Below are 57,671 nucleotides of genomic sequence, written 5' to 3'. Positions count from 1 at the left end.
CGACGATATTTATATATGCATTGTTGGCTGTTTTGGTGGGGCTGATGATCTGGTTGAGAACCAAAAGACGAGGGGGGCCGGTAAAAGGAAACGGAATCCGGATTCTGCTCCCCTTGTTTATCGCATTCCCGCTTATGATGATGTCTGTGTACCAATTAATGCATATTCCCGGTCAAACGTATGCGCCCCCCGCCTTTTGGGAACTGCTGGTTGCCGGGCTATTAGGGGCTCTGTTTGGCTATGTTATTTTGCTGCATACGGCGTATGAAAGACGGGATGACGGTCGTATTTATCCCAAGCCGAACCAATATTTTAAATATATTATTATCGCTATTATCTTGATTCGCGTTGTTTTGACCCAGTACCTCAGTAGTCTGGGTACGACTGAAATTAGCATGCTGGCAATTACGATGGCGCTGGTGTATATCTCAATCTGGCGAATTGGAAGCTTTATCAAGTTTCGGAGAACGTTATCCGTATAACAATAGCAATGGGGTTAACAGCGGCTTACTATTCAAAAAGCGTTTATTCGCTTGATGATAGGAGCCGCTTTTTTTGAGTTTCGGCATTAGCAAATTATCATACATTGTTATTGCTCCCCATATCCTTTATTCTAAGGCTTGTGGCTTGCATTGTAGCAGTACAATTATAAATTTTTGAAAGGAGGGTTATTGAGGTTTCAAAAGATTTAAATGGGGTTTAAAGTTAGATAGGCGGGGAAAAGTTGCTTTTTGCGATTAGGTGTAACTATATAAGTTACATAAAAGAAAATTGTCTTCCATATTTTATTTTATAGGTTGAGAGGGGTTCACATTCATGAAAAAACATACGGTTACTGCTGCACTCGCTGGTTTGCTTGTTCTGTCTTCTGCTGTACCGGCTTTAGCAGCCGAGGTAAAACCTACTACGGGTATTCAGGTTTGGGTAGATGGCAAGAAGGAGGCTTACAAAATTGCGCCTATCGTGAGAAATAAGCAGGTCTTAATTCCCTTGAGACAATTGGCCTCCAGTTTGGGAATTCCAATGGATGCCAAGCATATTACGTTCAATACGGCGCGACAAAGCACGACTATCCGATATGATCAGGCGACGGTTGTACTGGTGTCAGGCAGTCCGGAAGCGCAAATCAACGGGATTAAGGTACCGCTATCCACCTCGACCCTATTGACCAAGCAAGGGGTAACTTATGTACCGGTTGATGTCGTCAAAGAAGCATGGGGCAAGCAAGTGATTTGGGACCCGGCTAGCCAAACGGTGCAAATCGGGGTGAGTAATAAGGATAAGGTCGTTGAAATCGTGAAAAGCTTTGAAACCGGAGATACGAAAGCGGCCGAGACCTGGATCAGCAAAGATCAGTACATTCAGCACAATCTGAGCTTTGCCAGCGGAAGAGATGCCTTGCTGCAAGGAATTAGCCAATTGAAGCAAGCTGGTACAAAGGTTGAAATCCATCGTGTGCTTCAGGATGGGAATTTTGTAGCTGTTCATTATAAAACGACAATTGCAGGTAAATCAAGCATTGTCTTTGATATTTTCCGCTTCGATAGCAATGGTAAAATCGTTGAGCATTGGGACAATATTCAGGACTCGGCTCCAGCTAATCCAAGCGGACGTACAATGATTGACGGAACAACACAGATCACGGATCTCAACCAAACTGAGACGAACAAAACACTGATCCGCAAGTTTGTGGATGATGTCCTGGTTGGCAAAAATCGTGCTGCATTGGAAAGCTACTATAACGGTGATCATTACATTCAGCATAACCCTCTTTTTGGTGACGGTGTATCCAATTTGAAGCAAGCATTTTCCGCAGCGGGAAGCCAAGGAGCTTCTTTTGGATATGGTCAGGTTCACATGGTTATTGGAGAAGGCAACTTCGTGCTGGTTGTGAGTGAATTGACATCATCTAAGGGAACTTCAGCCGCTGTCTATGATCTGTTCCGGGTAGAGAACGGTAAGGTAGCAGAACATTGGGACGTAGTTCAGGAGGTTCCAGCTAAAACAGAGTGGAAAAATACAAACGGTAAGTTTTAAAAAAAGTGAGTTTGGGGTATGGCCTGATTGGCACGCTTTCCCAACCGTCCTGTTCCTGTTAAAATGATGCAAACATATAACAGGGGGTTGAACGATGGAAGGCTTGAAGCAGCGTGTGGGCTGCCTGCATGCACATCACTCGAACATAGCCTATGTGGAACGAGCTTTTGCTTCTTATGAGGTGGAGCTGATACATTTTGTGGACCCTGGGCTTATGCGCCGGATCTCGTCAGACCCGCATTTTTCTGCGGACGATGCCAGTCGCAAGGTAGAAGAGCAACTAAGTTGGATTGCCCAAAGCGACATAGACGTTATTTTGATAACGTGCACGAATTATATCGTTTTGGCAGAAAAGGCTCAATTGACCATGTCTACACCAGTAATTGCGCTGGATGAGCCCTTTTTTCATGAGATATGCGATGATTTGCTGCCACGGACCTTGGTATTCACGAATCCGGCTACTGTAGAGGGAACGATGAAGCGTCTTTATCATACGGCTGCTCTGTTAGGCAAACCAGATATCTCTTCTTGGATGGAGATTAAGGTGGTGGAGGACGCTTTTCAACTGATTATGCAGGGACGTGAAGACGAGTATAAGGAATTGCTGGTCCGTTCGCTGTATGAGCTGAGGAAGGCTGATCCAAGCAGAGGTCTGGCTGTAGCACAGTTGTCTATGGTTGATGCTGCGTTACAGGTGGAGCTGGAGACGGGGGAAATGATTGGCAATCCCTTACGGTCGTTGACGAATTTAATTGAGGATTTATTAGGTTAAAAAAGTATAACTAAAAGAACTTCCAACCCGTGTTCTGGGACTATGGAAGTTCTTTTTTTGAGGCTGGCGAGCAGGTTACTTCTGCGTTGTTCATCACAGATTCTGTTGATCTGGGGTGATGAATGCTGCGCCTGCCGATTCTCTTTGGACAAGCGTAACGTATAAACGTTCATGCTCCACGTCTTCCCCCGCAATGATTTTGAGAACTTGTTCGGCAGCTACAGCGCCCCATTTACGTTTGGAATAGTCAATCGTTGTCAGACGGGGCTGAATATATTGCGCCAGCTCGATATTATCAAAGCCGACGATATGAATATCCTTGCCAATTGTCAGTTCTGATTGAGCCATTCGATTGTAAAAGCCCACTGCCATTTCATCATTGAGACAAAATACGGCTACAGGTTCCGAACCCGGGCCATCTTGTTGCCGCAAAATGATTTCAGCCGCCTGTTCGCCACCCGATTTCTCAAAATCGCCGTCAATTTCGATCATTTCAGCGACGCCGCTACGCTCAATGGTCTGCTTGACCGCCTGCATCCGTTGCCATGAATCGTAAGAACCTTCTGGTCCGGTAACCACATATAGCTTACGGTGTCCCAATTCCAATAAATGTTCGATTGCGAGAGCGGCGCCCGCTTTGTTATCCAGCAGCACCTGGTTAATGTTAGGATGATTCAGTTCACGGTCCAATACGACAATTTTATGTCCTCGCTCGGCATAGTTCAGTAGCTCCTGACTTTCAAACGTCTGATCCAGCACAATGGCGCCGTCGATCATGCGTTCCGGCAGCATTCGGTGAGATTGCTTACCGCTGCATACGATGAGATCATAACCCTTGCGGTTCAAAATTTCCTTGATGCCGTACAGTAAATCTCCATAAACGTCTCCACGAAAATCAGTCAGGAAAACGCCAATAATTTTGGTCTGCCTTTTCTTGAGATTACGTGCGGCGGCATTGGGCACATAGTTAAGCTCTTTGGCAATCGCTAAAATACGTGCGCAAGTTTCTTCTGTTACCTTATCGCTACCATTCAAGGCATATGAAACGGTAGATATGGAAACGCCCGCCTGTTTGGCGATATCTTTAATGCTGACCACATCGTCACCTCCTTGTCGTCCGTCTTATAATTGCTATTGTATATTCATTATTAACCACATATCTATTCCAAATGTCGTAGTTCTACACATAAGCAGCAAAGGGCGATCCCGCAAGATCGCCATCCCTTTGTTGCCTATACCAGATTTAGCATCAAAAACTCTTTATAAAATAATCTCCAGACGGTGTACACCGTCATGTTCTGCTAAGGCCTGCTCGAAAATCTCACGTTTGATGCGCAAGGCACCAGAGCGGTAGCGATTATCATCGGCTGGCACGCTTTCCAGTGGTGTCCCGTTCAATACTGCACGGCCTTGCTCACTACCAGTACGCTCTTGCAGCATGCGGTAGACGAAGGTAATTGGTTTTCCTGCAAAGGAAAATTCAAATTCCAATCCGTCGAGATGATCCGGCAGCACAGGGTCCAGGATCAGGTCTTCGCCCGATTGACGAATACCAAGGACATTCGATATGAGCTGATTCATGTAGATTCCCGGACCGCTGGAATAGATTCTCCAGCCGCCTTTGACGGGTATGGCTCCTTCACGCAGTTCACCAAACCGTTCCTGGGCTTCATAGCGGGTGTTAAATTTACCGTCCGAGCTACTGAAATAGGCGTTGCTTTGGCGCCATTCGGCATTCGGTACGGACGCACGGATGCCGACCGGATTGATGAGCTTCAAGCTGTGCCAAGCGTCATCCTTGCGTCCCAACTTGGCCATCGCTTCCGCAAAGCGGATATGGGCATGCACATATTGCAGCCCGACCTCACGTCCAAAGTTGGCCGCTTGCTCTGCACGCTTGAAGTGCGAGCTCACACCGCCATCATACTGTGCAGGGCGGTTCATCAGACGCACACCATCCGGGCAGAGGAACTGCTCACGGATGAGCTGCTCATGAGCCAATGCTTGTTCAGGCGTGAGCAGCTGGCTGATCATGCTGCGTGTCATTGGCAGCAACCGATAATGGATTCCTGTCTCGGTGTCAGACGGATGGAGCATCAGCTTAGGTTGGCCGGGCTCTTCCATATACACGAAGCCCGGAATAATTCCGCTCTCCAGCATGTAGCGGTTAAAGTCTTTACGGATGCCATTAGCCATTTGATGTAGATCTTGTGCAATCTTGTCGGCTTCGCTTACTACACCCGCGGGGGCCTGCTCCAAAGCAGCAGCAAAGTTACTAATAACTTGGTAGGTGAGTGCAACCGTCCAGCTGCTCGCCATGTATTGCTTCAGCTGAGCATTGGCTGGCTGGAGGGTATCATCCCAATCGCCGTCGCCATAGGCCGACAAATACGTATCATGAAGGAAATTCTCCCGAATATATTCGATTTCCTTCAGGGCATGTTCCATGAGAGTCGCGGTCTGCTTGGTATAATCGAAAGTATGCCGATGGGTGTAAGGTACATTTTCTCCCAGAATACTGTAATCACGGGTAGCGGTCAAATAGTCGCCCAGTACCTTGAGCGGCCAGACGATAATATCCCCATGGCTTTCTTCTTGCTGCACGTGAGTATAGTTGTCAAACATAAACCATTGCGGCCAGTTTCCGCTGTCCTCGTACTGATGGCTGAAAACAGTCAGCAGAATGGAACGAACCTCGTCGAACTTTTGCGTAGCTGAGAAATATTCCACAGGCCCCTGACACACATCACGTGTTCCCCAGGCTGCACCGCCGTATTGCTCCAGACCGTGAGGCACAGAGTAGTGAACGAGCATATTGTGGGTGTACCACCAAGCCACTGCGTTCACACGGAATAGCTCACTCGTTTCATGTTGACCCAGCGACAGATGGAAACCGTTCATAAGCTCGGCAAAATATTCCCGATAGCGCTCGCGCTCATCTTCAAAGGAAGCGTGACGCTCTTTGTGCGCTGATTCTTGCCCGGCTGAAAGCCCATTCAGCCAACCCTGCACGGTGCAGGTCCATTCGCTGCTGTCACCCAGCTCCAGCACGACTAGGGACGCATCAGCGGAAGCTGTACCCTGTAGCAGTACGTGAGCGTCGCTCACCTGCTGTAATGGAGCGCCCTCGACGTGCATTCGGTACAGCAGGTCTGGATAGGCTTCGGCACTCAGGGAAGCAGAGTCTGCCCGGAAGAGCAGGGCGTCACCTTCACGTTCCATATGAAACGGAAGCTCATATTCGTTCACATGCATAGACATTTGCTGGGTGATGAGGAACGGATAGGTTTTGCCGCTTGCCGCACGCATATGAAGCCGTACTTCTGGGCTATCGGCATTTGTATGGTTTGTAATAATGAATGTATCGCCAGCCGTTTTGTAGTACCAGCGCACATAATTAAAGCCAATCTCGAACAGGGAAGGCATCGTGAGCAGGCGGTATTTCCCTTGGACTCCGACATAGATACGCTGGCCGGATGTCTTGGGAATATTGAGCGCATTACGCGCGTTGGTGATCATTTTGTTGAAGTTTGTATTGCCGATCACGAGCTGGGAGTTGAACACCCCGTACATATAGGAGGTGGTTGTAATGGTTTCTTCCTTGCCTCCTGCGTAATGCCCGCCCATTAAAATGTGCCCATGGGGACGCTCTACACGAAGCTCTTTGGATTTGAGTACGACATGCTCATAGCTGTCCGTGAAAAAGGAAAGTAGTTCATCGCCATCCCGTTCTTCTTCCTGCCGTTTCGGGAAAAGTTGATTCACTTCGGCAGCGGTTAAGTCCAGCGTGCGCAGCGGCTCACCGATGGTTTGAGCTGGAGCCACACGCCCTGCCTGAAGATCACTTGTCGCGTGTACCGGTATGCTGGTCTCGGAAGTGTCCGCTAGAACGGCACCTACTTCGTCACGTGCCTTTGTCACCAGCTCCCGATACTCCAGCTTTGTCACTGCGGCTGGATGATTGGGCTGGAACAGACCGTAAAAAGTAAAGCGAGCTTCCCCGGCAAGTTTCACCCGCTCAGATTGCAACGCGGTATAGGCGAATTCGTATTGGTACACTTCATTGGCGAGCGAGTCACGATGGAGTGCTTCCGGCTCATTCGTTTCTTTGTACGAAAGTCCAAAGAACTGAAATCCGTCAGTCGAGTAACCAACAGTGCGGGTTAACGAGCCTTGTTGAATGTATGGGAAAGCCTGACTTTGAGGCTGGTTTTGACGTGAGCAAACGGTGTAGCCTCTTTGTTCATCATGGTAGACGGTGTGGTCAATATATTGAGACAAATAAGCTTCATTACTGCGCACAGCGGCGGTATCGGCAATGCCAATATCCTGACCGTACACGACATCTGCTTCCACGTCATCGCCCTGTAGGGTTACATCCCAGAACCATACTCCCAGGCGGCTTAGCGTGAAGGTTACCTGATAGCCTACACCAGCGGTGAAACCCTCCCAAATAATCTGCTGATCCGTTTGTCGGATGACTCCCGGTGAGCGAACTCCAAGCAGGGGAGTGATACTTACACCGGACGGACGGTACAATCTCAAGTACAGATTGTTCAAGGAACCGTCGACTGAATTGGTCAACAGCTGGTTGATCATCGTTGAGCCGTGGGCGATCTTATACACATCACCGCTGCTCAAGAAGGTAAAAGACAGGTCGCCGGCCCGCAGCAAAATATTTTGATCCAGACTTGTATTCATCAAAGGGAACGCCTCACTTTCCTGTTTATTTCACTAACCGAAAACGGCTTTCACTAGTATCTCGGCTGTTAGGTCCTGTAAAGACGGCAAATTCACCGCTGTCACTGCTGAAGCTCAAATCTGCATGATGATAGCGCAGCTGAGGCTCGGTCAATGCAAATTCCACTTCCCGGCTTTCGCCTGGGGCAAGAAGGACTTTGCAGAAATCTTTCAGTTCTTTCATTGGACGAACCGTATCACCGCTGATATCACGAACATAGAACTGGACGGTTTCCTCGACCGGACGTGTTCCTGTGTTCGTTACCTGCACTTTAATGGTCAGTTCCTGACCAGGTATAAGGGTATCGCCGGAAAGCTGTACGCTGTCATAGGCTACATCGGTGTAACTCAGTCCATAGCCGAACGGGAATAAAGGTTCGTTTGGTACGTCTAGATATTGGGACACGTAGCGTTCTTTTGTATTCGGATCTAACTGCGGGCGTCCCGTATTAAAATGATTGTAGTACACGGGCACCTGTCCGACCGATTGCGGGAATGACATGGTCAGGCGACCCGTAGGTTCGGCATCACCGTACAACAAATCGGCAATCGCCGCGCCGCCTTCACCACCAGGGAACCAGGCTTCCAATACGGCGTCTGCTTCTTCAATGACACCGTGCAGGTCCAACGGACGACCATTAAATAATACGGCTACCATAGGCTTGTTCAGCGTCTTCAGGCGCTTCACCAGTTCCAACTGGGCTTGTGGCAGGCGAATATTGGAACGGCTGCCTGCTTCACCACTCATATCGGAGTGCTCACCAAGCGCCAACACGATAACCTCTGCTTGGCTGGCTGCTTGCAGAGCTTCCGCATATTGCTCCTCAGTTATATCGTCGATAGAGCAACCTGCCGCAACCGTGAGCAGCGAGGAGGATATTTTCGATTGGAACCCGTCGACAACGCGAATAGCTTCCTCCTGCGAACCACTCCACGACCAAGAGCCCAGGATATCACCGCTCTCTGCAAAAGGTCCGATCAACGCAATATGCTGATCGCGATTCAATGGAAGAACGGAATCATTTTTGAGCAACACGCAAGATTTAATAGCTAATTCTTTGGCAACCGTACGGTGAGCTTCGCAGAACACAACTTCACGTTCACGCTCAGGGTCTGCGCCGCGTAGCGGATTTTCGAACAAGCCCAGCTTTTGCTTGAGCTTCAATATACGCATCACGGCTTCATCAATGAGCGCTTCATCCAGTTGTCCGCTGCGAACCAGCTCAGGCAGATGCCCGTTATAGCAGGAGGTCATCATTTCAATATCTACGCCAGCCAGCAGTGCTTTCTTCGCTGCCTCGCGCTCATCCTCGGCGATGCCGTGAGGGATAAGCTCCTTGATGGCGGCCCAATCCGAGATGAGCACACCATCAAAGCCCCATTCATCACGAAGCAAATCACGCATCAGGCGCTTATTGCCCGTTGCGGCTACGCCTTCTACGGTATTGAAGGACGTCATCACCATTTCGCAGCCTTCATCTAAAGCAGCTTTGTAGGAGGGGAGATAATACTCTCGCAGCTGCCAGGCGGATACATCTACAGTGTTGTAATCCCGTCCGCCTTCGCCAGCTCCATATGCGGCAAAATGCTTCACGCATGCGGCCACCCGGTCGGTATCGTTCGTCAGATCTTTACCCTGAAACCCGCGCACAAACGCACGAGCAAATTCGCTGTTGAGGTAAGGGTCTTCCCCTGTAGATTCCATCACACGGCCCCAGCGCGGGTCACGCACCAGATCGACCATAGGAGCGAATGTGACGTGAACACCGGATACAGCCGCCTCGCGGGCTGCAATGGTAGCGCTCTCTTCTGCAAGTTGCATATCCCATGAGCAACCAATGGCCAGCGGGATAGGGAAAATCGTTTTGAAGCCGTGTACAATATCTGCCATAATTAAAAGCGGAATACCCAGACGATTTTTACTCAAATGAGCCTGCTGAACACGAATCGCTTCCTTGGCCCCTGCGATACCAAGCACGGAACCGACGTTATGGACATTTTCCTCTGTGATGCCGAGAGAAGCCATGGGGCCAGTAATTTGACTATCCGTTCCCGCTTCTTCAAAGAAGGCACCCACAAGCTGTAGCAGTTGATCGACTTTTTCTTCAAGCGTCATGTTTTCTAAATAGGAATTCAGGTGTTGTTCCATCATAATCCTCCATAAGCTGTATTGTTGGTGGACAGCTCTTTTTTTTCAGATTCATGAGATTTTTTGGATAAAATTGATTCAAAAAAGTGCTGAACAGGCTAATAGCTAGTATAGAAGCATAATATTCTGTCGTATTATTAATCGAAACGTTTCTATTGTTGAACTCAGTTGGATTATATACGCTTTCAAATGGAGAGTCAAATCCAATTCAGGGGGTTTTTATAGGCTAAATAACGTAATAAAGATGATATAAACGAAAAAAAGTCGGGATTCTGAGCGAATAAAATATAATATTCCTATTGAATACGGTTTCAATTTGTTCTATAATGACTATCGAAACGTTTCTATTGACGGGTATGGTCCTTGTGCTTTGAACATAAGTGTTATAGCGGTATTCTTTAATCGCTATGTATTTACATGCATCAGGATTTTGCAAGATTCGATTCCAGTCGCTCCAAAATGCAATATATAGATGAACGAGACCATTTCGTTCTATATATTGTTCATTGGAAGTCGCTAATTGTATTTTCGCAAAATCCTCGTATTTGAATCCGTTATCATATTGCATGATCGGTAAACCGATCATCTCGGGAGGAATTCGTATGATGAAAAGAACGTTGGGGATCATTTTGGCAAGCACCTTATTACTGGGGGGCGCGCTGGCAGGCTGCTCGTCCAAGGATGATTCGTCTGGCAAAGATGCGAACGGCAAGACGACCATCACCATGTGGGGCATGGGAGCAGAAGGGAAACTGCTGCCTGAAATTGTAAAAGATTTTGAGAAAGAAAATCCAGATATTCACGTTGATGTACAGGCGTTGCCTTGGGATAACGCTCACGATAAGCTGCTGACAGCAGTTGCTTCAAAATCCGGTCCGGACGTGGTTCAGTTAGGTACATCATGGGTTCCCGAACTTGCGTCTGCGGGTGCATTGACGGATATTACCCCTTATATCAGCAAGTATCCTGAACTGGAATCGAAGAATTTCTTCGAGGGTGCTGTAGGTACGACAAAATTTGAAGGGAAACCGGTCGGTGTGCCTTGGTACACTGAAACGAGAGTTTTGTTCTATCGTTCCGACCTACTGAAACAAGTCGGATATAATGAAGCACCTAAAACGTGGGAAGAGCTTTCCGATGCTGCCCAAAAGCTGGCGGCTCGGGGCAAAGGCAAATATGGTATCTCCTTTAGTGCAAAGGAGCAGTCTATGGGCTTTATGTTTGCTCTCCAGAACGGTTCCAAACTGGTTGACGAGCAGGGCAATCCGTTGTTCAACCAACCACCGTTTGTAGATGCTGTGAAGTATTTGAATACTTTTTTCCAAAACGGCTCTAACGCAGTGGATATTGGAATTGACTCTGTTCAAGGTTTACAAGGTGATGGTATCGTTCCAATGTTTATCAGCGGTCCTTTTATGATTAAAGAAATCAAGAGCAAGGCACCAGAACTGGAAGGTAAATGGAATATAGCGGAGCTTCCTGGCAAAGTAAACAACCTGTCCGTTTTGGGTGGAGCGAACCTTTCAATTATGCAATTCAGCAAGCACCCAGAGGAGTCGGCCAAATTCATGGCTTACATGAGTAAACCAGAAACGCAGCTGAAATGGATGGAACTGTCCAGTAACTTGCCTGCGGCTACTAAATCGTGGGAAGATGCCAAGCTTAAGAGTGATCCGATGCTTCAAACTATTCGTAAACAGCTGGACCATTCCGCAGCATTGCCGCAACTGGCAGCATGGGAAGAGGTTTCTCAACAATTCATCAAGAGCTTTGAGCGTGTTTACCGTGGTCAAGCGGACGTACAGAAGGAAATGGATGACTTTAATCAGCAGGCTGCAAGTATTATGAAAAAATAATGATCCATATCCGCCATTGTCAAAGGGAGTGAAGGCATGAAAGGAAGCTCGCAGAAGCTTGCGCCATACTTGTTTATCGGTCCCTCCATCATCCTGTTGACGCTGTTTTCGCTGTTGCCGATTCTACTGGCGCTCGTAATCAGCTTCACGGATATGGATCTGTCAGGACTCGTTAATTATGATAGTATTCGCTTTATAGGTCTGGAAAATTATACAAACGTACTAATGGACCCTTCCTTTATAAAGTCCCTTGGTAATACCTTGTTCTTCGTCATCATCGGTGTTCCGTTGGTGCTGATATTTTCGCTTAGCATCGCGATTCTGATTAACATGGGTAAATCACGTGCTTTTAAAGTATTCCGCGTCGTGTTCTATCTACCGTCCGTAACGAATGTGGTTGCGGTCGCAGTCGTTTGGAGCTATCTATATAATCCGACGCTTGGATTATTCAACTATGTACTTGGTTTAATGAATTTAGGTCCCGTCCCATGGCTGACCGATCCAACAGTAGCGAAGGTTTCGTTGATTGTGTTGGCAGTTTGGCGGGGCATCGGCTTAAACATGATTATTTTTATTGCGGCTATTAAAGGGATTCCGGGCTCTTATTATGAAGCGGCTCAGCTTGACGGTGCCAATACATGGCAGCAAATTCGTTATATTACGCTTCCGCAGCTTCGTTACGCTATTTTCTTCGTGTCCATCACGACGATGATTGGCTGGCTGCAATTTTTCGAGGAACCGTTTGTCATGACTAAAGGGAAACCGCTCGATGGCACGCTGACAGCATCCCTGTTCATTTACAATAACGGCTTCCAATTTAGTAAATTCGGGTATGCCGCGGCGGGATCGTTCATTCTGTTCTTCGCGATCATCGCGGTGACGCTGATTCAGTTCCGTTTGCAAAATAAAGCGGAGTCCTGATAGAGAGAGGTGATGAACGTGAAAACAGCTGTTCAGCAAGCCCGCGCCAATACGCGCAGTGGTGAAAAAACATTTCAATGGTTCGTGGCGATTCTCCTGACCGTGGGAGGTCTGTTGATGGTGCTGCCTTTTGCGTGGATGATTCTATCCTCCTTTAAGACAGAGGGTGAGGTAACCAAAATTCCTCCGACCATCTGGCCGCAGCATTTTACACTGGATAATTTTAAATTACTATTCGATAGCATGGCTTTTGGAACCTATCTGACGAATACGCTGATCATTGTTTTAGCTTCCTTCTTCGGATTATTCCTGAATGCCATGGCAGGTTATGGCTTTGCCAAATTCCAATTTAAAGGCAAAGGGTTTCTATTCTACCTGGTACTGGCAACGATGATGATTCCAGGTCAAGTGACGATGATTCCCGTCTACTTGATCCTGAACCAGATGGGATTGACCAATTCCATGCTGGGGATTGTCCTTCCTGGATTGGTAGGCGCGTTCGCGATCTTCCTGTTCCGGCAGTTTATGTCCGATATCCCGGAAGAATTGCTGGAGGCGACACGTCTCGATGGAGCAGGGGAGTTCCGTACTTTTCTGCAAATCGTATTGCCTATCTCGACACCAATTCTGGCAGTACAGGCCATTTTAACCTTTATTGGTGGATGGAATAGCTTCCTGTGGCCGCTCATTATTGCGAACGATGAGAAGCTGTACACCTTGTCCGTCGGGCTGTCACTGCTCAAGGGGCAGAACGAAAGTCAATTTGCTCTTCAAATGGCAGGCTCGACCTTCATGGTCGTTCCGATCATGATTATCTTCATTGTTTTCCAAAAGTATATTATTGAGAACTACACGATTTCGGGGATTAAGTAATAGTGTAGTATGAATACAAGTCATAGTCACAAGAACGAACAGCGGAGCTTCTCTTTGGGAGAGGGGCTCCGCTGTTTTTGCTTTACATAGATATATTTATATATGAGTTAGACAATATTGATGGGACAATGTACGAAGCTTTCTTTTCAGTCTATAGATTCGAGTCGTTGTAGCCGTAACCGAAATATTATATTTGGTAGCGAGCAAGGGCACAGACAGTTGTCGACAAAAGTAGTCTTCATAGAGTGTATATTCATTGTTGGAAAGCTGCATTAGAATATTAACGATAACCGTATCCACATCTCCCAATCTACGATTTTCCCACTCCTCCTCTACCGAATTTGAAAAACTACAGATTTTCTCACATTCAAGCGTAGTTTCATGCTTTTTTTGTGTATAGTAGCACCTAAATGATTTATATATAAGATTTTTAGCCGTAAGGTACAGCCAACCCTTTACATTGGGGTGATGTTTGAGCTTGAGCAATTGCTGTCTTGCCGCTACAAAAGTATCTTGTGTACATTCTTCTGCCATAAATGTAAAGCAAGACTGATTCTTGATTAAATGCATACAGAAACGATATACCTCACTCAGATAAAGTTCACAAATTTTTCTGTAAAAGCATCTGGAACTACCTCTGCACTGATCCTCTTTGCAACAGTCGATAACCATCGTAGTCGGCATTGTTCAAGCCCCCTTTGGACGGATAAAAAATAAATGATTTTTGTATGTGCCAATCATATACATTAATTCCAATTTTCAAGAATGACATAAATCATATTTAATCTCGTAAATGTGGAATTACTAGAACAGTTAAAAGATATTTTAAAGTGATTTTGATTCTGATACGGAATTAGTTAATAGGGGGAGAGGGTGCACCTGGTGAAAGGGGGGGAAGGATGAAAGAATCCATAGTATATAAACGTTTGGCAGCAACATTTAGACCTTATCTGAAGACGGTCACTATCATTTTGATATGTCTCATCCTATCAGCGGGCTTGAATATATTATTGCCTTTAACAAGCAAGATTATTGTGGATCAAGGTCTCCTGAAAGGGAATATGCAGGCTGTAATCCTGTACACTTCTGCTGCGTTTTTAATCGTTTGCTTGGATAAGCTGCTGAATGTGTGTAAAGAAACCTTTCGGGCAGGCTTAAGCGCACAGGTTACCTTTTCATTATTTGAAAAGGCGTATCTGCATCTGACAAGAGTACGAATGAGTTATTTTAACCGAACCAATGAAGCGGAGCTGCTGAACCAAATTGGCACGGATGTAGGCAATGTATCGAGGATCACAGATAGTGGAGTATTTTTTGTCATTATGCAGGCGTTCAGCATGATTGGTGGTTTATGTGGTTTGCTGCTCATTAACTGGAAAATGACTGTAATCGTGCTGTGCTTTTTACCCATCAAATATGTTGTGGTGAAGTATTTTGTGAAGCGTAGAAAAAAACTGGTGGGGGATTTAATTGAAGGCAGTAGTGATTTTGCTCAGTGGTTTGGGGAATCTGTCGGGGGCATGAAGGAGCAGCGAATGTTTGGTCTTATTCCACATAAGCATCAGCAGTTCTCATCCAAGCAGCGTCGAATTGTAGAATCAGAACGAAAATTATCACTTCTGGACGCCTGGAATATCGCTTCGGAATCTATTTTAATTCAGCTTCTAATGATGCTTTTGTACGTTGTGGGTGCTAATCTTATCTTTCGTTTACAGCTTACTGTAGGTGGGATTTTTGCCTTTGTTTCTTACAGTGCTTATGTTACCACTCCTGTATTCGCTATTTTAAACATTGGCTATATGCTGGCTGAAGTCGTTCCCTCCGCCATTCGATATTATCAGTTCTTGGATTGGGCAGAGGAAGAAACATCTAATTCATTCACTCCAGCGTCTTTACTAACTGAGCCGCCATTCGAAGATCACATTGCATTTCATAATGTTTCTTTTTCCTATACCAAGGACGAACCCGTACTGCCCCACGTGAGCTTTAGGATTGCCCGAGGGGAAAAAGTAGCTATCATTGGAGCAAATGGGGCAGGGAAGTCTACGTTGCTGGATCTGATTATGAGATTCAGCCAGCCTGATCAAGGGATAATCACTTATGACGGCATTGACATCCAAAGCTATGAGATAGATGAGTATCGAAGTCAAATAGCTTTGGTCAGTCAGCAGGTGTATTTATTTGATACTACTATTTTTGGCAATATCCGCATAGGCACAGAAGTCACTAATGATGCAATAGAGGCCATTATCGCGGAGGTTGGTCTGGAAGAATTGGTTCAGAACTCGGCAGATGACTTCCCTATAGGCTCGAATGGCTCCAGATTGTCGGGTGGGCAAAGACAGAAAATTGCTATGGCCCGGGCATTGATCAGGGAAGCGCCATTGTTTATTCTCGACGAGGTGACCTCCAATCTAGACACAGCAGCTAGGCTAAATGTTCAGCAATTGTTGAAGACCCGGTTGCGTGAAAAGACCGTAATCATCGTTACACATCGCAGCGAGATACTAGCGCATGTTGATAGAGTTATTTTGTTGGAGAACGGCGAACCAGCCCAAATAGGATCACACTCCCATTTTATGACCTGTCATGCAGAATACAGAGGATGGGTATTAGGGGAAGAAGAGGTCCCCATAAAATGATGAAAAAAACAAACGCTTTCATAGTGTGATTTAACACCATGTACGGAATTAGTATAGGTGAACACCTTTTTAAATCATATCATGAATGGGAGGAGTAGTTTAACATGCGTAAGCTTGTGAAAAGAAGCACGAATGTAGGCGACACGATTGAGGCATTTGGCTGTGGTTGTTCCTGTTATTGTCCTTGCTCCTGTTATTGCGCAGGCAGTTTGACTCGAAGCTCCAATACTCAGCGTGAAAGTGACGGTTCTTATCGCAGAGATAACGGAACTGGAATTGGTAATTATTAAGCTTGTATCTGTATGGAGGAGCCTGGGCATTCCAGGCTTCTGTCCACATCAAAACAGAGTAGGTGTGAATCATGAACATGTGCCAACCCTTTATATACACATTTCAGACGAGACTCCACCATTATGTATATGATGTAAATACCAATTTAATTTTGAGGATTAAAGAGGAGGCTTACCATTTCCTGAATTCGCATTCCAGCTTCGACCTGGATCAGATGGAGGCTACACCGGAATTGCAGCACTATATCCGTGACTTGTTGGATAACGGATTTTTATCTTCACAGCGTCCGCAGATTATGAATCATCCCAAGACAAAGCACCTGGAGCATATGCTTCAGCATCAGCTGAAGACCCTCACCTTACAGGTAACTCAAAATTGCAATCTTAGATGCTCTTACTGCGTTTATTCAGGAGGATATGACAATCGAGGTCATACCAGTCTGATGATGGATTTTGAGACAGCGCGCAAGTGTATTGATTTTGTCATTGATAGGTCAGTAGACAGTGACCGTTTGGATTTTGGTTTTTATGGGGGAGAGCCGCTTATTAATTTTCCGTTGGTCAAGAAGTGTGTGGAATATATCAAGGAGCAGGTAGCGTATAGAGATGTAGGCTTTCATTTGACGACCAATGGTACGCTGCTTAATGACGATATTTTGGCCTTTCTGGATGAACATCGTTTTGTGCTTACGATCAGTCTGGACGGAGATCAAGAGAATCATGACAGAAACAGACGATTTGCTGTTAACGGGCGGGGCACCTTCGATACGATTATTGCCAATGTGGATAAAATTAAGAGAAATTACCCGGACCTCTTTGAATGGATTAATTTTAATGTGGTGCTGGATACCCGTAATGATTTTGGTTGTATCAATGATTTTTATACGAATTATGAAACCTTCGAAAGCCTGTACAGTGTAAGGTCGTCCTACATTAACGATGCTTATGTGAAGGATGAAATTTTGTACAGAAATGAATTTATTGAGCAGAGAGGCTATGAGGTAGTTAAAATGATGCTTTCCAAGTTTGGAAGAGTAGATGAAAATCATGTCTCCAAGCTGATTAAGGACTATTATATTCAGATGTATTTCCGAATGTTTCATTATAGAAAGCCTTCTGCGGGAATGCCGATAGAAGCGCATCATGGTGGACCCTGTGTGCCTGGTGTACAGCGATTGTTTGCGGATGTGCATGGAAATCTCTATCCATGTGAACGGGTCAGTGAGCAGTCGGAGGTGGTGCAGATTGGAAAAGTGGACACAGGCTTTGAAGTGGATAAAATCAGCCAGATTTTGAATGTAGGGACAATCACGGAGGATGCATGTAAAAACTGTTGGAATTTCCGCTTTTGTACGCTGTGTGTTGCTGTAGCAGATGATTTGCATACCTTGTCCAAAGAAAAGAAGCTGAGTCATTGTTCGGTAGTCAAAAATGATATTAGGCACACCTTACTTGATTATTGCATGATGAATGAGCTGGGCTATGATTTCTCCGAGGATACGATTCTCGATTTTGAAAAAGCATGAGGGGTGTCTCCATGACCAATAAATTAATCATTTTTCCGTTTGATTATGAAACGATAGCCCTGGTTAGGAACTTGAATCTATTAGGAAGTTATGAGGAAGTTGTACTTATTTCTTTTCAAGGGTCGGGTATGATCGGGAAAGATGCCTGTGTAACGGACAAGGGGGAAGTGACAGGCTTCATAGTGAAGCCAGAGTCTTGTTTGGAGCAAGAAATGGAGCGTTGTGATGCCATATTACTGGTGAAATCCAATTTCAAGCTGGATGTAGCTGAGGTGTATCTTCCCGTGATCCAGAAGGCTGGACAACTTGGCAAAAAAGTCATGTGTAATTTCACTTTGCCAGACTCATGTATGGAATTCATCGAACCCTGTGAGGAGCAAGATGACAAGCTGATTTTAAAAAATACATTTGATGTACGCACGAAAGATATTTTACCGCCTGACCCGGGCTCTGTTATTCATGATTTTTTTACACCGGTTCTGTTTGTATTAGGACTGAACGAGCGAACACATAAGCTTAATTTGCAGCTTAACCTTCGGCAGAAGCTTGAAGCACAAGGATATCGGGTGTCGCAAATCACATCTAATGGATGCGGGGAGCTGATTGGTGCACATTCTTTTCCACAGTTTATGTTTGAGAGCGGTATGACGGAAACCCAGAAGATTATCATGTTTAATCGGTATTTGAAAAAAATAGAGCAGAGCGAAAAGCCTGATCTAATACTCGTGGGCATTCCAGGTGGGATTGTTCCCTTTAACAATACGTTCACGAATTATTTTGGAGTAACCTCATTTTTGGTATCCCGCGCTGTTAGAGCGGATGGCCTAATCTGTTGTCTTCACTATGATGAATACAATATAAAATATTTGGAGCATGTGAAACAGTACATGGAAAACCGTTTTTCCTCTTCATTATTAGGATATGCCATATGTAACAATGTATTCGACAGTTACTCTTCTTCCACAGTCAATATGCAATATGCATCTGTTGATCATCGTTTCGTGGAAGAGAAAAAGCAGGAGTTTTCCAATTATTCCGTGCCTGTACTCCATCTGTCCAACGATGAAGATATGAATAGGCTGACGAAGGATATTTTACATTATTTTTCGGTTGATCATCACGTAGTTCAGTTGTAATGGAGGGAAGAACATGAACTTTACTCAGGATGTAACGGGAACAGGAATGAAACTGGAAAATATATTTTGGAAGCTTTTTAAAATAAAAGCGGGTGAGATAAATAAAGAGGCTACATTACTGGGTCCTGATATGGGGTTGTTCCCCAGAGATCTGGTATATCTATTATTTGAAGTGGAAAAAAGCTTTGCTATCCTAATTCCGGAAGAGCGTATAGTGGGAGGGGGGTTGCTTACATATAACAGCTTGTATGAGACGATAAAGGACTGCTTAACAGTGGAAAAGGAATGAAGGATTTGTGAAAATGATGATAAAACATACAAAAACATACAAAAAAATCCGATATACCTCTAGAATCACTTATTTCAGGATTTTTGAAAAATCCTCATTTAGAAGAGAATTGGAGGTTTTAGGATGAATGTATCATTTACATCATCTCACCAATCGCCGTTCCGCACCGCAGATAACAACCGACTTGAACTACGGCATTCCCTTTCCGCTCAGGCTGAAAGGAAGGGTATAGGCAAGCCACAAAACAAGGTTATTCAACAATTGACAGAGCAAAAGCAAAGTTTGATGGAGAGGCGTTCGGACTATTTAAGTAATGCTCTCAAGCGTGGTCTCGGTCCGGAAGCTGTAAAAGCTGAAATGGAAGAGATAGATAAGCAGATTCAGCAAATTGACGAGAACATTCAAAAGCAGTCACTGGAAGAGCAAAAAAAGGCTTTAGGCATGGATGAGGAAAGTAAAAAAGAAGCTCAGAAAGGCAAAAAGGAAGAATATACGCCTAAGACTGCTGAGGAGCAGCAGCAAAGATTGATCACCTATACAATGCATAGTGTTGTATCTGCAAACAATGAGTTGAAGAGTGCCAAAATAGCCAAAACGGCACAAATCACATTGGGAAGCGAGGCTAAGGGGTGGGAAAACGCTAACCCTGCAAAATCAGCGGCTTTGCGTGAAAAGGCAGAAGGACTTAATGGAAAGATCATGGAAATCGCTGCGAATATTAATGAGCGTATCAGCGAAGCGGTGAATAACGAACCGATGATTACAGATCGGGTTGAACCTAAGGATGAGCAGGAGGCGAATGCAGAGGCAGACAGGGTGTGGACTGAACAAGAGCTCAATGCCTATCTAGACTCGGCTAAAGACGGGGCGAAGACTGCAGGCACGAAGGTAAATATTGCAGTCTGATCCGGCTATCATGTACATGGTTCGCTAAATTAGGAGGGTGCTTTCAGACGAACGCTATTGTTCGCAGAGGCACCCTCCGCTTACTCTAATGGAACGGAACAGAGCCGTGAGATTCATTTCACAATCCGAAGAGACAGGGGGAGAAAAAATGAATGGCAAGATCCATGTAGCCATTATTGACGACGGGGTTAATGCTGGCTTTTTAAACACCCAATTATTATATAACGTCGAAATAGCTCATGGAGACGTAGAAGATGGACGCACCTTAAATCACGGTACGCTATGTGCAGCTATTGTACAAACGTATTTTCCAGATGCGATCATCAGTAGTGTAAAAATAATGAACCATAGAAAAGGAAATGCAGCTCAGCTTTGTGCTGCGCTGGATTGGTGTGTAAAGCATGGTGTACAGGTAGCCAATATCAGCCTGGGAAGTATAAATTATCGAGATCGAGGCATGCTGCGGGAAGCTGTAAATAATGCAGCTATGGCGGGATTAATTATGGTATGTGCAGCACAAAATGGAGGACTTCTTACTTATCCGGCTTCCTTTGCTAATGTGATTGGTGTGCGCTGCGATCATAGCGGTATACTCACAGCAGGGCAATATACATATGATGCTGAGAAAGCATTCTCAAGTGGTATCGATTTTACCGCTTTTGCCAAGCATGAGCTGATAGGTGCAGCTGGAGAGGCTGTACAATGTCCCAACAGCAATAGCTATGCCACTCCATTCGTTACAGCACAGGTATGTAAAGTTTTGCAGAAGTCCAAGCGTGTTCCTTCCATAGAAAAGCTAAAACATATTTTACATAAGTATAGTTATCATCCGCTACAGGATACCATAATCCCCGTAATGCGTTACGGACATCCGGATTGGATACGGCGCGCCTATGTGTTTATAGAGGATTGTGCAATTAGTTCGAAAGCACCCTATTATTTTCAGACCCAATGTGAAGCTCAACTCCCTGGCGACAAAATTGCTGCGATCTTCGAACAAGCCATCCTGCGGGAGCGAGAACAACAGGACACAGCGCTCGAAGGTGGACAACGGGTATACGGCCTTACAGATACGATTGTCTTGCTAGGGGAAATGGAGCCAGTGAGTTTGCAGGAAGTGGAGCAATTGGCTTCACGTTATGGAAAAAATGTCGTCTATATTTCTAAAAATCAACGACATATCCCCGCACTGAATTTTTCGTCTTGCTATTTGCGCTGGTGGCAGCAAGAGGGGGGGCTCTTTATGACGTGGGAGAAGGCAATCGCAATAGAGGATTCTCGCATTCCGCTTATTTGTATTTATTATGACAAGGGCATTGACATTATTTATTTTTTGCATGAGTTGAGAGGGGAATTTGCCCGGGATGGATATCAAAGCTGGATCGCGGTGGACCAGTCCGCGGCAGTGTTGCATGATATGGAGTATACGCTCCCTTCGGATGCAAGCAATGGATTACAGGAACTGTTATATAATGCGGGTACAATGGCATATAACGCTTATACGGATATTGCTATTTTGTGTGTAGAGGCTACGAATATTACGCATTGCACCAAAGAACGAGTTTTATTAGACGTTGATATTGAGCTTTCTATCCTGGTGAAAGCGGAAACTGAACGCATTTATATATCTATACGGACAGAGCAGGGATATTTGAAAGAAGGGGTCCTCTCGAATTTAAACGTGGGTGATATAGGTGGTATTTATACATATTTAGAACAACTGTTGGTAGACTGATATTCACTATTTAAAACAGACTGCAAGATATGGCAGTAGGCACTACTTTGAACGCATCAGTAATCCGTTATTACTATTTAGCAAAGTGGTTATTCACTCAATAAGTTTGTTTATAAAACGAAATATTTTGAAGTACGTAACCAATTGCTTATCGTTTATCATTAATGTTAATAAATATATTAAGTATTTAATAATAATGTTGACTATAATAAATATGGTGTGTTATATTAAAACCGTAAATAAAACGGCTTCTTAGTCTTGGTGGTACAACGGATTTTATTTTCGCATTCAGAGAGGATGGTTTAGGTGGCAGCAGCTGTAAAAGCAAAGATGATTGTAGACAAATCTTTTCGTATTGCTGAAGTCGATAAACGCATTTATGGCTCTTTTGTAGAGCATCTCGGGCGTGCCGTATATGGCGGCATTTACGAGCCTACTCATTCAACTAGTGATGAAAGCGGTTTCCGAAATGATGTTAAAGAGTTGGTAAAACAGCTTGATGTTCCTATTATACGCTATCCGGGAGGCAACTTTGTATCCGGTTACAATTGGGAGGACGGTGTCGGCCCTGTCGCGTCCAGACCTAGACAGTTGGAGCTGGCTTGGAGAACGGTCGAGCCGAATGAAGTGGGTACGAATGAATTTTTCAAGTGGGCCAAGGATGTAGGTTCCGAAGTCATGATGGCGGTTAATCTGGGTACGCGCGGAATTGATGCTGCGCGTAATCTGGTGGAATATTGCAACCACACAGGTGGCTCCTATTGGAGTGATCTACGTCGTAGTCACGGTGTAGAGCAACCACATAAGATTAAAACCTGGTGTCTTGGTAACGAGATGGATGGCCCATGGCAAATTGGCCACAAGACAGCAGAAGAATATGGTCGTCTGGCTGTAGAATCTGCAAAAGCCATGAAGCTGATCGATCCTGACATTGAGCTTGTATCCTGTGGCAGCTCCAGTTCTACGATGCCAACGTTCCCGGAATGGGAAGCAACCACGCTGGATCATACCTATGAGGTAGCCGACTATATTTCCTTGCACCAATACTACGGAAATCATGACAATGATACGGCTAATTATCTGGCACGCTCTATGGATATGGATCATTTTATTCATACGGTCATTTCGACTTGTGACTATATCAAAGCAAAGAAACGCAGCAAGAAAAAAATGATGCTCAGCTTTGACGAATGGAACGTGTGGTATCACTCCAATGATGCGGACAAAAAAATTGATCCGTGGTCTGTGGCACCACCGCAGCTTGAGGATATCTATAACTTTGAGGATGCATTGTTGGTGGGCAGCATGTTGATTACGTTCCTGCGCCACGCGGATCGTGTGAAAATGGCTTGCCTCGCCCAACTGGTCAATGTTATTGCGCCAATCATGACCGAGAATAACGGAAAGGCGTGGAAACAAACGATTTTCTATCCGTATCTGCATGCCTCCCGTTATGGTCGTGGGGTATCGCTGATGCCTGTCGTAGATTCGGAAAAATACGATTCCAAGGACTTCACAGACATTCCTTATCTGGACAGCGCTGTAGTTTATGATGAAGAGGGAGACGCACTGACTGTCTTTGCAGTGAACCGTCATTTGTCTGAATCGCTGGAGTTGACAGTAGATGTACGCAGTTTTGAAGGCTACCGCATTGTCGAGCATACTGTATTGGAGCATGATGATCTTAAAGCGACCAACAGTCCAGCCGGTGAAAAAGTTACGCCTCACAACGGCGGCAACGCCAAGCTTGAAGACGGAATTGTAAAAGCTCATTTGGGCAAAGCATCGTGGAACGTTATCCGTCTTGCTAAGTCCCATTAATTCTCTTCTGTAAAAGGTAGAGCTTCGACTGTATCTAAATAAGCTCGCATTCTCTCTTGTAAGAGTATTACAAGAGCGGCAATGCGAGCTTTTTGCGTAAAATGAGCCATTTGTCCCTCCATAGATATAGGTTTCTAAGAGAAGGGTAGATTTTAAATAAATATTATGTTTATTACTAAATTTAACTAGACAAAGATGACCTTTATTCACTAAGTGCTCGTACTCCGTACATTTTTATGAAGTTAATTAGACCCAGTTCCAGACTTCCTAGGTGAAAAAAGACCCTGTTATATCGTTGTCAACGTATTGATATCTGAAATGCAGGGTGTGTAATCCGACTTAAATCCACGTTATACTTTAAAAGATAGTCTATTTAAATCCAAATGGTGGTTGTAGCATTTCGAGAAAGGAATGATCTGTATGAGTCAGACAGACCAATATCGTTTTCAAGTGAACTTGGGCGGTATGATTGATATTTTGGCCAATCATTTATATAGCAGTCCACGAGTGTTTATACGTGAGGTTCTGCAAAATGCAACAGATGCGATCACGGCTCGCAAGGAGCTGCGGAAGGTTGTTGCTGAAAGTAAAGTACTGAAAGAAGACAAGGCTCTTGGAGATACAGCTTCTGAGAGTAACGACTATGAAGGTAAAGTCATCGTGGAGTTATCTGGTTCTGGGGAGCATCAGGTATTGATGATTCAGGATAACGGCATTGGATTGTCAGAAGAAGACATTCACCGTTTTTTGTCGATTATCGGTCAGTCTTCCAAGAAGGGAGCCGATTTGCTGGCTTCTGAGACTTCGTTTATCGGACGCTTTGGGATTGGGTTACTATCCTGCTTTATGGTGAGCGATGAAATTGTAGTGCTGACCCGCTCGGTGAAGGAAGGCATCTCCATGGAATGGAGAGGGAAGCCGGATGGGACGTATACGATTCGTCGATTGGAAACCGAGCTGCCTGTAGGGACGCAAATTTATTTGCGCTGCAAGCCGGGAAGTGAGTTTTATTATGAGCCAGCGCACGTAGAGGAGTCTTTAATCTATTATGGTGCGTTGCTGCCGTATCCGGTCATGCTGTCTGTAGACGGGGACACCAAGCGCGTCAATCTTCCATCGACGAGCTGGATGCAGGATCCCGAACAATTGCGGAGTCGCCGTAGTGAGGTGCTGGATTTAGGCTATCGCCTGATGGGCGAGCGCTTCAGTGATTTTATACCGTTGCGGACGGCATCGGGCAGAACAGGCGGGATTGCATTCATTTTGCCTCGCAGTGTTAATCTGAACAGCAAGCGGCTGCATCGGGTGTACCTGAAGCATATGCTGGTGTCGGACAAGGCGGAAAATGTTTTGCCGGAATGGGCATTCTTCATTAAAAGCCTAATTTGGACAGATGAGTTGCAACCAACGGCATCACGTGAGTATTTTTATGAAAATGAACAGCTTGACGATGTTCGTTCTGAACTGGGGACCTGTATTCGGGAAGAACTGCTACGCATGGCGCAGTATGAGCCAGACCGCTTGCAGCACTGGATTCGTTTGCATGAGCTGTCTATGAAGGCGCTCGCCGTGGAGGATGATGAATTTTTGCGGATAATGTACCGTTGGTTTTCCTTCGAAAGTACATTTGGGCGGCGTGAGCTGAGTGAACTGATCCGAGAGGCGGACGGACGTCCACTGCATTACACATCGACAGTAGATGAGTATCGTCAGATTACGCATGTGGCGGCGGCGCAATCCATGTTGGTGATCAATGGCGGCTATATTTATGATTCAGACATTTTGGAAAAGCTGCATTGGATTGACTCTAACCTACAAACAGAGCGTCTTAGCCCTGAGGAAGTATCTCTTTCATTTACCGGGCTAACACAGGAAGAACGCGAGAATTATTACGGTGTGCTACGTGTCATGGATGCTGCTTTGCAGCCGATGCGTTGCCGCGCTGAGTTGAAGCGTTTTGAGCCTGCGAGTTTGCCAGTGTTGTATACCATTTCTCAGGATGCACTGACCTTGCGCTCCATGGAAAACACGGTTGAGGAGACAACCTCACTTTTTTCCAATGTGCTTGATAGTCTGAAAGCAGGAGTCCAGCAGAATTCGGGTTATTCCACCTTATACTTTAATCTGAACAACCCAGTGGTGGCGCGGATTCTTGAAGCTACCGATACGCAGATGGTCACGGCTGCTACAGAAATGATGTATGTGAATGCGCTTATGATGGGGCACTACCCGATGAACCGCAGTGAGTTGGGACTGATGAATCGGAGTGTACTACATTTTATCAATTGGGGATTAGGGAACGGACAAAATTCGTAATTGCGTAATTATAGGGGGAGCCAAATGGAAGATACGATATATGATTTGATGGAGCAGGCGCAGGATCTGCCCGGAGGGGCGGCAAAGCTGGCGATTCTGGAAGAAGCAGTTCGCTTGGCAGATACTTCCGGATTGAAGGAACTCGCTTATGAAATCCGGGGAGAGATTGTAGACTGCGCTATTTTTAACGGATATCCATTGAAGTCGCTGATTGCTTTTTCGTGGCAGTTGGGCCAATTTGATCAAAATCCAGAGGAATACGACGCAGATGAGCTGTTGTGGAATTACAAATGGATACTCGGGAAGGTGTGCAGCTTTTCCAATATATCGAAGACTCAAATAGAAGATCTGGCGGAGGATATGCGCAGACGTTATGCCGAATACGGGTATAATGAGCGTCCATATTACTATTATAAGTTCCGCATCGCGATGGACATGGGTGAACTGGATGAAGCACGGCGGTATCTGGATACCTTCCGCTTGATTGAGTCGGACAGTATGAGTGATTGTGAGGCCTGTGAGCAGAGCCAGATGGTACGGTTCTATTACTTGACTGGAGAAAACGAGCAGGCGCTTGCCGTGGCAAAACCGATTTTGTCGGGACGGATGAAATGTGCAGAAGTACCACATGTGACGCTCTCGCAGGTGCTGTTGCCGCTTTATCGTCAAGGCGAGGTTGATCAGGCAAAGGACAATCATCGCAAAGGCTATCGCCTAATTCGGGATGACCGCGACTTCCTGAAAACGATAGCGGAGCATATCGAATATCTGGCGGTTGCTGATCCGATTCAAGGAATCGAAGTGGTAGAGCGTCATCTACATATGGCGCTAGACTATGAGAGCGGGCTGGAGCAGATGTATTTTTACGCGACGATGGTGAGTCTGCTACAAAAGTTGGATACTTCGGGAGAAAAACGATTGATCCGGTTGCCGGCTTCCTTGGAATGGGGTAAAGAGGATCGCACATTGACAGAAATCATTGCGTATTTTAGGCCACTGGCAGAGTCAGCGGCGGCTGATTTTGATCGACGGAACGGGAATACGTTTTATTCCGATTGGCTCGGGAAAATTGTTCAAACGGCATAGAAGAAGTGTTAGCTGTGACGAATATTTTATACAGCCCAAACAATGAGCAGGTATAATGTTCCTGTGAAATGATAGGAGGGGTTATGTTGTGACTGTAACCGAAAAGGTGATTAATTTCGCACACCGCGGAGCTTCAGGTGTATGTCCTGAGAATACGATGGCGGCATTCCGCCACGCCTTGGAACTGGGAGCAACAGGTATAGAAACGGATGTGCAGCGTACCCAAGATGGGCATCTGGCGCTGATTCACGATGAGTCGCTGGAGCGTACGACAGGTTGCTCACTGGATGTAAGGGATATTACGCTGGAAGAATTAAATAAACTGGATGCGGGCAGTTGGTTTGATGAGAAATTCCGAGGTGAGCGGGTTCCGATGCTGGATGAGCTACTGGAACTAGCCCAGTCCTCGAATACAATTATTAATTTAGAGTTGAAAAACAGCATTTATCTCTATCCGGGTATGGAGGAAGAGGTCATTGCTGCCGTGAAGCGTTTTGGGTTGGAACAGCGTGTAATCATATCCAGCTTCAATCACGAATCGCTGGCGCTCTGTGCGCAGCTTGCTCCTGAAATCAAGACGGGGGCGCTGTATATCGAAATTATGGTTCGTCCATCCGAGTATGCAACCCAATTCGGGGTAACAGCACTCCATGCCTACAAACAAGTTGTTACGCCAGAAGCTGTATCAGAGGCTTTGGCATTAGGCGTCGTCTACCACCCATGGACGGTGAATGAGCCAGAAGAAATGAAGCGTCTGCTGGAGGCCGGGGTGAACGGCATCATCACGGACTATCCTGACCGGTTGGCGCACTTATTGGCTGTTCGCTCTTCCTAAGTCGAAGACACATCGGAACTGTGACTAAGGGTTTGCAAGCATATGACTGTGGCTATTTATTGAAGCAAAAAAGACTCTCCTGTACGCACTCGTTTTTACGAGGCGAGGGAGAGTCTTTTTTGCCCTAAGCCGAAGAGCGTATCATCCACGATGACCTTGATTCCTTTCTACTTGATGCCGAGCCGCATACGATAGCTGAACAGGATGTCTAGTGTTCTGCTCTGAAAATGATTCTCTACCAGCTTCACGAAGCGGGCTATATCGACGTCAAGCGCTCGATTGCCAAGTTTGAAGAGACTTTGAATACCCCCTTGGCTTAGAGCGAGCCCTGTATAACGAGCTGCGTCACACTGCTCACGGTTATGGAAGACAATCTCCCGGGTATATCGGAATTGTCCGCTGCGGTGCAGATTAGCTAAATGCTGATCCTTGCTCCATTTATGAGCTTGTTGCTCTACTGGGGCTTCCTGTTCCAAAAGGGTATCCGCTTTGGTGATAAGCTCTGTATAAGCTTGCTCTATCTGCCATTGCAGCACCGGAGGCCAGTCACAGTCAAAGGCCGCGAACACGCCGCCCTGAGCCAAGACCCTGCCCGCTTCCTGAAGCGTGCTCTCGGGGTCCATCCAGTGAAAGGATTGAGAGCAGGTGATGACGTCTACAGTTCCGTCCTCAAAGGGCAGGTTGTTGGAGAACCCGCTTTTGAAGGAAATGGTTCCTGCCCTTGTCGTTCCTGCTGTCTCCAGCTTGTGCAGGGCTTTTCCTCTCATGTCCGGGTTAGGCTCGATACCGACGATTTGCTGAGCGGCGTTTTCCCATATGAAAGTTGAAAGTCCTGTACCGCAGCCAATATCGGCAACTAGCTCTACGTTTCGCTCCAGATAGCGGCTGATGATTTCCACGACGAGTGACGGTGCTTCCGGGCGGTGCTGATCGTAGTTGTCGGCAAAACCGTTGAAACGATCCACATTACTTTGCAGATTTCCTTTAGGGATCATAGGTTCTTTTCCTCCTTAGTATCGACCGGGCGGCCGTATAGGCTCAAATGCTGCTGTACTCCTATAGTGTACAATTTTACATGTTCATCCATCTACTCTCGTGATTTCACAGCACCCGTCGGATTTCGGAGGGAGTAAATCCCCCTATTTTATCATTGAAGCAAGCGCCCACTCGCGCATCATGGAGTCAAGCATTGGACGCAAATCTTCGCGTTGCATACCCATGTGGAGCACGGCTTCCAGATATCCAGCTTTATCTCCAATATCATAACGTGTGCCTTCCAGTTCTAATGCGAGCAGTTGGTTCTGCAACGCTACTTGATGAAGAGCATCCGTCAATTGGTATTCACCGCCCGCTCCAGTGGACAGGTTTTCCAATATAGAGAAAATGGAAGGCTCTAATACATACCGACCAATGACTGCCTGCCGCGAAGGGGCATCTGCCGGAGATGGTTTTTCAACAAGTCCGCCGACTTCGTGAATGAGACCGTTCTGGTGAGTGGAGTCAATAATGCCGTATTTACTCACATCTTGTTCTTCCACTGTGCGCACGCCGACCACTTGCTTGCCAGTCGCTTCGTAAACATCCATCATTTGACGAATCGCCGGGGTGGAGGAATTCATAATATCATCGCCCAGCAACACGGCAAAGGGCTCATCGCCAATGAACTGACGAGCGCAGCTTACCGCGTGTCCCAAGCCGAGGGGTTCTTTTTGACGGATATAGTGAATGACTGCTTTACCCCCGATGCTTTGAACTTCACGTAGGAGATCATATTTACCCTTGCTCTCCAGTACCTGCTCCAACTCCACAGACTTGTCAAAATGATCCTCGATGGCTTTTTTATTACGCCCCGTTACGATAATGATGCTCTCAATTCCGGACTTGATGGCTTCTTCTACGATATATTGAATAGCCGGCTTGTCTACGATGGGAAGCATCTCTTTCGGTAAAGCTTTCGTAGCTGGTAGAAAACGGGTTCCTAATCCGGCGGCTGGAATAACAGCTTTTGTAATTTTTCTCATAGAAACTCACTTTCCTTTCGGGATGGGGAACCGAATACCCAGTATCGGCTCCCGATATAATTGATGATCATTCCGGCTGCGGTCGCGATCAGCTTGCCTAAAGCAAGCGGCAACTCGGTTCCAGTGTGAAGCACTTGCAGTAATAAGGAGGTTATCCCCAATACGATGAGGTTAATGATGATGAATTTAGGTAATTGACCCTTATTAGTGTTGTTTGATAGTTGTTTGTTGAATGTCCATTTGCTGTTCAAAATATAACTGTTGGCTGTGCCGCAGCTGTACGAAATGACCTGCGCTACAATGACCGGCACTCCGCCCCAAGCCAGCAGCATAAAAATGATATAATCTACACCCGTATTCACCAGACCTACGATGCCAAATCGGATCATAGGAAGCAGCTGGGCCATGCGACTTTTCATGGGTTAGGCTCCATGACCGGATTTAGGTCCGGTATATACCGCACTGTTGCCGCGCACTGTGCGTCCTGTCGAAATCAGGCTCTCACGGGCTCCTTGCATGTACAGGGAGTCACGGGGTTCAGGGACTTTCATAGCATGCGTCGGACCGTTTTCGTATTGTCCACCCAGATGCTCACGGACAATGTAAAGCGGACGTGCTTTGGTTTCGTCATAAATGCGTCCAACATATTCACCCATAATACCGAGAATGATCAGGATCACCCCGTCGAAGATCAGGCTGATGCTAATCATAGACGACCAGCCCTTCATCACATAGGAGTCGGTGAAAAAGTTGAGAAACAGTACGTACATCAGATACAGGAAGCCGGACATGGATAGAAGTGCACCGATATACCCTGCCAGCTTGAGCGGTTTAATCGAAAAGGATGTGATCCCGTCCAGACTGAGCTTGATCATTCGTTTCAACGGATATTTGGTTTCGCCTGCGAGCCGCTCGTCGCGCTCATATTCTACAGCAGTTTGTTTGAAACCGATCCAGCTGACCAGTCCACGAACGAATCGGTTATTTTCCGGTAGCCGTTTCAATTCTTCTATGACCTTGCGATCCATTAGGCGGAAGTCCCCGGTGTCGACCGGGATATTAATATCCGTTGATGCTTTAAGTACACGGTAGAAGAGGCTGGCAGACCATTTCTTGAAGCGAGTCTCGCCATTGCGTTTGAGTCGTTTGGCGTAGACCACTTCATAGCCTTCCTTCCACTTGTTAGCCATCTCAACAATCAGTTCCGGCGGGTCCTGGAGGTCGGCGTCAATGACGACGACCGCCTCCCCCACCGCATAATCCATCCCGGCAGTAATCGCTAGCTGATGACCAAAATTGCGAGAGAAATCAATCAATACAATGGTGTCATCTCTGAGACTGAATTCCTTGATCAATTGGACGCTGCGGTCCGAACTTCCATCATTTACGAAGATCAGCTCGTAGGGCTCACCCATCGAGCCCATAACTTGTTTCAGCCTCCGGTAGGTTTCCGTAATAACGGCTTCCTCGTTGTACATCGGAATAACAATGGAATAACGGATGGGTTCACTCATTCGTAGTTCCTCCTCATTTATAATGTGATTTCGTATAAAGTACCGCTTCCGCCACGTTCGTCTCCGCCAGGGCCACCTTGACCATCCTGGGCGTTCGCATTGCTGTTCGTGGTGTCGCTTCCGCTCTCGGTTGCTTTAACGTCTGTACTTGTTTCGCCTGTTGTTGTTTTCCATTCATCTGAAGGAATCACTTTGCCGTGTTCTTTGATCCATGCAGTGACTTCAGAGTTACCGCCGTCTGGTCCGCCACCTCCACCAGAAATCATGAAGTACTTCACTTGGCCGCTTTCGACCAGCGCCTTGATTTTATCGACGGTATAGACTGGATCGGAAGATACAAAACCGTTCATAATAATTACTTTTTGTCCGGCCTCGACCAGGTAAGGAGCAGCCGTTGAATAATTACTTGCTGCAAAAAGGTAGGTTTCACCTGTGTTATTTTTTTGCAAGTAGCTCAACGTTTTTTGATCTAAACTTTGGCTACCGTTGGGTCCCCCCATTCCTCTGGAACGGGTAGAAGGTTTTTGTTCCGTGTCTGTACTTGTTTGTGTGCCTGAAGTATTACCGTCAGGGCTGGAATTCTCTGCATTATTGGTCTGGTTATTCGTTTGAGTTCCTTCGGCTTGTTGTCCATTGGCGCTCTGACCTCTATTGCGATCATTGCCTCCCGGCATTCCACCACCACCGCCAAATTGAGTGGGTCCGGCTTGTGGAATCATGCTGTTCCCCCCGTAGATGATCGGTGTCAATGCCCAGTATGCAGGACCGATAAACATAGCGAGTACACTTGCAATGATGGCGAATCTTGTGAACTTCTCAGATTTCATTCGTGCTACTATCAGCAGCACCGTGCCGATGATCCCTAGGATCAATACCGCGATGGACCAGCCGCTGCCAATGGTATCGTTGTAATTTTGCAAAACAAACCAGCTAAATACCGAGGTTGCCAATACTGCTGCGGGTAACAGCCAGGAGAGCCAGTTGGAACGCTCACGATACTGCTTCCACAATTCTACGAATCCTGCTCCAAAGAGCGCTGCAATTGGTGGCGCGAGCATAATCAGGTAATAATGATGAAAGAATCCTGCTACGCTGAAAAACGCAGCTACGGGAATCAACCAGGCCAGCCAGAAGATGACCTCTTTGTGTTTTTGTGTGATATTACGACGTCGAATGCTTGCAAGCAGACCGATGGAAGCAATCAATGCGAATGGAAGCAGCCAGCTGGCTTGACCTGACAGGGAAGATTGGAACAACCGCAAAGGTCCTTTTTCGCCAGTGCCGAACATGCCGCCACCGGAATTTCCTCCCGGTCCACCGCCTGGACCACCCTGGCCATTTTGCCCGTCTCCAGGACCACCTTGTCCGTTGCCGCCAAATCCACCCGGTGGCATTTGACCACCTGCACCGAATCCGCCTGCTGCCATGTTGTTGGCACCAGAGTCATCCGTAGTGGTAGTGCTGTCCGATGTTGTAGTCGTCTGAGCTTGATCTGTGTTCGTATCGCTGCTATTCGTTGTAGCGTTGTTGTTCCGATCCGTGCGTTCACCGCCACGATTGCCACCTGTACCCTGATCTCCTGTCAGACGGGACAGGCCGTTATAACCAAAGGCCAAATTCAGCACAGAGTTCGTACCGCTACTTCCCATATAAGGGCGTTCATCTGCCGGAGTGGAGTCCACTACGACTGCCCAGGAGAGCGATACGATCAGGAGGACAACTGCTGATCCTACCAGTGTTACTGCTTTTCGCTTCCAGTTAAACTTGGAGGCCAACAGATAGAACAGACCCAATGCGGGAACGATCATATAGGCTTGCAACATTTTTTCGTTAAAGGCGATGCCTACGACTGCGAAAGCAGCAAGGATCAGCCCGGTTTTGCTATTTCTAATGCCTCTGAACAATAGCCATGTTGCGAGCAACAGTGTGAAAACCAACATAGCATCGATGTTATTCGTGCGGCTAACCGCTACGGCTATCGGTGTCGTTGCCATAGCGAAGGCGGCCAATCGTGCGGCCATCGTACCAAAGCTCGGTTTGACGAGTAAGTAAACGAGCAAGACTGATCCGACCTGAGCCAGCGCCTGTGGCAAGATAACGCTCCATCCGTGAAGCCCGAATATATAGGCGCTCAGTGTCTGAATCCAGAAAACCACAGGCGGTTTGTCTACCGTTACCGATCCAGCAGAATCAAGTGAGGCGAAAAAGAAGTTGTGAAAGCTCTGTAGCATGCTTGCTACGGCCGTCGTGTAATAGGTGTTTACATATTTGTCTTGCCAGATGTTGTATCCGTTCAAAAATGCGGATATCAGCATAATGATGATCAGGGGGATGTCCGCCCTGGTCTTAAACCATTTCTTAATCATGTTCATTCCACTCCCTGTGAAAATTCTTTGTATTTATTCCGTTGTTCTAGCCGCTATCTTCAGGACTGCGGAATGACCAGTCGCTTCTGATCTTGGCCCGGTGAACTACCGGCTTGCTATTATCATGCCATACGTACCTTAATGGGTTCTGAGCGCTCCCTGAACGTTAGCTGAAAGCTGAGCAGAGGTACTTTTTTTGCGACAGGATTCAGGTATATTAGATACAGGTAAAAATGAACTGACTTTTTTATGAGAAAAATGCGGCAACATGAAAGGGAAGATTAATAATGAATCCAATACACGGAGTTAAAATTATGCTGGCAGATGATGAGCCTCATATTTTGCAATTTTTAGAGCTTGGACTGATTAATGAAGGATATGAAGTCAGAACCGCCGAGAACGGGAGTAAAGCGCTCGATTTGGCAAGAGAGTTTCGTCCGCATGTAGCGGTGCTGGATGTGATGATGCCGGAAATGAACGGTTTTGAGGTGTGCCAAAGTCTCAAGGAGACGGAGGATAACATCGCGGTCATTATGCTGACCGCCAAGGATGATGTAGACGATCGGGTAAAGGGATTAAAACTCGGCGCGGATGATTATGTCGTAAAGCCCTTCAGTTTTAATGAGCTGCTGGCTCGCATTGAAGCACGCTTGCGCAATCAGTTCCCCGATCTGCTGGGGGAGGTTGTTCACGGCCCCTTTCAAGTGGATGATCGACGCAAGGAAATTCGTTATCAGAGTCAGGTGCTGGAGCTGTCGCCTACCGAATATGAACTATTGAAGTTTCTGGTGCTTAATCACGGGATTGTGCTGAGTAAAAGTCGTATTCTGGACCGGGTATGGGGGTACGATTTTGGGGGCGAGGATAATATTGTTGAGGTGTACATTCGCTCCTTACGTGAAAAACTCAAAGACAAGGAGCACCGGGTCATTCGTACGCTGCGCGGTGTGGGCTACCGGGTGGATCTGCTATGAAGGCGGGCGGGAAAAGTCGGAGAAAATATGCACTTCGTTCTCTCCGGTCCCAGCTTTTGGCCAGAACGTTACTCATTTTGGCTTTGCTGCTCGTATTGATTGGTTTTCTACAATATTTTCTGATGAAAGATTTTCTGTATCGCAGTCGGGCAGAAGCTATGGATACGCAGTTGAATTCAATTCCTGCCGATTTATTGATTAAGGATTCGCAGGAGCAGAGTGGGGTAACCGCTCCCCAAGAACAAACCAATCGGAGGAATAATCGACCGGGGCCGTTTTTGTTTTGGCCGGATATGTCGCTCGCTTCTATAGATACAGACGGCACTTTCCAGAGCTTGTCCAACGAAAACGGACTTAAGCCGCCACGTCTCACCACTGAGCAATATCATGCAATGCAGCAGAGCAAACGCATGCGCCACGGCTATCAATTAATCACGGATGCTCAGGGGAAAGAGCAACTGGTTGTATTCCGTCCGCTCGGTCCACCTGACCGTTCGTCCGGTTTACTTCAAATGGGCGTATCCACGACTTCTATGCAAGAGCAATTGATTAACCAGCTCCGCACCTTTATTTTATTGTCTCTGATTGCGCTTGCGATTGGGTTGGCGCTTATGCTTCCTGTGCTGCGCCGCACGTTGGTGCCCCTTTCCAGGATGGTCGAGGCAGTCAAACGTATTGATGCGGGCAATCTGGCCGAACGCTTTGACGCAGAGCAAGGGCAGTATGAGGTGGATCGTTTGGCGGTTTCATTTAACGGGATGCTGGAACGGCTGGAGCATTCTTTTGCTGCCGAACGAGAATTGCAGATGCAGATGAGACGATTTATTGCGGATGCTTCCCATGAACTGCGCACCCCGCTCACGTCTATTCACGGCTTCTTGGAAGTGCTGCTTCGTGGGGCAGCATCTAATCCGAAGCAGCTTCAGTCGGCACTAGAAAGTATGTATGGTGAATCCAAGCGGATGAATAAACTTGTCTCTGATTTACTATTGTTGGCTAAGCTGGATCGAACACCGGAGTTGAAGCTGGAAGACATATCACTAGATGCGTTGCTGCTGGAAATGAAACCGCAGCTCCTTATGCTGGCAGGTACACGTAAAGTGGTTTTTGATATGACGGCAGGTATACGGATATTGGCAGAGGGGGATAAAATCAAGCAGGTAGTGCTCAACTTGTTTCACAATGCTGTTCAGCATACCGATTTGGAAAGAGGTGTGATCCAGGTAAACCTGTCTGCAGGTAAGAAGTTGGTGGATATCCAAATTCGTGATAACGGACCAGGCATGAGTAAAGAACAGCTGGAGCGGATATTTGAGCGTTTTTATCGTGGAGATGAATCGCGTACACGTAGCTCAGGCGGGGCGGGCCTTGGTCTGGCCATTACACAGTCTATCGTAGAAGCACACGGCGGGAACATTACAGCCGAAAGCACACCGGGAACGGGAAGTGTATTCAAAGTAACGTTACCTTTAGCGGGAACAGTATAGTATTTAAGATTATGGCGTAACATAAAAATAGCCCCCCGAACCGCAGCTTTGGTTATAACACGGCTCGGGAGGCTTTTCTATTGTTAGTTAATCAGCGAAGCTTTCTGTAAAAGCACATGCAGCACCTTGGCAGATGCCTCACGGGTTGTAGGTGCATTCGGCTGGAAGTAGGAGGAGTCTTTAATCGCTTCTCCGTTGATGATACCTGCTGCACTTACTTTTTCAATACTGTCCTTGGCATAGCCTGCAAAGGATGAAGCATCATGGTACGGTGTACGTGCAGGGCCATCGACTGCTGCTTTGATTTGAAGCAGATCTACAGCTTTACCCAGCACGACAGCAATTTCTTGACGACTGATATTAGCGTTCGGATCAAACTTGTCGCTGCTGCGACCCGTAATCAAACCAGCTTCATAAGCGGCTGCTACATCGCCGGAGTACCAACTACCTGCCGGGATATCACTGAATGGTGCAGCAGTACCCGGTGTCAGGCCGAGTGCCCGAGTTACCAGGGCTGCAAATTCTGCACGTGTCACTTTCTTCTTCGGTGAGAAAGTCGTGTCGGTCGTACCATTGATCAGCAACTTGTTCGCCAGCGATTGAATTTCGGATTGGGCATACGACGATGAAATATCTTCAAAGCTAACGGGACGTGTCGCCGCTGCATACGTCGAGAAGCCCGGTCGGCTTACCTTGACGACGGTAGATCCATCAGCCTGCTTGGTGAAGACGGATGGAACGGGATAGACATTTCCGTTTGCCGTATAAAGTACACCGGCTGTATTGGAATCAATTTGACCAGGTACGGTAAAGGATCTGCTTATGAACTGTCCTGGAGCAACTTTGAGCGATTGACTCTTGCCACCAGTGACAACATTAGCTTCAAACCCTACCGGGATGCCGATCATATTGGAGCCTTTCAGCTTACTTGTAAAAGTGCCACTCGCCTCTCTCTGGCTGCTGATTATCACTTCAATGCCTGCACCAGCAGGAACATTTTTCAGAGCGGATACTGGCAAAGCCAGAGAAGAGCCTGTATTGCTTACAATCAAGCTGCTTCCTGCTGCAGCCTTGCCCAACGTTACCAGTTGTGTGGAAGTGAGCGATGCTTTCGTCGTTTGGCCTGCTTGGCTAGTAGCCGACAGTACAATAGCTGTCGGGCTGGAACCTGCTGCTGTCACGGCACCCTGTAAATCTGCCTCGGTTACTGTCAGCGACTGTACATTATTGTTCAATGCAACGGCTGTAGTGACAGTTTTAACAGCCTGCCCTTGTTTCACAACGCTTTGAAGTGAAGGTGCAGATGTAGAGACAGGAGTGGATGTGTTCGTTGCAGCAGAAGGTGTAGTATTGCTTCTGCCGCCACCTCCACCACCGCTGCCTCCAACACTACCGCTGGATGCGGCGCTATTATCCACACGGATAGCTTTAGTGGCGGTGAAGAGTTTAGGACCGTCGGTATTGCGTACGACTTCGCCGTCTTTATTCAGTTCTGGAGAACTGACTTCCAGCTTGTATACGCCGTCCTTCAAATGCTGAATCACGGGCTGACCGTTAGCATCCAGAACAGGTTTTCCATTGTCATCTAATTCGACGTAACTTCCGTCAATATCCTTGAAGGAATATGCGCCTTGTTTGAGGCGAGCGTTGGCTCCTTGTTCTTTTGAAGTCGTAATGCCGTCAATAAGACCAATTAATTTATCATCAACGCCGTATACATAAAGCGCGATCTGGTTGGTTTTATCTGTGGTCAGGCGGAATGCCAAATCTGTTGAGCGTTGAGCACCTGTACGACTCGGATAAATAATCGGGTTGGTGACACTCAAGTCCTGCAAGCCGAAGCCAGTTGTTGGATTTTCTTTGCCTACATGAACGACGAACGGCAGATGAAGTGTTGGCAGTCCGGCGCTTTTCAGAATAACTTCCCCTTCATATACACCTGTGGCTGCACCTGAATTTGGTTGTACAGACAGGAAGAACGGTTGCGATTTACCCGGTTCTGCCGAGATTGCTCCATTCGCGCCCACACCTTGCAACTGAACGGCAATGTTGCTCACGTCAGGTGTAGCAATCGGCTTAGTTGGATCAGAGGTTACATTATCATGTAAAACGGTGCTGGCTTCATATTGCACAGTGTTAGCCGACAAGTTTTTGAGTTGAAGCTGAATCTGCTTCGCATCACTACCAGGTCGTAACACCCCGAAGCTGGCGGAAGGATTGTAATTCACAACCTCCTGCCGATTAAAGTTTTTGTCGAGAATCGTAATCTTTTCGACGGTTTCCAGCAGGGCTGGCGTCTGAATCGCATTAGCGATGTTTACAAGGCCTGCACCTTGGGAATACACATCATATTGGATTTTATCCTCATCAAAGAGTGTAACCGAAGTGTTTGCCAGAGCAGCGCGGATATCAAACGGTGTCCAGTTTGGATGCTGTTGCTTCAGCAGCACAGCAAGTCCAGCCACATGCGGAGACGCCATACTTGTACCGTTGCTGCGTTTGTAGGCTTGCTCATAAGATGCATCCGGATAGAACTTGGCGAAGGCAGGGTAGGTTGATAAAATGCCCACACCCGGTGCGCTCACATCCGGCTTGATGCTGAGTAGTTCATCTCCGTTCGGTCCACGGGAGCTGAAACCGGCCATCGTATCGCCTGCATTATCTGTACGAATATAATCTGCCCCAAAGGAGACGGAGAACTTCTCTCCAGCATTGTCCACAAGTTGTTTAGCCAGCGCGCGCCCTTCCTTACCTTTCATGTCAAAGGTCGGAATAAAGTCAAAGCTGTCACCCAAATTGGAATTTACGTAGTCATCGCGACCTGAAATACTTTCCCCTAAATCAGCTTTGGTGATGTCGCCCGCTTTCGTATTCCCATTAAAAACGATTACAGCCTTCGCACCGTTTTCTTTCGCATTTGCGATTTTATCCACGAATGCCAAGTTGCCGCGTGAAACGAGGACTATTTTTCCTGCTACGTCTTTCCCTTCAAAATCATCAGGTTGTCCCAGATTCGCATATACGAGCTCATAAGGGGCAGTTCCCAAAATGGAGGCAAAGTCTTCTCTGCCTGTCTCCCAGCCCATCAAATTAAAATCATAATGTACATAAGCATCATCAGTTACGGTCTTTTTCAATTCACCGTTAGCCTCCCAATAGGAGTCACGGGTGACCGAAGCTGTACCCGAGAAGCTTTTGCTCGGCGAAGTGGCTGCACCGACGGAAATCGCCAACTGTGATGTTGCGGGAGAACCCATGGAATAAAAATAGGGGCCTTCCTGTGCCGCATTACCATTCGCTATGACCGCGACTACGCCGGAAAGTACAGCATTATTAATAGCAATGGAGTCGGGGGAGTTCGGGTCCTTTTCGGAATCCGAGCCCAGCGACAGGTTAATGACGTTCATACCATCTTTGACAGCGCGTTCAATACCATCAATGACCTGTGCGGAGGAACCGGAGGAGCGTCCCGTCTTGGTATTGCGTCCAAGCACTTTATACACGTATAAGTCCGATTTATAGGCAATACCCTTTTGCACAATATCCGAGGATTTATTTGCGGCTTTACCGGCAATCGTGCCGGAGACGTGAGTACCATGTGTCGTTCCGCTAAAACCTGTGCCGTATGGGTCATTTTCTTTTTCAAGGAACGGTTCCTCGTAAGGGTCGTTGTCTTGTTCAAAAGAGTCATATCCGCCTTTATAGGCTTCTTTCAAATCCGGATGCTCATAATCGATACCAGTATCAATAACCCCGACCTTGATTCCCTCGCCATTCAATCCTTTGGCCCAGGCTTCAGGAACACCAATTTGGTCCAGCGGTGCGTTATCGTAAGTGGCTTCACTGGCTGTAAGTGTTGGCGGGTCCTGTACGGGAATGGAATAATACGTTTTGTTTTCATGAATGGATTTTACACCTGGCAGTTTAGCCAGTTCTGGAATCTTATTGGCTGGTAGTGTGACCTCCAAGCCGTTAAGCACCGTGTTGTACTGGTAATTCACCTGAAGAGAAATACCATGCTCAGCGGCTTGGTCTACGAACGTAGTTTGCTCGGTGGCAATCGCGGATTCCGCTTTTTGCTCAGATTGAGCTGTGAAAGCTTGGAAGCCTGAACGTGCCGCATATTTGTCCACGGCTAGGGGCTCACCATCAAGCTGTACGATAACTCTGACTTGGCGGGAAGAATCTGTGCTTAGCTCTGGCGAAATGAAGGCCGGAGCCGCCTCAATAGTCAATGCTTGCTGAGCTTCCAAAAATGAGTTGATTTGCAGATCTGCGGTAGCAGCAGAACTGACAGACGGCAGAGACAAGCTTACCGTCAAGGCAAGAGCGAGTGATACGACAGGTATTTTTTGCAAAATGATCGGCTTTTTCAAAGATTTCCCTCTTTTCAATCAAAATATGATATGTCTACATACTAGGATTTGAAGCCACTGCCGTTGTTCTCACGCCTCCCTTAATATCTAAAATAATAGAATTGACCACTGGTGACTAACTTGCCAGTTTTGAGGCATATCTTACCATATTGGTGGGATATATTACTATATGTTTTTTATATTTTTAGAAAAAATAAGGTTAACATCACATATAGATTCCATGGAAATGTTATGAATTTACTAGATTATTTTTGAAAACAATCGAAGGGGAATGGGAGAATGCGAGATTTAATGATATAATCTGCATTGGAATTGTTGAGGTTTCACAATCATGTAAAATGCCTAAGGCAAAGGAGTCGATTATGTTGGCAAAAACATTGATTTTTGGGCATAAAAATCCGGATACGGATACCATTTGCTCAGCTATTGCTTATGCAGACTTAAAAACCAAACTGGGTGCGGACGTAGAGCCGGTTCGTCTGGGCGAGGTGAACGGGGAAACGCAGTATGCACTGGATTATTTCAAAGTGAGCGCGCCACGTCTAGTTGAGCAGGTTGCTGCTGAAACGGACAACGTCATTCTGGTCGATCATAATGAGCGCCAGCAAAGCGCCGCTGATATTGACAAGGTACGTGTAACTGAAGTCATCGACCATCACCGGATCGCTAACTTTGAAACAAGCCAGCCGTTATACTTCCGCGCTGAGCCAGTGGGTTGCACAGCCACCATTTTGAACAAGCTCTACAAGGAAAATGGTGTAGCGATTCCGAAAGAAATCGCAGGTCTAATGTTGTCCGCGATTATTTCCGATTCCCTGTTGTTCAAATCCCCAACCTGCACGGATCAAGACGTGGCTGCTGCTCGTGAACTGGCTGAAATTGCTGGTGTGGATGCAGATCGTTACGGATTTGACTTGCTTAAAGCGGGGGCTGATTTGAGTGGTCACACCATTGAACAGTTAGTGAGTCTGGATGCCAAAGAATTTCAGATGAATGGTCGCAAAGTGGAAATTGCTCAAGTGAACGCGGTAGACGTCAACGATGTGCTATCGCGTCAAGCTGACCTAGAAGTTGCATTATCCCAAACCATTGAGGCCAAAAATCTCGATCTGTTCCTGTTCGTTGTAACAGACATTGTGAACAGTGATTCCATTGGTATTGCCCTGGGAAGCCAAGCACAAGCGGTTGAGAAAGCCTATAATGTACAGTTGGATGACAACAAGGCTGTTCTAAAAGGCGTTGTATCGCGAAAATCGCAAATTGTGCCTGTATTGACTGACGCTTTTAACAGTTTGTAAGGATAAATAATAAGCCTCCTGAACCCCTGCATAATGGCAGTGGAAGCAGGAGGCTTATTTTTATTTCTTCAGTTCTGCCAGGACGTCTCCGATGCGGAATTCAAATGCCAATTTCAACTGATCGCTCATCAGGTGCCAGGCGTTTTCAGCTACAGCGAGATCGCCGCTATGGGTAAATGCATGTGCGGCACCCATGTATTTTTTATACGTCACGGACACATCTGCTTCAATCAGCCGTTTGGCGTACAACTCGGCTTCGTCAGCCAAGGAGTCCAACTCCGCGGTTATGATCAGAGCAGGAGGGAGATTATGTAGTGATTCTGCAAAAATGGGGGAAACTAACGGATTCCGCGCCTCCTCTGGTGAGTGCAGGTAGCTTTCATTAAAGATCTTTGCTACTCGTGGCGGAATGGCTTTCTCGAATTGGGGCTTCAATTTGGGATCTGTAGCAATATCTAATGGTGGGTAATCCAGTACCTGATATATAATCGGAAATTCCTTGCGATCCCGGGCCATAAGACACAGCGCTGCCGCTAGATTACCACCTGCACTGTGTCCCCCGACCGCAATGCGTTGAGGATCTACGTTGAGCACATCAGGATGCTCGTACAACCATTGGGTTACATCATAGCTTTCCTGTAGCGGGATAGGGAATTTATACTCCGGGGCCAAGCGATAATCGACATTAACGACAACGCAATTCGCACGTTCAGTAATGACCGGACACCAGGGATCATCCATTTCGGCGCTGCCCATTACAAAGCCGCTGCCATGGAAATTTACAAATACAGGGAGTGGATCAGCAGACCGGTGAGAAGGTTCATATACAATCACCCTGGAGTCACCAACAGAGGTGGGAATGATCCTTTCTTTCCGATGTACTTTGGGAGAATGCGAAGGTTTGAAATCGGACGCAGCTACCATTCTGCCAGCCGATATGCGGGCAAGTTTGACGAACAGTTTTTGTCTCAGTCTTCGCACCATTTTTCTCTCTCCTCTCTGGAGTCGGTTAGACGCGAACCTTTGACATCTTCAAACGCAGAACGTACGCGTGACAAATAGGTTTGGAACTGACAGATTTCCGACTCACTAAAGTCTGACATCAGACGTGAAGCCAGCCCTACGAAAAAGGGGTCCATCTGTTGAATTTTACTTCTTCCTTTATCGTTCAGGGACACGAACACTCCCCGCTTGTCATTGGGATCGTCATATTTATTAATGAATCCCTCTTGTTCGAGAGAAATAACCATAGAACTGATTGCTGCCCGGCTTACCCCCATCTTTTCAGCCAAAGCAGAAGGAGATGACATTTCATCTCTTTGCGCTGAAAGTACACAAAGGGCGATATATTGCCCGTAGGACAGACCAAATTCACGCGAACGTTTTTCCATGTTTTTACGTATTTCATACGTTATGGAAAATAAATCTACCAAAACACCAATCGGTTTATTGCCACCTGGAAAGAGATTATAGGCCAGTTGACGAATTTCGGAGTCCAAAAAAAAGAACATGCGATCCACCTCGATGTAGTTAATTAGTTAACTGTAATTTAATTAACCACTGGTTGCAATGATTTATACAAACTTTGTTCCGCATTTTTTTGAAAATATATCTGTAAAACGTCACATCCAGGGGCCGATACACTGATCGGGGCCCTGATTCACAAAGGCTTGTATGGAGGGCTGACGCAGGGTACGTCCTTCTTGCCACCGCCATTCACTATATTGAACCTTGGCGGTATACATGGGTTTCACCCAAAATGCGTCCTGATGCCGATCCGGTTTATTGCTAAAAGGTCGCTCCGATATGGTATGTGGTAGCAGGCGCTCGGTAAGCTGACGCCAATCTTCCCGAGTCAGCTTACCCGTCCCCACATGCCCGATATAGCGCAGCATTCCTTGTTTATCATATTGGCCCAGCAACACAGCATTGATAATGCCTCCGTTTAGGGTATAGCCACCGATAACGGCAATGATATCGCCATAATTTTTGACCTTGAGCCATCGTCCGTCCTTTCCGCCCAATGTGTACGGACTATCCAGCTTTTTACACACAATGCCTTCCATTCCTTGGCTGCACATGACCTGAAATAGAGCTTGTCCATCAGGATGAGCGGGAGCCAGTTGAATCCGTTCATTCGGTATGATGATCTGATGCAGCAGTTCAAGCCTTTCCTGTAACGGTTTAAGATGAACCCACTCCCCGTTCAGATAAACAATATCAAACAACATGTAAGTAGCGGGTACAGCTTCATAGGCTGACTGAATTCGATCCGTCCGACGAATCAGATCCCGTCGCATAATTTCATGGAACGATGGCTTACCGTCGGCACCGAGTGCGATCATTTCCCCGTCCAATATGACCGAATCAGCCTTACAGTAGGAGGGGAAGAAAGCAAGCTCCGGGTATAAAAGCGTTCGTTCATGCTGCTTGCGGTTAAACAGGCGTGTGCTGCCCTGGTCGTGATACGTCAAAATTCTCGTACCGTCCCATTTTATTTCATAACGCCAAAGGCCCGTATCTACAGGTACTTTTTCGCTCAGTTCTGGCTCAAACGGGATGACAGGTTTTATTTCTGTACGCAACGCAGCGCCTCCCTTGCCTTAATTGGAATAAATATAGTGTCGACGATAGATCCTATTTTATGTGTCAGGATTTTGAAAAATTCGATTCCAGTCGCTCCGAAGTGCAAGATATAGACGAACTAAACCATTTCGATCTATATCTTGTTCATTGGAAGTCGCTTATGGGATTTTTGCAAAATCCTCGTATGTAATGTTTCGCTGATTCCTAAATAGGGGAATGATAAGGATATCTAGCGTCGGCATGAAGTGATTGCAGTAATTCGTTAGCATGGAGTTGTAACGGGATTTTCTTCAGTCAGAAAGGAGATTGGTTTCATGAGACAAATTCGCGAGGAGGACCATGCAGTAGTCATGGTGGATGATGGACAGGTAGTTGCAGAAGTAGGCTATAAATCCATAGATGACCACTCATTGGTCATTGACCATACATTTGTATCCGAGCAGTTACGGGGTCAAAAAATCGGCAAGGAGCTCATCGACCGAGTGGTTGATATGGCAAGGAATCAGCATAAAAAGGTTATTCCTGCTTGCTCGTACGCGCTTGCTCTGTTCAAGCGCCATCAGGAATACAGTGACGTATGGCAGCAATGAATATGGATCATCAAGGCTGCTTAATTGCATAACCGATACAACACCGGAGCGGGTAATCAGACCTTCCCGGTGTTTTTTTGTGTGTATAAAGCTTGTAAAATCAATGCATTCTACCGTTGATATAGGGAAGTAAAGGGCTATTTTCAAATGTTGAAGCATATTTTCTGACAGATGGCTGTGAAATTGTTCATACTGTTGTCACTTCACAGGCTGTCCATGAGTTCTATATAATATATTATGGTTATGACTACAACAGTAACGAAAACCTGAATTTAACGAAGGAGACGCTCATGATGAATAAAGCGAGTGAGGACAAGCAGTACGTTCCAACGAGCAATCGTAATTTTACAGCCTTGATTATCACCGTTTCCATTATAGCCAACGTGATTATTTTGCTGCTGTTCTTTTCGCCGATCGGATACCAGGGTAGTGTGAGTTTTGATCTCACTATTTTCCCAAGGCTGAATGCGATTTTTAACAGCTTCACATTTATTTTTCTGGTGGCTGCACTGGTTGCTATTTTCAAAAAGAACATTAAGCTTCATAAAACCTTTGTTTTGCTGGCCTTCGCCAGTACCGTTTTATTTTTATTTTCCTACCTGACCTTTCACTACATTTCGCCGGAAACTGCAAAATATGGTGGGGTGGGTATCCTTCGGCCGATCTACTTTACGCTGTTGATTTCGCATAGCATACTGGCTGCGATTATTGTACCGCTAGCACTGTTCACAGTTGTATGGGGATGGACGATGCAGGTAGCAAAACATCGTAAGATTGCGCGCTGGACGATGCCAATTTGGCTATATGTGAGCTTGACTGGGGTACTGGTGTACGTTTTCATGGCCCCATACTATTAATAGATGTGAACCCTTTGCGGGTTGATTTAGGAAAATGGCGTCTCTGCTGAAGAGGCGTCTTTTTTGTATCCAATAAAAGAAAAATTATTCCTTCTAAATTTATTTTATTGAAAAAACGTTCCTTCTTTAGCGGTATTTCTGCTATAATTTGCCTTAATCAACTAAGAACAAGGGGGTCACCATGTGACAAAGAAAGCGAAAGGCAGGTTACGGTTGCTTGTATCTATGCTGGCGCTGGTTGTACTGCTGAGCAGCTGCGGTGGTGGAGGATCAAAGTCGGAAAAGGTTGACGGAGGGAAAGTAACACTGCAATTTTGGACCATTGCACTACAACCTACATTTACCCCGTATTTCAATCGGGTGATTGCCGATTATGAGCAGAAGAACCCCAATGTCAAAATTGACTGGAAGGATTACCCTTATGATGCAGTGACCAACAAGCTGTTGACAAGTATCGCTAGCAACAGCAGTCCGGATGTAGTCAATCTCAATACAGAATTTGCTAGCCAAATGGGCTCCAAGGGTGCTGTTGTTGATATGAATGAGCATTTGTCGCCCGAGGAAAAGGCTGCTTATTTCGAGGGTATTTATAATTCCACAGTCATTAACGGTAAAGCTTATGCGCTACCCTGGTATACCGGTACAGAAGTGCTTTACATGAATACAAAGCTGGTCAAAGCCGCCGGATTGGACCCTGCTCATCCGCCCAAAACCCGGGAGGAATTGTCTGAGTGGGGCCGTCAAATCAATAGAAAAATTGGCAAAGCAGGCTATGCTCAGCAGCTTGTATCCAAGCTTTTCGCTGTGGACGGCATTCCTATTCTAAATAAAGAAAAGACAGCAGCGGCGTTCAATACACCAGAAGCAGTCACCATGATTGATAATCTAAAAAAACAGATGGAAGATGGCGTTGTGCTCAAGGAAGACGCTGACTTCTCACAACAAGTGAAATATTATGCCGGCGAGCAGGTTGCCTTCGAGCTGGCAGGCCCGACGTTCATCAATTTTATCAAAACGGCTGCGCCGGATGTTTATAAGAACACAATTGCTGTTCCTGTCCCAACCGGTAAAGCTGATGTGCGGCTCTCCAACTCCATGGACCTGGTCGTACCTGCTAAGTCTGCACATGTGGACGAAGCAGTGAAATTTGCTGTTTTCTTGACAAACGCGGAGAGTCAAACAGCTTTTTCTAAAGCGGCGAATACACTACCTTCCACGAAAGACTCCATTAAAGATCCATATTTTACTCAGTCTGATAAATCATTAGAAGCACAAGCCAAGGTAGTATCCGCGCAAAGCTTGGATAAGGCGACAGATTATATGGTCGGTGTGCCTAATGCCAAAGATGTGAACAGTGCCATCGCGCGAGCTTTGCAAAATATTGTATTGAACGGCACGGATACGAAGCAGACGCTTACTGCCCTGGAGCAGGAAGTGAACGATATTTTAAAGCAATAGGCTTGACAGGGGAGTAAATGAATACTCCCCTGTTCATTTATCAAAATCAGGTGGTGATGCAGCATGATCAAATGGTTAAGGTCGGAGTCCTTTACGGCCTGGGCCTTTATGACGCCAGGACTGTTATTGCTTGCCGTCTTTGTATTTTGGCCTATTATTTACAGCATCCCGCTGGCATTGACAGACTACTCTGTCATATCAGATACCCATTTTGTCGGCTTGGATAATTTTGAAGCGGCGTTTAAGGACCGTAACTTTCTTATTTCAATTTGGAACTCATTGTTGTACGTGCTCATTGTCCCCTTTCTCCAAATTTTCTCCATCCTGATGGCTGTGCTTGTGAACAGCCGTATCCCGGGAATTAAAATATTTCGTACGTCCTACTACATCCCTGTTGTGACTTCGATGGTAGCTGTAGCCTTAATTTGGAGCTGGCTATTGGGCAATAACAGCGTAGTGAACTACTTGCTCATGCAGGTCGGCTTGATTAGCAAAGACATACACTGGTTATCGGACAGCAACTTGGCCTTGTATGTACTGATGTTCATCACAATGTGGAAGGGACTCGGGTATTATATGATGCTCTATCTGGCTGGATTACAAAATATTCCTCAAGATCTGTACGAAGCCGCTAGAGTCGACGGAGCAAGCCGATGGCGTCTGATTGTTCATATTACTCTTCCACTGTTAAGACCTTACGTTTTGTTCTGTACCCTTATATCACTCATGTCAGCTATTCGTGTATTTGATGAAGTATATGTACTAACCAAGGGTGGACCGGGAACGGCCACGTTGACATCCAGCTTGTATATTTTTCAAAAGGGCATGGAGCAGTTCAATTTTGGATATGCTTCTGCGCTTGGCTTAATTGTCGGTGCAATGATTGCCGTACTTAGTATTATCGTATTCCGATTCAATAGGAAAGGCGGTGTCAATCCCTATTGATGAATCTAAAGGATGACAAAATGCTACGCTCATCTCTTCCTAAAAAGGAAAGCAGCCGCATCATGCGCAGTCTTGCTCGAATGCTGAGAATGACGGTCATCTACGTGCTTCTAGTGCTACTCGCCCTCTTTTTAATGGGACCGTTCCTATGGCTGCTCAGCGTATCCCTCATGCCAGGTCGTAACATTTTTTCAACGCCGCCCGCTATTTTTCCGACCTTTATCGATTTCGACAACTATGTTCAGGTGTGGCAGTTCATGAATTTTCCAAAGTATATGCTGAATACGGTCATCATTACGGTGTTGGGCGTTGTGCTCAATGTGGTACTCGCCAGTCTGACGGGATATCCCTTGGCTGTATTTCGTTTTAAGGGTAAAAATCTGGTGTTTACGCTGCTGATTGCCACGATGATTATTCCTTCCTACACCGCATTTATTGTGCATTATCTAACCATTCAAGGGCTCCATCTGGGCAATACATATTTGGGTGTGGTGTTGCCCGGGGCAGTCTCCGTGTTCAACATTTTTCTAATGCGACAGACGTTTATTCATATTCCCACCGATGTGCGTGATTCCGGTAAAATGGACGGCGCTTCGGAGTTTCGAATTTGGTGGCAGCTGGTGCTTCCGCTGGTCAAGCCGGCGCTCGCTGTAATTTCTCTGTTGGAGGCGATGTCGTTCTGGAACAGCTTTCTGTGGCCTATCGTTATTTTGAATGATACGGAGCTATATCCGCTGGCAGCTGCGCTCACGTATCTCAACGGTCAATTTGCCTATAACTTCGGTTGGATTGCTGCAGGCACAATGATTTCGGTACTGCCGATCATTATATTGTTCCTGTTTACACAGCGCTACTATATGGAAGGTTTGGCGGGAGCGGTAAAAGGATAAGCCAGTAGTCATGGCTACGAAGAGCCTGTGAATGGAAGGAGATGATTGCGATGAAATTGTCCAAAGGAATGGGGCCTCATTCGGGTGTAGGGTTATCACCGCAGGAGATACAATATTATTTTCGTGATGTGTATGACAGCGGGGAAAGGCTGGTTATCTCCGAACCGCGTCTGGTCTGTGAACTGTCCTCTCGCTTTGCAATGAATCAGGAGTATGAAGGTGTGCTGGACCCCGAGGGACCGATCAAGCTTATTGTGCCTCCAGGACCGGGTGTACCGACTGAAACACGGGGAAGCGTGCAGTTGGTGCTCGAATATGACGGAACGTTTGCTGCAGACGGATATCGGTTGGACATTCAGAAGGACGGGCGGATTGAAATCCATGCTTCCAATAAAAGAGGGCTCAAATACGGCATGGATGCCCTGCATCTCCTGCTTCAAGTGGAACAGGAGCGATGTACTCTGCCGGTGATGTCTATTCGGGATGAGCCTTCCTTCCCGGTCAGAGGAATTATTGAGGGCTTCTATGGGAAACCGTGGAGTTTCGCGGATCGGATGGATGCTGTCCGTTTTATGGCTGCGCATCGGATGAACACGTTCATGTATGCCCCCAAGGATGATCCATATCATCGTGAGCTATGGAGAGAGCCGTACCCTGAGGATACGTTTGACCAGATCCGCGAATTAAAGGAAGCCTGTGAACGGCATGAGATTGATTTTCATTACTGTATCAGTCCAGGGAACGACCTAAGCTTTGGCAGCGATGAAGATTTCCTTAAATTGACGGAAAAGCTGGCGGCCGTGATTGCGATTGGCGTACGTCATTTTTCTGTATTAATGGATGATATTGATTATGTACTCAAAGGGGAAAATCGACATTTGCTGGGCCGCTCGGGTCACGCTCATGTCTTTTTGACGAACAAGGTTCACACATGGCTGGCTGAACGGCTGCCTGAGTTTACACTGACAGTCTGTCCTTCGGAATATTGGTCGTATTGGGATACCGAATACAAAAAGGACTTCCGTGAGCGGCTGCATCCGGAGATTAAGGTGTTCTGGACGGGGTACTTTGTTTTTGCCCCACAGATTAGTCGCGAGCACGCCGCCGATAATCATGCGTTCTTCGGACATGAGCTGTGGCTGTGGGATAACATCCCGGTGAATGATTGTGACCATGATCGGTTATTCCTTGATCCGCTGCGCGGACGGTATTCCGGGCTACCAGACTGCGGACATACCGGTATGGTGGCCAACCCGATGAATCAGTGGGAATGCTCCAAAGTAACGCTCATTACGATGTCCCACTATATGTGGAACAGTGAACGGTATATGCCTGAGCTATCTTGGCAATGGGCTGTGCGGGAGTTAGCGGGAGAGCGTGCGGATGAACTGATGTTTTTCTGTCGTCAAAACAGGAACAGCCGACTGGGCGGCAGCGCGTATGAGGACGTGGATCTTGCTTTGCAAATGCGCGATATCCCTGCGCTGGATATGTACTTTGAGCGGCTCCTTCAGACCGTGAGCGTCCTACGGAACGTGCCCGCTGATGATCCGGCGGCAGGTTTCGTGTCCCAGGCCGCGCCGTGGCTGGAACGTGCCGAGCTGGACGCAGGCCTGTGGCAGGTGCTGCGCCAAGCTGCGCTCAGTGGCGAGCGACAGGACGATGCACATTCAAGGGGAAGCAGCACGCCGAGCAAAGCAGTTGGCGGGCAAGAGCCGTCGCCTCTGACGGACGAAATTGCAGGAGAACTGCGACGCGGTATCACTGCTTGCTTAGAAGCGGAGGCTCGGCTGGGTAGCAATCCGGCGATCCGTGCTGCCGCGCAGTGGGGTTATGTCGATCAGGACGAACAAGGCAAATATCGACTGATCTTGTGAGTGTTTGCGATGGATTATGAAACCAAGGCAGCATAGCTGCCCTGAAAATAATCATTTGCCGTTAGGATAACGGTAATTTTCAGGAGAGGTGGAACGTACGGTGAAGTCAAGCACCCGATTACTTTTTATACCGCTGGATGAGCGGCCCTGTAATTATCAATTTCCTTATTTACTGGCACAGGGTACAGACTTGGAAATGGAGCTACCCCCATTAGAATGGATGGGACAAAAGAAAACCCCTGGCGATACGACCAGACTATGGGCATGGCTCGAAGAACGCGCGGCTACTGCTGATGGAGCCATTGTTGCGATGGATACGTTGCTGTACGGAGGAATCGTACCTTCTCGACTACACGGTATGTCGAGCGAGCAGGTCAGAGATAGAGTGAATCGGCTTCGCAGGCTAAAGCAACTATATCCGCAACTGACTCTGTATGCATTTCAACTAATTATGCGTTGTCCGCAATACTCTTTGGCTGATGAAGAACCGGATTACTATGCCGATTGGGGGCGTGAGATATTCCGAAAGGGCTTCATTGAGCATCGTCAGGAGCTGGGGATCGCTACCGCTGAAGAGTTGCTCGAATTAGCTGATATAAACGAGCGTTTGCCAATGGAAATACTGGATGATTACTTGGGGCGTCGCCATGTGAATTTGGAGGCTAATGAAGTTGCACTGGATCTCGTAGCAGAAGGTATCATTGATTTTATGATCATCCCACAGGATGATTCGGCTCCCTACGGCTATACCGCCAAGGATCAGCAGCGGCTAAGAAGTCGTATTTCTGAGCTTGGGCTGGATTTGAATGTATACATGTACCCGGGGGCAGATGAAGTGGGTTGTACGTTGCTGGCTCGTTGGGTTAACAAGATGAATAATGTAGTCCCACTGGTGTATCCCCGATTGTCTGCTTTGCAGGGGGCATTCGTAGTTCCGCTTTTTGAAGATCGCTATTTTTACGAAACCTTAAAATATCAGATTATGGCGGCAGGTGGGCTGATAGCTTCCTCTGCAACGGAGGCTGATTTGATTTTGTTGGCTAACACACCCGGTGACACGATGGCAGAGGCTTCATCCCAGCAGCGTGCAATGACCGGATATGATGTACATCGGAATGTAGTAGAGCTGGTTGAGTACGGTTCTTATATGCTGCAATATGCAGGTCAAAATGTTGCAGTTGCTGATGTGGGCTACGCCAACGGCGCAGATCTCAAGCTACTTAGACTATTAAAGCAAAAAGGACTGCTTTTTAAGCTGGCAGGTTATGCAGGCTGGAATACCAGTTCTAACACGCTGGGCACCGTCATTGCTCAGTCCATGCTGTATACCCACTATGGCTCTACGGAGGAACATTTGGATTTTCTGTCGCTGCGCTACGCGGAGGATGCCTGTTATTGCGCTGTGGTACGTACGGCTATGAATAACGGGATTGTGGAGCAGATGGGTTTTACCAAGTTTATGCTCGATGGACCGAGAGGCTCGGTAGCTGCGGTTATTCGCGGACGGCTGGAGCAGGCACTCAATGAATATGTGAACGGGCCGGAAGGCCGCGTGGAAATTACAGATTGCTACATGCCGTGGAACCGCACCTTTGAAGTCGGATTAACCGTACGGCATCATGCCGAGAAGAGAGGGTGATTCCTATGGGAATGGAAGGTGTATTATCCAAAGTTCAGCACGGACTGATCGTATCCTGTCAGGCGCTACCAGGAGAACCGTTACATGGAGCAGATTCTATGGTCAAAATGGCGCGTGCCGTACAGCAGGGTGGAGCTGTAGCGATTCGCGCCAATGGCGCATCGGATGTACGTGCGATTAAACAGGCGATTTCTCTACCAGTGATTGGCTTGATTAAGCGGGATTATGATGATTCTGATATTTACATTACGCCCACCCTTCGTGAAATGGAGGAACTGGTGGAGGCAGGGGCGGATATCATTGCGCTGGATGCCACATTACGACCGCGCCCAGCGGGATGTAAGCTGAAGAGGCTCCTAGATTATGCCCATGAGCAGGGAGTCACTTCCATGGCAGACATATCGACACTGGAGGAGGCGCTTCATGCGGCCTCCCTTGGCGCAGACTGCGTATCCACCACGTTATCCGGGTATACGCCGTACTCTACTCAGATTGAGGGTCCTGATCTGGAGCTGGTTCGGAGAGCGTCGGAACTGGTTCCTGTTCCTTTAATTGCAGAGGGCAAAATCTATGATCCAGCGCAGGTTGAGGAAGCATTCCGAATGGGAGCACATGCAGTGGTTGTAGGCTCGGCGATTACCAGACCCCAATTGATTACGCAGCGGTTTGCCGATGCCGCAAGGAAGGCAGTGAAATGCATCTATGGAGATGAACGACCGAATTAACACGTACTATCCTTCATTAACGAAATCGGAGCAGAAAGTCGCCTTATGCGTACTGGAGCATCCCGCAGATATCATATATTTCTCCGTGACGGAGCTGGCGGATTTTGCAGGTACAGGCGAAACGACGGTGATGCGCTTTTGTCGGAAAATTGGTTTCAAAGGTTATCAGGATTTCCGACTGTCCCTGGCACAAAACCAGACTTATCGTAAAACCGATATGGGCGAGGAGAACATCGACCCAGATAACGAACAAGATATTACGCGTACGGTGTATCACAACATGCTCGATATTTTGCACTCCAGTATGGGACTGCTGGACCATTCAGAGCTTGGTCGTGCGATTGCGTGTCTCGATCAAGCGGGCTATGTTCAATTTTTCGGCGTAGGCGCTTCGGGAATTTCCGCGCAGGATGCTAAAAATCGTTTCTTACGGATCGGGCGGCGCGCCGAGGCCGTGGCAGACGGTCATATTCAGTCGATGATGGCGGTGTCCATGAACCCGGGTGATGTCGCTATCGGCATCAGTGTATCAGGAAGTACGCTGGATACGAACGATATGCTGCACAAAGCCAAGCAAAACGGTGCAACTGTTATCGCAATTACGAATTATGCGAAATCACCCATCACCTCCATTGCAGATATCGTGTTACTGACCGCAGGCAAAGAAGCCCCGATAGAAGGTGGTTCAATCGGTGCTAAAATTTCACAGCTATTCGTGATTGACCTCATCTGCGAAGGGCTTGCTCGCAAGCACACGAGTCACACCAAACAGATGAAGGAAAAAACAGCGAGGGCCGTTATTGAACGAAGCTATTGAGATTTTTCAGTTGTGAATTGAAAACTGTGCGCTCTGACAGTTCAATGACTTGTGTTTGTGGTGCATATGAATGGCTATTCATGTATTGCTACTAATAGAAGGTTTGTACAAAGAGCTAGTAAGCTTTTATGTGGGGCAACAAGGAGGTTGGTGTGGTGGCAGCTGCTGTGAACAGAGTCATTGGAATCGACATTGGGGGCACATCGGTGAAGGCCGCCATAGTGGCACCGGACGGATCGGTGCTTGATGAAATCCGGCTGGATACGGACGCTTCCCGTGGACGTGAATGGGTGTTGTCGCGGGTGTCAGAATCTGTGCTCGGATTGTTGCGTTCTTTTGGAGATACCAGCATCGGTGCCCATATAGATGTAGGCGCTCTAGGCATTGCTACTGCTGGCCGAGTAAATGTGGAGAGCGGCGAAGTTGTGTATGCCACAGATAACCTACCTGGCTGGCAAGGTACATCCTTGGTAACGTGGGCTAGAGAAAAACTGGCTTTACGAGCGGTTGCTGATAATGATGCGAACGCCGCTTTACTTGGAGAAGCGTGGCAGGGAGCGGGGAAGGGCAAGCGACGCTTGGTGATGCTCACGTTGGGAACAGGTGTCGGAGGTGCATATATGGAAAATGGCCACTTGTGCAGAGGGACTCATTGGAGTGGCGGTGATTGGGGGCACAGTATTCTATTCCCGGGGGGACACCCCTGCAATTGTGGAAAAAAAGGGTGCGCCGAGCAATATGTATCGGGGAGCGCCCTGTTACGTCGAGGTAGGGAACACGTCGGTAAAATGTACCGCTCAGGGAACGAGATTGTGAAAGAGGCTGCTTACGGTAACCAGGAAGCAATCCAAGTGCTGGATGATTACACCGCAGATTTAGCTGTGCTTCTATCTAATATCTCGGTGCCTCTTGATCCTGAGGCGATCATTGTAGGCGGAGGAGTAGCGGACGCGGGAGAGGTCTGGTGGCCCATGCTGGAAAAGCATCTGCACCAACTTGGAGTTCAAACGGAAGTAAGTCGGGCATTGTTGGGCAATCGCGCTGGAATCATCGGCGCTGCACGGCTTGCATTCGAAATGACCGGGTCCTAGTACAAGAATGAAAGGGGAACGAACCATGACGCAAAAACGGCTTGATACCGACATTGTTGTGATTGGCGGGGGTCTGGGGGGGACATCGGCAGCTCTCGCGGCGGCGAAGGCTGGCATGAGAGTCATCGTGACAGAGGAGACGGACTGGTTAGGGGGGCAGTTAACTTCACAGGCGGTTCCCCCAGATGAGCATCGATGGATCGAACAATTTGGATGCACAGCAACATACCGTGAGTTCCGTAATCGTGTGCGTGACTATTACCGTCAGAACTATCCGTTAACCGAAGAAGCAAGGAATAATCCCATTCTCAACCCTGGGACCGGTTGGGTAAGCCGTCTGGCCCATGAACCACGGGTAGCTCTGCGGGTGCTTGAAGATATGCTCGCTCCCTATTTGAATACGGGGCGCGTTCATGTATACTATCACACCGTGCCTATTGCGGTTCAGACGGATGGGGACTGTATTACTTCTGTAACTGTCCGTACCTCGAATAGCTCTGATCATAAGTGTGGATTTAGAGTGCTGCACGGAACGTTTTATCTGGATGCGACAGAGTGTGGTGATCTCCTTCCAATGGCGGGCGTGGAGCATACGAGTGGAGCGGAGTCGCGGGCTGCTACGGGTGAACCTCATGCACTGGAGTGTGCTAACCCTTTTGATATGCAATCTATCACACATGTGGCTGCCGTAGACTATATTCCCCAGGAAAGCTTCATTATAGAGCGCCCGCAACAATATGATTTCTGGAGAAATTATATTCCTTCCTTTTCCCGTTTTCCGATTTTGAGCTGGTTTGCTACTGACGCGGATGATACCAGTAAACTAAAACAGTTCACATTGTTTCCTAACGATCAGGGCATTGTATCCTTATGGGATTATCGTCGTATTGTAGATCCCTCGATATGGAGCGAACCGCTAAATGATGGTGAGGTAACTCTTTTAAACTGGGCGCAAAATGATTATTACCTAGGGCCATTGATCGGTGTCACCGCTCAGGAGCAGGCAAAACATCGAGAAGGAGCGCGTGAGTTGACTCGTTCATTAATATATTGGCTTCAAACCGAAGCGCCCCGATTAGATGGAGGGTTCGGCTATCCGGGAATTCGACCACGGGGTGATATTCTCGGCACATCTGACGGTCTGGCTAAAACGGCTTATATTCGCGAGTCACGCCGAATTCAGGCCAAGTATATGATATCTGAGTTTGATGTAAGTCGTGAGCTTCGGGGGGAAGAGGGGCCAAAGCGATATACAGACAGTGTAGGTGTAGGTAGCTATCATTTGGATCTTCATCCAACTACGGTATCTCAGCGAACATTCTACATCCCTAACTATCCCTATGAAATTCCATTGGGCTCACTTATTCCGGTGAGAGTGCGCAATTTACTTCCTGCCTGCAAAAATATAGGGATGACCCAAATAGCCAATGGCTGCTATCGATTGCATCCTACAGAATGGAATATAGGAGAATCAGCGGGAAGCCTGGCGGCTTACTGTGTCTCCAACGAAGTATATCCCATTGAAGTGAGCCGATCAGCAGAGCATCTTGGATGTTTTCAAAATGTTCTTCTTCGCCAAGGTGTGGAACTGCACTGGCCTGCAGAGGTATTCGAGCCAGAGGGAGTCATCAGCTAATGAAGGGGCAACTAGCCCCTCGACTGATTTAAATGAGCTGAAAGATGAACGGATTTATTCTAAAATAAAAAAACAAAAAAAGTGCTTGCTAAGTTGCTTGGCTTTATGATATATTATTTGAGCTGACAACAAAACAGCAGTTTCAAAAGCGAAAAGCTTGGGTGAAACGATCTTCGAAAAAAAGAAAAAAATAACCCTTGCATTTTTGAAACGAACATGATATGATCTTATAGCTGCTGAAAAACGCGGCGAAAGAGAAATGTTTGATCTTTGAAAACTGAACAACGAGTGAGTAAAACGATTTTGTTCGCAAAATCAAACAAGAGATATTTTTATCTCGTCAGTTTCAAAATGAGCTTATCGCTCTTTCTATAAACCAACTTCGGTTGGTCTTTAATGGAGAGTTTGATCCTGGCTCAGGACGAACGCTGGCGGCGTGCCTAATACATGCAAGTCGAGCGGGGTTAATTAGAAGCTTGCTTCTAATTAACCTAGCGGCGGACGGGTGAGTAACACGTAGGCAACCTGCCCACAAGACAGGGATAACTACCGGAAACGGTAGCTAATACCCGATACATCCTTTTCCTGCATGGG

At 46.9% G+C, this 57,671-nt stretch carries 44 protein-coding genes and 1 rRNA gene (1 of these 45 running past the window's edge); 32 read left to right on the top strand and 13 right to left on the bottom strand.

Going from position 1 to position 57,671, the window contains the following annotated elements:
- The 3 genes from BM358_RS21560 to BM358_RS21550 all read left to right on the top strand — a co-directional run.
- A protein-coding gene (locus tag BM358_RS21560; protein ID WP_023986613.1) for a CcdC protein domain-containing protein crosses the window boundary here: on the top strand, window positions 1-482 show its 3' portion. 4 nt of this gene lie to the left of the window's left edge; 482 of the gene's 486 nt are visible here — the last part of the coding sequence; its start codon lies off the left edge, out of view; its stop codon occupies window positions 480-482.
- Window positions 483-816: 334 nt separating this feature from the next.
- Window positions 817-2,037 (top strand): stalk domain-containing protein, encoded by a 1,221-nt coding sequence (locus tag BM358_RS21555; protein WP_028541953.1) that lies wholly within the window; start codon window positions 817-819, stop codon window positions 2,035-2,037.
- Window positions 2,038-2,131: 94 nt separating this feature from the next.
- Window positions 2,132-2,809 (top strand): hypothetical protein, encoded by a 678-nt coding sequence (locus tag BM358_RS21550; protein ID WP_023986615.1) that lies wholly within the window; start codon window positions 2,132-2,134, stop codon window positions 2,807-2,809.
- Between the two features lie 93 nt (window positions 2,810-2,902).
- Here BM358_RS21550 and BM358_RS21545 read toward each other — a convergent pair whose 3' ends face one another.
- The 3 genes from BM358_RS21545 to BM358_RS21535 form a co-directional block, all read right to left on the bottom strand.
- The gene (locus BM358_RS21545) at window positions 2,903-3,907 is read right to left on the bottom strand and encodes a LacI family DNA-binding transcriptional regulator (RefSeq protein ID WP_023986616.1); all 1,005 of its coding nucleotides are present in this window, start codon (window positions 3,905-3,907) and stop codon (window positions 2,903-2,905) included.
- A gap of 162 nt (window positions 3,908-4,069) precedes the next feature.
- Window positions 4,070-7,510, bottom strand: a complete 3,441-nt coding sequence (locus BM358_RS21540) for a GH36-type glycosyl hydrolase domain-containing protein (protein WP_028541954.1) — start codon at window positions 7,508-7,510, stop codon at window positions 4,070-4,072.
- Window positions 7,511-7,535: 25 nt separating this feature from the next.
- Window positions 7,536-9,698: a glycoside hydrolase family 3 N-terminal domain-containing protein gene (locus tag BM358_RS21535; protein ID WP_028541955.1), complete on the bottom strand. Its 2,163-nt coding sequence runs from the start codon at window positions 9,696-9,698 to the stop codon at window positions 7,536-7,538.
- 602 nt (window positions 9,699-10,300) lie between these two features.
- On the opposite strand from BM358_RS21535, the gene BM358_RS21525 reads away from it, so the two are divergent.
- The 3 genes from BM358_RS21525 to BM358_RS21515 are packed head-to-tail and all read left to right on the top strand — an operon-like array spanning window position 10,301 to window position 13,348.
- Window positions 10,301-11,554, top strand: a complete 1,254-nt coding sequence (locus BM358_RS21525; RefSeq protein ID WP_028541957.1) for an extracellular solute-binding protein — start codon at window positions 10,301-10,303, stop codon at window positions 11,552-11,554.
- 36 nt (window positions 11,555-11,590) lie between these two features.
- The gene (locus BM358_RS21520) at window positions 11,591-12,475 is read left to right on the top strand and encodes a carbohydrate ABC transporter permease (RefSeq protein ID WP_028541958.1); all 885 of its coding nucleotides are present in this window, start codon (window positions 11,591-11,593) and stop codon (window positions 12,473-12,475) included.
- Between the two features lie 18 nt (window positions 12,476-12,493).
- The gene (locus tag BM358_RS21515) at window positions 12,494-13,348 is read left to right on the top strand and encodes a carbohydrate ABC transporter permease (RefSeq protein WP_023986622.1); all 855 of its coding nucleotides are present in this window, start codon (window positions 12,494-12,496) and stop codon (window positions 13,346-13,348) included.
- Between the two features lie 96 nt (window positions 13,349-13,444).
- Here the strand turns inward: BM358_RS21515 and BM358_RS21510 are convergent, their stop codons facing one another.
- Complete coding sequence (locus tag BM358_RS21510) at window positions 13,445-14,020, bottom strand: RNA polymerase sigma factor (protein WP_256253386.1); 576 nt, start codon at window positions 14,018-14,020, stop codon at window positions 13,445-13,447.
- 227 nt (window positions 14,021-14,247) lie between these two features.
- On the opposite strand from BM358_RS21510, the gene BM358_RS21505 reads away from it, so the two are divergent.
- The 11 genes from BM358_RS21505 to BM358_RS21455 all read left to right on the top strand — a co-directional run bounded on the left by BM358_RS21505 (window position 14,248) and on the right by BM358_RS21455 (window position 27,930).
- Entirely contained in the window at window positions 14,248-15,990 is a 1,743-nt protein-coding gene (locus BM358_RS21505) for an ABC transporter ATP-binding protein (protein WP_028541960.1), read from the top strand.
- Window positions 15,991-16,094: 104 nt separating this feature from the next.
- Entirely contained in the window at window positions 16,095-16,280 is a 186-nt protein-coding gene (locus tag BM358_RS21500; RefSeq protein WP_071559456.1) for a CLI_3235 family bacteriocin precursor, read from the top strand.
- A 71-nt stretch (window positions 16,281-16,351) separates the two neighbouring features.
- Window positions 16,352-17,806, top strand: a complete 1,455-nt coding sequence (ccpM, locus tag BM358_RS21495; RefSeq protein WP_028541961.1) for a Cys-rich peptide radical SAM maturase CcpM — start codon at window positions 16,352-16,354, stop codon at window positions 17,804-17,806.
- Between the two features lie 11 nt (window positions 17,807-17,817).
- Entirely contained in the window at window positions 17,818-18,942 is a 1,125-nt protein-coding gene (locus tag BM358_RS21490) for a TIGR04066 family peptide maturation system protein (RefSeq protein ID WP_028541962.1), read from the top strand.
- 13 nt (window positions 18,943-18,955) lie between these two features.
- A complete protein-coding gene (locus tag BM358_RS21485) occupies window positions 18,956-19,231 on the top strand; it encodes a peptide maturation system acyl carrier-related protein (protein WP_023986627.1) in 276 nt (91 codons plus the stop codon).
- 123 nt (window positions 19,232-19,354) lie between these two features.
- Window positions 19,355-20,137: a hypothetical protein gene (locus BM358_RS21480; protein WP_028541963.1), complete on the top strand. Its 783-nt coding sequence runs from the start codon at window positions 19,355-19,357 to the stop codon at window positions 20,135-20,137.
- A gap of 148 nt (window positions 20,138-20,285) precedes the next feature.
- The gene (locus tag BM358_RS21475; RefSeq protein ID WP_028541964.1) at window positions 20,286-21,872 is read left to right on the top strand and encodes a S8 family serine peptidase; all 1,587 of its coding nucleotides are present in this window, start codon (window positions 20,286-20,288) and stop codon (window positions 21,870-21,872) included.
- Window positions 21,873-22,178: 306 nt separating this feature from the next.
- A complete protein-coding gene (locus BM358_RS21470) occupies window positions 22,179-23,693 on the top strand; it encodes an arabinosylfuranosidase ArfA (RefSeq protein WP_025723872.1) in 1,515 nt (504 codons plus the stop codon).
- Window positions 23,694-24,113: 420 nt separating this feature from the next.
- Window positions 24,114-26,009: an HSP90 family protein gene (locus BM358_RS21465; RefSeq protein ID WP_028541965.1), complete on the top strand. Its 1,896-nt coding sequence runs from the start codon at window positions 24,114-24,116 to the stop codon at window positions 26,007-26,009.
- A 24-nt stretch (window positions 26,010-26,033) separates the two neighbouring features.
- Window positions 26,034-27,095 carry a hypothetical protein gene (locus tag BM358_RS21460; protein WP_028541966.1) on the top strand — a complete coding sequence of 354 codons (1,062 nt, stop codon included), beginning with the start codon at window positions 26,034-26,036 and terminating at the stop codon, window positions 27,093-27,095.
- Window positions 27,096-27,183: 88 nt separating this feature from the next.
- Window positions 27,184-27,930 (top strand): glycerophosphodiester phosphodiesterase, encoded by a 747-nt coding sequence (locus BM358_RS21455; RefSeq protein WP_028541967.1) that lies wholly within the window; start codon window positions 27,184-27,186, stop codon window positions 27,928-27,930.
- A gap of 167 nt (window positions 27,931-28,097) precedes the next feature.
- Here the strand turns inward: BM358_RS21455 and BM358_RS21450 are convergent, their stop codons facing one another.
- The 5 genes from BM358_RS21450 to BM358_RS21430 form a co-directional block, all read right to left on the bottom strand.
- Complete coding sequence (locus BM358_RS21450; RefSeq protein WP_028541968.1) at window positions 28,098-28,925, bottom strand: class I SAM-dependent methyltransferase; 828 nt, start codon at window positions 28,923-28,925, stop codon at window positions 28,098-28,100.
- 144 nt (window positions 28,926-29,069) lie between these two features.
- Entirely contained in the window at window positions 29,070-29,951 is an 882-nt protein-coding gene (galU, locus tag BM358_RS21445; RefSeq protein WP_023986636.1) for a UTP--glucose-1-phosphate uridylyltransferase GalU, read from the bottom strand.
- On the bottom strand, window positions 29,948-30,370 hold the full coding sequence (locus tag BM358_RS21440) for a GtrA family protein (RefSeq protein WP_023986637.1): 423 nt from the start codon (window positions 30,368-30,370) through the stop codon (window positions 29,948-29,950). Before BM358_RS21440 ends, galU begins: the two co-directional genes overlap by 4 nt.
- Window positions 30,371-30,373: 3 nt before the next feature.
- Window positions 30,374-31,465 (bottom strand): glycosyltransferase family 2 protein, encoded by a 1,092-nt coding sequence (locus BM358_RS21435; RefSeq protein WP_028541969.1) that lies wholly within the window; start codon window positions 31,463-31,465, stop codon window positions 30,374-30,376.
- Window positions 31,466-31,482: 17 nt separating this feature from the next.
- Window positions 31,483-33,831 carry a glycosyltransferase family 39 protein gene (locus BM358_RS21430; protein ID WP_028541970.1) on the bottom strand — a complete coding sequence of 783 codons (2,349 nt, stop codon included), beginning with the start codon at window positions 33,829-33,831 and terminating at the stop codon, window positions 31,483-31,485.
- Window positions 33,832-34,118: 287 nt separating this feature from the next.
- Here BM358_RS21430 and BM358_RS21425 point away from each other — a divergent pair, with 287 nt between their 5' ends.
- Both BM358_RS21425 and BM358_RS21420 read left to right on the top strand, forming a co-directional pair.
- Window positions 34,119-34,805 (top strand): response regulator transcription factor, encoded by a 687-nt coding sequence (locus tag BM358_RS21425; RefSeq protein WP_013308395.1) that lies wholly within the window; start codon window positions 34,119-34,121, stop codon window positions 34,803-34,805.
- Complete coding sequence (locus tag BM358_RS21420) at window positions 34,802-36,292, top strand: sensor histidine kinase (protein WP_028541971.1); 1,491 nt, start codon at window positions 34,802-34,804, stop codon at window positions 36,290-36,292. Before BM358_RS21425 ends, BM358_RS21420 begins: the two co-directional genes overlap by 4 nt.
- A gap of 83 nt (window positions 36,293-36,375) precedes the next feature.
- Here BM358_RS21420 and BM358_RS21415 read toward each other — a convergent pair whose 3' ends face one another.
- Window positions 36,376-40,668 carry a S8 family serine peptidase gene (locus tag BM358_RS21415; RefSeq protein WP_028541972.1) on the bottom strand — a complete coding sequence of 1,431 codons (4,293 nt, stop codon included), beginning with the start codon at window positions 40,666-40,668 and terminating at the stop codon, window positions 36,376-36,378.
- Between the two features lie 362 nt (window positions 40,669-41,030).
- Here BM358_RS21415 and BM358_RS21410 point away from each other — a divergent pair, with 362 nt between their 5' ends.
- On the top strand, window positions 41,031-41,966 hold the full coding sequence (locus tag BM358_RS21410) for a manganese-dependent inorganic pyrophosphatase (RefSeq protein ID WP_269321404.1): 936 nt from the start codon (window positions 41,031-41,033) through the stop codon (window positions 41,964-41,966).
- Between the two features lie 60 nt (window positions 41,967-42,026).
- Here the strand turns inward: BM358_RS21410 and BM358_RS21405 are convergent, their stop codons facing one another.
- The 3 genes from BM358_RS21405 to BM358_RS21395 all read right to left on the bottom strand — a co-directional run bounded on the left by BM358_RS21405 (window position 42,027) and on the right by BM358_RS21395 (window position 44,551).
- Window positions 42,027-42,950: an alpha/beta hydrolase gene (locus tag BM358_RS21405; RefSeq protein ID WP_023986643.1), complete on the bottom strand. Its 924-nt coding sequence runs from the start codon at window positions 42,948-42,950 to the stop codon at window positions 42,027-42,029.
- A complete protein-coding gene (locus BM358_RS21400) occupies window positions 42,935-43,477 on the bottom strand; it encodes a MarR family winged helix-turn-helix transcriptional regulator (protein ID WP_023986644.1) in 543 nt (180 codons plus the stop codon). Before BM358_RS21400 ends, BM358_RS21405 begins: the two co-directional genes overlap by 16 nt.
- Before the next feature lie 111 nt (window positions 43,478-43,588).
- The gene (locus tag BM358_RS21395; protein WP_028541973.1) at window positions 43,589-44,551 is read right to left on the bottom strand and encodes an ATP-dependent DNA ligase; all 963 of its coding nucleotides are present in this window, start codon (window positions 44,549-44,551) and stop codon (window positions 43,589-43,591) included.
- Between the two features lie 315 nt (window positions 44,552-44,866).
- On the opposite strand from BM358_RS21395, the gene BM358_RS21390 reads away from it, so the two are divergent.
- From BM358_RS21390 to BM358_RS21335, 12 genes are all read left to right on the top strand, one after another.
- Window positions 44,867-45,142, top strand: a complete 276-nt coding sequence (locus BM358_RS21390; RefSeq protein ID WP_013308402.1) for a GNAT family N-acetyltransferase — start codon at window positions 44,867-44,869, stop codon at window positions 45,140-45,142.
- A 290-nt stretch (window positions 45,143-45,432) separates the two neighbouring features.
- Entirely contained in the window at window positions 45,433-45,999 is a 567-nt protein-coding gene (locus BM358_RS21385; protein WP_013308403.1) for a DUF420 domain-containing protein, read from the top strand.
- Between the two features lie 183 nt (window positions 46,000-46,182).
- The gene (locus BM358_RS21380; protein WP_025721754.1) at window positions 46,183-47,457 is read left to right on the top strand and encodes an ABC transporter substrate-binding protein; all 1,275 of its coding nucleotides are present in this window, start codon (window positions 46,183-46,185) and stop codon (window positions 47,455-47,457) included.
- A gap of 63 nt (window positions 47,458-47,520) precedes the next feature.
- Complete coding sequence (locus BM358_RS21375; RefSeq protein ID WP_013308405.1) at window positions 47,521-48,402, top strand: carbohydrate ABC transporter permease; 882 nt, start codon at window positions 47,521-47,523, stop codon at window positions 48,400-48,402.
- On the top strand, window positions 48,402-49,292 hold the full coding sequence (locus BM358_RS21370) for a carbohydrate ABC transporter permease (RefSeq protein ID WP_023986649.1): 891 nt from the start codon (window positions 48,402-48,404) through the stop codon (window positions 49,290-49,292). Before BM358_RS21375 ends, BM358_RS21370 begins: the two co-directional genes overlap by 1 nt.
- Before the next feature lie 50 nt (window positions 49,293-49,342).
- Window positions 49,343-51,169 carry a protein O-GlcNAcase gene (locus BM358_RS21365; RefSeq protein WP_028541974.1) on the top strand — a complete coding sequence of 609 codons (1,827 nt, stop codon included), beginning with the start codon at window positions 49,343-49,345 and terminating at the stop codon, window positions 51,167-51,169.
- A 100-nt stretch (window positions 51,170-51,269) separates the two neighbouring features.
- Window positions 51,270-52,808: a DUF4127 family protein gene (locus BM358_RS21360; RefSeq protein ID WP_028541975.1), complete on the top strand. Its 1,539-nt coding sequence runs from the start codon at window positions 51,270-51,272 to the stop codon at window positions 52,806-52,808.
- 5 nt (window positions 52,809-52,813) lie between these two features.
- Window positions 52,814-53,533: an N-acetylmannosamine-6-phosphate 2-epimerase gene (locus BM358_RS21355; protein ID WP_028541976.1), complete on the top strand. Its 720-nt coding sequence runs from the start codon at window positions 52,814-52,816 to the stop codon at window positions 53,531-53,533.
- On the top strand, window positions 53,511-54,350 hold the full coding sequence (locus tag BM358_RS21350; RefSeq protein ID WP_028541977.1) for a MurR/RpiR family transcriptional regulator: 840 nt from the start codon (window positions 53,511-53,513) through the stop codon (window positions 54,348-54,350). The genes BM358_RS21355 and BM358_RS21350 overlap by 23 nt, the downstream gene beginning before the upstream one ends.
- A 128-nt stretch (window positions 54,351-54,478) precedes the next feature.
- On the top strand, window positions 54,479-55,441 hold the full coding sequence (locus BM358_RS21345; protein ID WP_049828451.1) for an ROK family protein: 963 nt from the start codon (window positions 54,479-54,481) through the stop codon (window positions 55,439-55,441).
- A 25-nt stretch (window positions 55,442-55,466) separates the two neighbouring features.
- Window positions 55,467-57,077, top strand: a complete 1,611-nt coding sequence (locus BM358_RS21340; RefSeq protein ID WP_028541979.1) for an FAD-dependent oxidoreductase — start codon at window positions 55,467-55,469, stop codon at window positions 57,075-57,077.
- A 393-nt stretch (window positions 57,078-57,470) separates the two neighbouring features.
- A 16S ribosomal RNA gene (locus BM358_RS21335) occupies window positions 57,471-57,671 on the top strand; the annotation flags it as partial.

Origin of the sequence: Paenibacillus sp. cl130 (genome assembly GCF_900116035.1) — a bacterium.
GTDB lineage: Bacteria > Bacillota > Bacilli > Paenibacillales > Paenibacillaceae > Paenibacillus > Paenibacillus polymyxa_B.
This window is presented reverse-complemented; position numbering and strand designations above follow the sequence as displayed.

Bases quoted from the DNA above. Each gene is read 5' to 3' on its own strand.
- BM358_RS21555 (WP_028541953.1), top strand. From the start codon at position 817: ATGAAAAAACATACGGTTACTGCTGCACTCGCTGGTTTGCTTGTTCTG.
- BM358_RS21550 (WP_023986615.1), top strand. From the start codon at position 2,132: ATGGAAGGCTTGAAGCAGCGTGTGGGCTGCCTGCATGCACATCACTCG.
- BM358_RS21540 (WP_028541954.1), bottom strand. From the start codon at position 7,510: ATGAATACAAGTCTGGATCAAAATATTTTGCTGCGGGCCGGCGACCTG.
- BM358_RS21535 (WP_028541955.1), bottom strand. From the start codon at position 9,698: ATGGAACAACACCTGAATTCCTATTTAGAAAACATGACGCTTGAAGAA.
- BM358_RS21525 (WP_028541957.1), top strand. From the start codon at position 10,301: ATGATGAAAAGAACGTTGGGGATCATTTTGGCAAGCACCTTATTACTG.
- BM358_RS21520 (WP_028541958.1), top strand. From the start codon at position 11,591: ATGAAAGGAAGCTCGCAGAAGCTTGCGCCATACTTGTTTATCGGTCCC.
- BM358_RS21510 (WP_256253386.1), bottom strand. From the start codon at position 14,020: ATGGTTATCGACTGTTGCAAAGAGGATCAGTGCAGAGGTAGTTCCAGA.
- BM358_RS21505 (WP_028541960.1), top strand. From the start codon at position 14,248: ATGAAAGAATCCATAGTATATAAACGTTTGGCAGCAACATTTAGACCT.
- BM358_RS21500 (WP_071559456.1), top strand. From the start codon at position 16,095: ATGCGTAAGCTTGTGAAAAGAAGCACGAATGTAGGCGACACGATTGAG.
- ccpM (WP_028541961.1), top strand. From the start codon at position 16,352: ATGAACATGTGCCAACCCTTTATATACACATTTCAGACGAGACTCCAC.
- BM358_RS21490 (WP_028541962.1), top strand. From the start codon at position 17,818: ATGACCAATAAATTAATCATTTTTCCGTTTGATTATGAAACGATAGCC.
- BM358_RS21485 (WP_023986627.1), top strand. From the start codon at position 18,956: ATGAACTTTACTCAGGATGTAACGGGAACAGGAATGAAACTGGAAAAT.
- BM358_RS21480 (WP_028541963.1), top strand. From the start codon at position 19,355: ATGAATGTATCATTTACATCATCTCACCAATCGCCGTTCCGCACCGCA.
- BM358_RS21475 (WP_028541964.1), top strand. From the start codon at position 20,286: ATGAATGGCAAGATCCATGTAGCCATTATTGACGACGGGGTTAATGCT.
- BM358_RS21465 (WP_028541965.1), top strand. From the start codon at position 24,114: ATGAGTCAGACAGACCAATATCGTTTTCAAGTGAACTTGGGCGGTATG.
- BM358_RS21460 (WP_028541966.1), top strand. From the start codon at position 26,034: ATGGAAGATACGATATATGATTTGATGGAGCAGGCGCAGGATCTGCCC.
- BM358_RS21450 (WP_028541968.1), bottom strand. From the start codon at position 28,925: ATGATCCCTAAAGGAAATCTGCAAAGTAATGTGGATCGTTTCAACGGT.
- galU (WP_023986636.1), bottom strand. From the start codon at position 29,951: ATGAGAAAAATTACAAAAGCTGTTATTCCAGCCGCCGGATTAGGAACC.
- BM358_RS21440 (WP_023986637.1), bottom strand. From the start codon at position 30,370: ATGAAAAGTCGCATGGCCCAGCTGCTTCCTATGATCCGATTTGGCATC.
- BM358_RS21435 (WP_028541969.1), bottom strand. From the start codon at position 31,465: ATGAGTGAACCCATCCGTTATTCCATTGTTATTCCGATGTACAACGAG.
- BM358_RS21430 (WP_028541970.1), bottom strand. From the start codon at position 33,831: ATGATTAAGAAATGGTTTAAGACCAGGGCGGACATCCCCCTGATCATC.
- BM358_RS21425 (WP_013308395.1), top strand. From the start codon at position 34,119: ATGAATCCAATACACGGAGTTAAAATTATGCTGGCAGATGATGAGCCT.
- BM358_RS21420 (WP_028541971.1), top strand. From the start codon at position 34,802: ATGAAGGCGGGCGGGAAAAGTCGGAGAAAATATGCACTTCGTTCTCTC.
- BM358_RS21410 (WP_269321404.1), top strand. From the start codon at position 41,031: ATGTTGGCAAAAACATTGATTTTTGGGCATAAAAATCCGGATACGGAT.
- BM358_RS21405 (WP_023986643.1), bottom strand. From the start codon at position 42,950: ATGGTGCGAAGACTGAGACAAAAACTGTTCGTCAAACTTGCCCGCATA.
- BM358_RS21400 (WP_023986644.1), bottom strand. From the start codon at position 43,477: ATGTTCTTTTTTTTGGACTCCGAAATTCGTCAACTGGCCTATAATCTC.
- BM358_RS21390 (WP_013308402.1), top strand. From the start codon at position 44,867: ATGAGACAAATTCGCGAGGAGGACCATGCAGTAGTCATGGTGGATGAT.
- BM358_RS21385 (WP_013308403.1), top strand. From the start codon at position 45,433: ATGATGAATAAAGCGAGTGAGGACAAGCAGTACGTTCCAACGAGCAAT.
- BM358_RS21375 (WP_013308405.1), top strand. From the start codon at position 47,521: ATGATCAAATGGTTAAGGTCGGAGTCCTTTACGGCCTGGGCCTTTATG.
- BM358_RS21370 (WP_023986649.1), top strand. From the start codon at position 48,402: ATGAATCTAAAGGATGACAAAATGCTACGCTCATCTCTTCCTAAAAAG.
- BM358_RS21365 (WP_028541974.1), top strand. From the start codon at position 49,343: ATGAAATTGTCCAAAGGAATGGGGCCTCATTCGGGTGTAGGGTTATCA.
- BM358_RS21355 (WP_028541976.1), top strand. From the start codon at position 52,814: ATGGGAATGGAAGGTGTATTATCCAAAGTTCAGCACGGACTGATCGTA.
- BM358_RS21350 (WP_028541977.1), top strand. From the start codon at position 53,511: ATGGAGATGAACGACCGAATTAACACGTACTATCCTTCATTAACGAAA.
- BM358_RS21345 (WP_049828451.1), top strand. From the start codon at position 54,479: ATGTGGGGCAACAAGGAGGTTGGTGTGGTGGCAGCTGCTGTGAACAGA.
- BM358_RS21340 (WP_028541979.1), top strand. From the start codon at position 55,467: ATGACGCAAAAACGGCTTGATACCGACATTGTTGTGATTGGCGGGGGT.